Raw genomic sequence first — 55991 nt, 5'->3', positions numbered from 1 at the left:
GCGCGACATCGACGGCAACGCCATCCGCGCCGCCGCCAGCATGGGGGCCAGCCTGCCCCGGACGCTGGCGACCGTCGTTCTTCCGCTTTCGGCGGGGGGCATCCGCTCGGGCGCGATGATCGTCTTCATCTACACGCTCGGCTTCTTCATCACTCCCGCCGTGCTGGGCGGCGGCCAGGTCAGCCCGGTGGCAATCCGCATCGAGAAGGTCATGTCGACCTTCCAGGACTGGGGCCAGGCCTCGGCGCTCGGCGTGCTGCTGCTGATCCTCGTCGCCATGGCGGCGGCGATGCTGGCGGCGGCGCGGCGGCTGATCGGCCGGAAAGGAAAGACCCATGCTTGACGCTTTCGACGCCCGCGGCTTCCGCGCGGGGCTGTGGATCTACGCGGGCGCGGTGCTTGCCTTCCTGATCCTGCCGACGCTGATCGTCATCCCGATCTCCTTCTCGGCCTCCGACCTGCTGGAATTCCCGCCGCGGGAATTCTCGCTGCGCTGGTACCAGACCTTCTTCGGCTCGGCCACGTGGATGGCGGCGCTGAGGACCTCGCTGATCCTGGGCGTGCTGACTGCGGCGCTGGCCGTCCCTTCGGCGCTCCTGGCCTGCGTGGCGATGGACCGGATCGGCGGCAGATCGGCGAAGGCGCTCGGCGGCTACGTTCTGGCACCGTCGGTGATCCCGGGCATCCTGCTGGCGATCGGACTGTTCTTCGTGCTGGCCAAGCTGCGCCTCATCGGCACGCTGGGCGGCATTCTGGTCGGCCATGTGGTGCTGGCCATTCCGGTCGCGGTCATCGTGCTCAGGCCGGCCGTGGCCCGCTTCGACTGGGGCCAGGTGACGGCCGCGCGCAGCCTCGGCGCGGGCTGGGCCCGGGCGCTGGTGCAGATCCTGCTGCCGCAGATGTCCTTCACCCTGATGACCGCCGCGCTCATGGCCTTCCTGACGTCGCTCGACGAGGCCGTGATCTCCATCTTCGTCTCCTCGGGCCAGAACTCCACGCTGCCGAAGCTGATGTTCCTGTCGCTGCGCGACCAGATCGACCCGACCATTGCCGCCATTTCGACCCTCTGGAGCGTCCTCGTCATCGGCATCGTGCTGATCGTCAATGCGCGCCGGACGGCCTGACAGGGAAAGACCCATGACCACCGAACCCGCCATCTCCCCCGAAGCCCGCGCCGCCGCGATCCCGCAGGTCGGCTTGGCGCTGATCACCGGCTCGGCCAACTGGGGCCTGGCCTTCCCCGAAGACCTCGCGATGGAGGGCATCACCGTCCTTGCCCGCGATCTCGCCTACGACACCCCCTGGGGCCCGTCCGAGAACTGGAAGCTCCTCGAATTCGACGGCGCGCTGACGCCCGAAGGCAGGCCCAAGCGCGCGCTCTGCATGTATTCGCACGGCAATCCGCGCGACGAGATCGACCATGAATGCCACCGCCGCGCCTTCTGGGTGCTGCAGCAGGCAGGGGTGAAGCGGGTCCTCGCCTGTTCCACCATCGGCGCGCTCAACAAGGCAATCCAGCCGGGTGACCTGGTGATCAATGCCGACATCATCGAGCTGACGCAGACACCGTACTCCCTGCTGCCCGGGCGGCAGCGCTTCGACGCCTCGGGCAAGGCCATCGTCTGCGCTTCCTGTGCCGCCGTGCTGGCCGAAGAGGCCCGCCGGGTCTGGCCCGCCGCCTGCCGGGTCCATGGCATCGAGCAGGGGCTGGTCGCCGCCCATGCCTATGGCCCGCGCCTGACCACGCCCGCCGAGGCGATCGCCTTCCGTTCGATGGGCGCGGACGTGATGAACCACTCGATTGCGCCCGAGGCGACGCTGAGCCGCGAGATCGGCGCCTGCTTCGTGCCCTGCGCCTTCGTCACCGCCGGCTTCAACGACTACATGGACCGCGGCCGCGGGACGCTGCTTCAGAAGGGCGTGCTGCCCTCGCTGTCGCGTCTCTGCTCGGAGCTGGCATTGCGCGCGGCGGCGAGGCTGCCGGCAGCGGGCGACTGCAGTTGCCATGCACTGAAGACCCCGCAGCCCGCGGAGCGCTACGACCGGTACTGAGCGCCACGGCGGCACGCAGGCGGGAGGGCTCGCGCTCGCGGCATCGCGATGCGGGCCCATCCATGGCGGAGCATTCAATCGCCGGGAAAAGGTCCCCCGGACCTTTGCCCGGTCCGGCTCATGTCTCCACCGTGCTGCGGCGGTGGTGCCCGCTCCAGTTCTGCCAGAGTGCCCGGCCCAGATGCTTCGATGCCCTCAGGATCTCGTTGCGTGCGCGGGCCCCTGCGGTGTCCGGCTTCCAAGGCCGGGCGTTTCGGCGGGGCGGAAGTGAGGAGGTTCAGCAAAAGCTCCGGGGGACCTTTTGCCCGGCGAACCGCTGCCGCGTCACGGGCGGCGATGGCGTCATGGCTGGCGCGGGTGTCGCAGGCGCCGCCACCGGCTCGAGTACCGCTGGCGACGCCTGCGCCAGCTGTCAAGCGACAGCCAGTTTTACGGGATAAGGCGACACACAGTCTTGCGATTTGTGTCGCGCAATCCTCATCCTGCTCTTCGTCAGGGCGCGGTCGGTTGGGTGGTGCGACGAGCAGGCCGGGGCACGTGCAGACCTGATTTATCAGAGCGTGGCCCGGCCTGCGGCGGTTGGATCAGGCGCTTTCCTTCTTCAGGATGTCCTCAAGGTCTCGGAGCCGGTAGGAGCGGCCCTTGATGTTGAGGAAGTGGGACCGGTGCAGCAGCCGGTCCAGGATCGCTGTGGCGAGCACCTCGTCGCCTGCAAGGAGTTCCGTCCAGTCCCGCACGCTCGTGTTGGTGGTGATCAGGATAGCGCCGCGGCCGTAGCGGTAGGTGACCAGCCGAAAGAGTGAGGGGCCGTGCGCCACAGGTCCGAGCGCGGCCCCCGAACGATGCTTGCTCACGGCACATCGCCTCGAAGCCCAATTCGTCGATGATCAGGAGCGCCGTGGACATGTCCTTGCGCCGCCGGAGCCGACTTGGCGGCAGGCCGGGGTCATCCCGAAGTGCAGTCATCAGCTCGGCGAAGCGGTAGTACTGGACCGGGAAACCGAGTTGGACAGTTTTCACCCCGAGGCTGGCGGCCAAGTGCGTTTTGCCCGCGCCTGGCGGCCCCTGCAGCAACACCGTCTCATTGCCACGGACCCAGGCGCCGGTGGCCAGCGTCTCGATGCGCGACCGCTCGATCGCGGGCTGAAACGCGAAGTCAAAGGTCTCGAGTGTCTGCCCTTACGGCAGGTTCGAGAGTTTGAGCGCGGTGCGAATTCGGCGCTCTTCGCGTCCCGGCAATTCGATGTCCGCCAACTGATCAAGGAAGGCATGCGGGGCCATCTCTTTGGCAAGCGCCCCATCGAGAACATCGCCGAGATGCTCCGCGGCATGGCCGCAACCCAATGCAATCGACCGTTCACGGGTCCGGTCGATGTCGAGCCTCGGCCGTCCCGCGGCCTTCGTCGTCCCGCTCATCGGGCGACCTCCGCCAGCAGGTGGCAGGTCTCGATGGCCGGCGCGCGACCGGTGCGTCGATCAGTTCCCGGATCTTCCGGCCCATCCTGCAAAGCGGCGGCGGGGCGATCACCCGGTCGTCGGACTCCCCGTCATAGTGGGACTGGTCGATCAGCAGCCGGGCATCCTTGCCGCGCGGGTGCCGGGCAACGATCTCGCAGGACTTCAGAACCTGAACGGCGCCGGCAATTCTGCGGAGCTCGACGGTTTTCCCGATCAGGTGGAAGGGCACACTGTGCTGGCGGCTCTCAAACGAGACCAACCTGTCGATCCCGAGCTTCCGGCTAATGGCCACGCCGAACGGAACCGGCAACGGGTGCGGCAGCGGGGTCAGCCGCCGCTTCTCCGCCTCCCCTGCCTCGGCGACGGACGTACCCGTGGCAGGGCAACGCCGGTCATGGTCGCGCGCCGCGATCTGCTCGTCTGCCCAGGCTTGCAACTCCTCAACCGTCGCGAAGCTGCGGGCGCAGGGATCGATCCCGTGGCGCTGATCGCGTACCCGTCGCTCGACCTTGCCCGTCCGCCATGGTCCTCGGACCGGTGGCGGCCTCGTGGCGAACTCTCCCCCCTCCGGCGCGCCCGGATCCGGGTCGCGGGATACGTCCGTTTCCAGAACCGCTGAACCGAACGCAGGCTGCCGCCGTAGCCGTGCTCGTGCTCCAGCCAGGAATGCGGCGCTGCCAGGTTCAGCCCGGTATCCGACGTCGATTGCCGCCAGTGCTCGATCGCGTCCGCAAAGGCTGCCGCCTTCTGCGGCTGCGCGCAGCGACCGTCAGCGGCCCCGACCTTCATGCGCCGCACGTGATGCCGAACCGCGCCCTCGCTCACACCCAGCAGTCGGGCGATCCCGGCCCCCGTCGCTCCCCGCTCATCCAGAACCTTGATTGTCATGCGGGCCTCTTCGTTCAGCCGGCCCATTTCCTGCCCCGGGATCTTCTGCTCAGGGACGTCTTGGCCGGAGGCGACAGCAGGTAAAACTGGCTGTCGCCTTGGCTCGTCCTTCGCATGTCGCCGTACAACCTCGCCTGGACATCCCATTTCCTCGCAACCGGCATTGACGGCACCGTGACGCCGACGCTCTTCACCCAGAGTTTCGGCTCCGGCACCTACGTCACCGAGCTTTCGGTCAAGGATGGCTCGGATCTGTTCCCGGTGAAATCGATTGCCGTTTGCGATCCGGCTGCGGTGCCGCTGCCTGGGGACCGGGCTGGCGCTGCTTGCCGGTCTCGGGGCTCCCGCGGCATCTGTCCGCAAGCGCGCAGGCCGAGCGACACGGACCTGCAAGATCCCCGGCGGGCTCGTCGAGGCACGCGGGGGCCGCCGCTTCCGTCCGCGCGGCATGACTCCGCCAGGTTCCGTATCGGAAATCCTTGCGCGCCATGGTTGGATTCCCAATTTGCTGGGTGTACGATCAGGTGCCCCCACCAGATATGGAGAGTTCCATGCTCGTCACCGTTTCCCCGGCCAAGAAGCTCGACTGGACCGATCCCGGCATCGCCGAGGTGACCGAGCCACGCTTCCTGGAGGATGCGGCCTATCTGGCGGGCGTTGCGGCGGAGCTGTCGGTGGCCGAGCTGCGCAAGCTGATGGCGATCAGCGAACCGCTGGCAAAGCTCAACCGCGAGCGGTTCCAATCCTACCGGGCGGAGACGCCCGAAGATGCCCGTCCGGCGGTGCGCGCCTTTGCCGGGGACACCTATCAGGGGCTCGAGGCGAAGACGCTGGACGAGGATGCGCAATACTGGGCGCGCGGCCATCTGCGGATCCTCTCGGGGCTCTACGGCCTGCTGCGCCCCTATGACCTGATCCAGCCCTACCGGCTGGAGATGGGCAGCCGCCTGCAGACCGCCAAGGGCAAGAACCTCTATGAATACTGGGGCAGCCGCATCGCGGAGGCGCTGAATGCCGATGCCGAAGAGGCTGGGGCCGCCTGCCTGGTGAACTGCGCCTCGATCGAGTATTTCAGTGCGGTCGATACCGAGGCTCTCGCCGTTCCTGTGGTCACGCCGGTCTTCCTCGAGGAAAAGAACGGCACCGCGCAGGTCGTCAGCTTCCATGCCAAGCGGGCGCGCGGGGCGATGGCGCGCTTCGTGATGGAACGGCGCATCGACCGGGCCGAGGGCATCGCGGAATTCGACACCGGCGGCTACCGCTTCCAGCCGGACGACAGCACGCCCGACCGCCCGGTCTTCCTGCGCAGCGCAGCGGCGGCGGCCGCCGCCTGACCGGCTGCTGCCACCGGCCGCCCGGACAGGCCGTGGCCGCGCCGCGCGACCAGCGCCAGCGGCTCCAGCGCCAGCGGCTCGAAATCGAAGATCGCGCGGTAGCGGGTCTGGCTGAACCGCCCCACCGCGATGTCGACATCGCCGGTTTCCAGCATCTCGAGGATCTGGTCGCTGGTCTCGCCCATCATCCGCACGGTCAGCAGCGGATAGAGCTGCTTCATGTCGGCCACCGCGCGGGCGACCAGATCCGGCGCGGCCCCCATGATCGCGCCGATCACCAGCGTGCCGGCCCCGCCCAGCCGCCGGTCGCGGAATTCTTCGGAGAACCGCCCGAGATGGCCCAGCATCGTCCCGGCGAAGCCGATCGCGTAGTCGCCAAGCTCGGTCGGCGCCATGCCGCGCGGCTCGCGCCGGAACAGCGGCGCGTCGAGCTCGGCCTCCAGATCCGCCAGCATCTTCGACATGGTCGACTGGGTCATGTTCAGCGCCCGCGCCGCCGCATGCATGGTCCCATGTTCGGCCAGGGCCTGGATCAGCGCCAGATGGCGGAATTTCAGGTAGCTCGCCAGATCGCGCATGGGTCCTCCACTGCGTTCGCAAAATACGATCGATGTCGACGTTATCTTCATTATTCATGCATCGCAATCCTGCCTAAGACAGGGGCCGAGGAGACATGAGGAGGACACTCCATGGCCACGCCGATCATCCGGCAGGTGCGCGCCCACACCGTCACGGGCGGCGGCGCAGACTATCACGACCAGGACGACGGTCACTGGATCGATGACCGCATCGCCACGCCGATGTCGAAATATCCGGCCTTCCGCGACAGCCGCCGGGATTTCGGGATCAACGTGCTCGGCACGCTGGTCGTCGAGATCGAGACCGATACCGGCGTGACTGGCTTTGCCGTGACCACCGGCGGCGAGCCTGCCGCCTATATCGTCGAGAAGCACCTGGCGCGCTTCCTCGAGGGCCGCAAGGTCACCGATATCGAGCTGATCTGGGACCAGATGTTCAACGCCACGCTCTATTACGGGCGGCGCGGGCTGGTGCTGAACGCGATTTCCGGCGTCGACCTGGCGCTGTGGGACCTGCTGGGCCAGGTCCGGCAGGAACCGGTGCATGCGATGATCGGCGGCGCGGTGCGCGACGAGCAGGTGTTCTATGCCACCGGCGCACGGCCCGACCTGGCCAAGGACATGGGCTTCATCGGCGGCAAGATGGCCTGGCGGCACACCGCCGCCGAGGATGCCGCGGGCATCAAGGCCGAGATGGAGATCCTCGGGCGGATGCGCGATGCGGTCGGACCGGATTTCTGGCTGATGTACGACTGCTGGATGAGCATGGATGTCGATTACGCCACCCGCGCCGCGCTTGCCGCGCATGAGCTGGGGCTGAAATGGATCGAGGAATGCCTGCCGCCGGATGACGTCTGGGGCTATGCCGAACTGCGCCGCCGCGTGCCCGACGGCATGCTGGTGACCACCGGCGAGCACGAGGCGACGCGCTGGGGCTTCCGGATGCTCCTCGAGATGGAGTGCTGCGACTTCCTGCAGCCCGATGTCGGCTGGTGCGGCGGTCTGACCGAGCTGCTGAAGATCTCGGCGCTGGCCGACAGCCACGGCAAGATGGTCGTGCCGCACGGCTCCAGCGTCTACAGCTACCATTTCGTGATGACCCGGCAGAACAGCCCCTTCGCGGAATTCCTGATGATGGCGCCCAAGGCCGACAAGGTCGTGCCGATGTTCTCGCCGATGCTCGAAGGCGAGCCGGTGCCGCAGAACGGGAAGCTCAACATCTCGGCGCTCGACAAGCCCGGCTTCGGCGTGACGCTCGCGCCCGGCCTGAACCTGAAGCGTCCCTATACCCATTGACCATGGCCGGTGTCCCGGCGGAGGAGCCGGGCGCCGCAATTTCCCAGGGAGGAACATGACATGAAACCCGCGACCCTTTCGGGCGTCGCGCTGGCAACGGCGCTGCTTCTGGGCAGCACGGCGCTGGCCGACACCACCATCCGCTTCGCCCACCACCTGCCGACCACCTCCGAGCAGCACATGGCCGCCGAGCGCTTCGGCGCGCTGGTCGCCGAGCGCTCGGGCGGCAGCCTGACCGTCGAAATCATGCCCGCAGGCCAGATGGGCGGCCAGCGCGAGGTCATCGAGTCGGTGCAGATCGGCACGCTCGACATGGGCTACGGCGAAAGCGGGCTCTATGCCAATTACGTGCCCGCCTTCGGCATCCTGACGCTGCCCTATCTCTATGACAGCCCCGAGCACTGGCGCCGCGTGGTGCTGGGCGAGACCGGCGAGGGGCTCGGCCAGGAACTCGAGGCCGCGACCGGCCTCGTGGTGATGAACTGGATCGAATCCGGCTACCGCGACACCTACACGACCGACCGCGAAATCCGCGCCCCGGCCGATTTCGAGGGCATGAAGATCCGCGTCCCGGAAAGCCCGGTCTTCGTCGAGACCTTCGCTGCGCTCGGCGCCCAGCCGACGCCGATCCCGTCGCCGGAAATCTACACCGCCATGCAGACCGGCGTCGTCGCCGCGATGGAGGGCACCCCCGAGGTCGGCTATATCCAGCGGATCTACGAGGTGGCCGGGCATCTGAACAAGACCCGCCACATCTTCTTCGACGGCAGCTTCGTCACCAGCCGGATGTTCCTCGACGGCCTGTCCGAAGAGGAGCGTACGATCGTCATGGAGGCGGCGGCCGAAGTGGCGGAGACCCAGCGCAACGAACGCGCCGGGCGCGAGGACGACTGGTTCGCCAAGCTTGCCGAAGAGGGCTTGGAGATCCACGAGGTCGATCCGGCGCCGTTCCGCGAGGTGCTGGCCCCGCTGCAGGACACCTTCGCGCAGCGCGCCGGGGCCGAAGATCTGCTGCAGGCGATCCGCGACGCCGGGGACGACTGACCATGATGCGCGGTGACCGCTTCCGCCGCGCCGCCGACAGGGCCATCGCCGTGCTGACGGCGGTGGTCGTGACGGTGTTCTCGGTGATGATGGCGCTCGTGTTCGTGCAGGTCGTCGACCGGTTCGTGCCCGCCTTCGGCTGGTTCTGGACCGAGGAGCTGGTGCGGATGCTGCTGATCTGGTCGGTGATGCTCGGCCTGCCGGTGGTGCTCTACCGGCACGAGGAAATCCTGGTCGAGATCCTGCCCTTGCCGGAACGGCTGACCGTCTGGCGGCTGCGGCTCGCGGCCCTGCTCGGGGCGGTGTTCCTCGGGCTGCTGGCCTGGCACGGCGTCGCCTTCACCGAACGCAGCGGCAGCTTCCCGTCACCGACGCTCGGCATCGCGCGTGCCTGGCTCTATGCGCCGATCCCGCTTGGTGCGGCTCTCGGCATCGTCGCGCTGGCCATCCGGCCGCGCCTGGGCGAAGGACGAACCCTCGCATGACCGTGCTCCTGCTCTTCGTGCTCTTCACGCTGCTCCTCGTGCTCGGCGTGCCGGTGGCCTTCTCGATGGGGCTCTCGGCGGCGGCGATCCTGATCCTCGACGGCGGCGTGCCGCTGATGGTGCTGCCGCAGCGCTTCTTCTCCTCGCTCGACAGCTTCCCGCTGATGGCGATCCCGCTCTTCATCCTGGCGGGCAACCTGATGAACGTGAGCGGCATCACCAATGCAATCGTCCGGGCCGCCCGCGCGCTGGTCGGCCATGTCCGCGGCGGGCTGGGGCAGGTCAACATCCTGACCTCGGTGATGTTCTCGGGCATTTCCGGCTCGGCGGCGGCGGATGTCGCGGCGGTGGGCTCGATGCTGCTGCCGGCGATGAAGAAGGAGGGCTACAAGCCCGAGCATGCGGTGGTGATCACCGCGGCCTCGGCGATCCTCGGCCCGATCATCCCGCCGAGCCTGCTGATGGTGCTCTACGGCGCGATGACCGGCCTGTCGATCGGCACGCTCTTCCTCGCGGGCATCCTGCCGGGCCTGACCATCGCGGCGCTGCTGATGGCCTGGGTGTGGTGGAATGCCGACCGGATCGGCGGCGAGCGCCATGCCCGCGCCAGCCTCTCCGAGATCGGCGGCAGCCTGTGGCGGGCGCTTCCGGCGCTGGCGCTGCCTGTGCTGATCATCGGCGGCATCCAGTCGGGCTTCTTCACCGCGACCGAGGCGGGCATCCTCGCCGTGGTCTATGCGCTGGTCTTCGGCGCCGTGACGCGGCAGCTCGACCTCGGCAACACGCTGCGGCTGACCCGGGATGCGGCGATCTCCACCTCGGCGATCCTGATCATCCTCGGCGGGGCCGCGCTCTTCGCCTGGATCATCGCCCGCGAGGGCTTCCCGGCGCAGCTCGCCCAGGCGCTGCAGGGGCTGACCGAGAACCGCTATGCCGCGCTGGCGCTGATCATCGTCGCGCTCCTGGCGCTGGGGATGTTCGTCGAGACGATCTCGGCGCTGATCCTGGTCACGCCGATGCTGGCGCCGATCGCGGCGGTCTATGGGCTCGACCCGATCCATTTCGCGGTGGTGATCGTGGTCTCGGTGCTCCTCGGCTCGATCACGCCGCCGGTGGCGATCATCCTGATCCTCGCCTGCCGGATCGGCGAGGTCCCCTATGCCGCCACGCTGCGGCCCTTCCTTCCCTACTTCGCGATCATCGTCGCGGGGCTTCTCGTCATCGCCTTCGTGCCGGAGGTCACCCTGTTCCTGCCGCGGGAACTCGGCGGCTACGGCCAGTGAACTTCCGAAAGGACATCAACATGAACAGCATCGACCTGAAAGGCCGCCGCGCGGTCGTCACCGGCGGCGCCCAGGGCATCGGCTTCGCGGTCGCCCGCCGCTTCGTCGAGAGCGGCGCCAAGGTCTCGGTCTGGGACCGCGACGCGGAACTCGGCCGCGCCGCCGTGGCCGAACTCGGCCCGAACGCGGAATTCCGCGAGATGGACCAGACCGACCTCGCCTCGGTCGAGGCCGCAGCCGCGGCGACCGAGGCCGGGATCGGCCCGGTCGACATCCTCGTCGCCAATGCCGGGATCGCGGGGGCCAACGCGACGCTCGCCGAATACGATCCGGCGGAATTCCAGCGCGTCATCGACATCAACCTGGTCGGCGTCTTCAACCTGAACCGCACGCTGGTCCAGGGCATGATCGCGCGGGGCTACGGCCGGATCGTCAACGTCGCCTCGATCGCGGGCAAGGAAGGCAACCCGAACGCCTCGGCCTATTCGGCCTCCAAGGCCGGGGTGATCGCGCTGACCAAGTCGCTGGGCAAGGAGACCGCGGGCAAGGACATCGCGGTCAACTGCATCACCCCAGCTGCGGCGCGCACCCGCATCTTCGACCAGATGACCGAAGAGCACATCAACTACATGCTCTCGAAGATCCCGCGCGGGCGCTTCCTCGAAGTGGCCGAGGCCGCCAACATGGTGGCCTGGCTCGCGAGCGCCGAGAATTCCTTCACCACCGGCGCGGTCTTCGACCTCTCGGGCGGCCGCGCGACCTACTGATTTCCCTGACAAGACACGGCAAGACAAGACGGAGAGAAAGATGAAACTCCTGCGTGTGGGCGCCCCGGGCGCCGAAAAACCCGCGATCCTCGACGAGGCCGGCGTGGCCCGCGACCTGTCGGGCGTTGTGGACGACATCGCCGGCGCGGCGCTGACCCCCGAGGGGCTGGCGCGGATCGCCGCCGTCGATCCCGCGACCCTGCCCGAGCTGCCCGCGGGCCGCATCGGCCCCTGCGTCGGCCAGGTGGGCAAGTTCCTCTGCATCGGCCTGAACTATGCCGACCATGCCGCCGAAAGCGGCCTGCCGGTCCCCGAAGAGCCGGTGATGTTCTCGAAGGCCACCTCGGCGATCTGCGGCCCGGATGACGACGTGAAGATCCCGCGCGGCTCCGAAAAGACCGACTGGGAGGTCGAGCTCGGCGTGGTGATCGGCAAGCCCGGCGTCTACATCTCCGAAGAGGACGCGCTTGATCACGTGGCAGGCTATTGCGTGGTCAACGATGTCTCCGAGCGCGGCTTCCAGATCGAGCGCGGCGGCCAGTGGGTCAAGGGCAAGAGCGCCGACACCTTCGGCCCGATCGGCCCCTGGCTGGTCACCGCCGACGAGGTCGCGGACCCGCAGAACCTCGGCATGTGGCTCGAGGTGGACGGCCACCGCTACCAGGACGGCTCGACCGCGACCATGGTCTTCGGCGTGCGCCACCTGGTGCATTACGTCAGCCAGTTCATGTCGCTGCAGCCGGGCGACATCATCACCACGGGCACGCCTCCGGGCGTCGGCATGGGCCAGAGCCCGCAGGTCTACCTGAAGGGCGGCGAAACCATCCGCCTCGGCATCGACGGCATGGGCGTGCAGACCCAGAAGGTCGTCCACGCCTGACCTGCGGCCGGGGGCAGCCCTCCGGTCCCGACCGCCATGGAAGGCGCGCCGCAGCTGCGGCGCGCCTTTTGCCTTGGGCAGGCCGGTGCATTGCGGATGACAGGCGGCCTTGCTGTCCTGCGGGCGTCGTCCCTGGCCGTGGAGAACGCCCCGGTCAGGCAGCGGGCGCATCCCCGGCGGATGCAGCGTTGTCTGCGGCTGGCGCGGCAACCGGACGGCGCGGGACTTTGTGCCGGGGACCAGCCGGCCGCGAGCCGGTCGATGACCGCTGCCGGCAGCCTGGTANCGGCCGACCTGCCGCGCGATCTCGGCCACGCGCAGGCCCTGGCCGGAGAGCTCCCGGATGATCCGCCGTTCCCTGAGGTCGAGCCCGACATGCGCCGTCGGGCAATCTCCTGTTTTCACGCAGAATAGTGGAGATGCCGAAAGCCGGGATGGAATGTACCGCAAGCCATGATCGAAGCAGCCGGCCAGCGTGCGGTGGAGCTGGCCGCGCGGACACTGGGGTAGAGCACCCCTGTCGACGGATGGTTCGCCGCGGCTGACCGGACCACGGTCTTCGCCAACCTGCGCATGACGCACGCGGTGATCAACGCCCCCCAACCGGTGCGTGACCTTCGTCAACCGCGCCGGAGGGGTCCTGCGCGTCGAATGCAATTCCGACAATCTCTACCAGAACCAGCTGATGCCGGTCGGCCAGTCGGAAACACTGGTCGATCCCGACGGCTCGGGGGCAATCGCCCATGCCTTTCCCGCCGACCGCCACCATGCCGATCCCGGCCCGAAACGCACCGTGTCCCATGTCGGTTCGGGGATGCGGATATGCCTGACCGATCTGTTCTTCGGCCTCGACGCGGACAACCAGAGCGCCACCGTCCATCACGAGCTGCCCCACAAGGTGCTCGCGACGAACGATCCCGCCCATGGCGTCGTCGCCTGCAGGCGGCTGTCGACCGATCCGGCCCGCGCGATCCGCAATGCGGACAGCGACGCGATGTTCGCCCCGAACTGCTGAGGCCTCAGCCCTGCCGCGCCAGCGTGCCGATGCCCAGCACGTCCTGAACCTTGGCCTCGATATCCTCGGCATTCATCTCAGCCACCGCGTACATGTCGCGCGGGCTCGCCTGGTCGATGAACTCGTCGGGCAGCACCATGGAGCGGAATTTCAGCCCGCGGTCGAAAACGCCTTCTTCGGCCAGAAGCTGCGCGACATGGCTGCCGAAGCCGCCGACCGCGCCTTCCTCGATGGTGATCAGCGCCGGGTGCTCGCGCGCCAGCCGCAAAATCAGCTCGCGGTCGAGCGGCTTGGCAAAGCGCGCATCGGCGATGCTGACCTGGATGCCCTTCGCCGCCAGCCGCTCGGCCGCGGTCTCGACCTCGGAAAGCCGGGTGCCGAAGCTGAGGATCGCCGCCGCCGTGCCCTCGCGGATCATCCGGCCCTTGCCGATTTCGAGCGGCTGCCCGCGCTCCGGCATCTCGACGCCGACACCCTCGCCGCGCGGGAAGCGGAAGGCGATCGGCCCGTCGTCATGCGCGGCGGCGGTGGCGACCATGTGCACCAGCTCCGCCTCGTCGGCGGCGGCCATCACGGTGAAGCCCGGCAGGTTGGCGAGGAAGGCGATGTCGAAGCTGCCTGCATGCGTCGCGCCGTCGGCGCCGACAAGGCCGGCCCGGTCGATGGCGAAACGCACAGGCAGGCGCTGGATCGCCACGTCGTGCACCACCTGGTCATAGCCGCGCTGCAGGAAGGTCGAGTACATCGCGCAGAACGGCTTCATGCCGCCGGCCGCGAGACCCGCGGAAAAGGTGACGCCATGCTGCTCGGCGATCGCCACGTCGAAGACCCGGTGCGGGAAGCGCTCGGCGAAGAGGTTCAGCCCGGTGCCGTCCGGCATCGCCGCGGTGATCGCGACGATCTTGTCGTCCCGCGACGCCTCGTCGATCAGCGCATTGGCGAAGACCTTGGTATAGGCCGGCGCGTTCGAAGCCGCCTTCTTCTGCTCCCCGGTCACCACGTCGAAGCGGGCGCGGGCATGGCCGCGGTCCAGCGAGTTCTCGGCCGGCTCGTAGCCCTTGCCCTTCTTGGTGATCGCATGGATCAGCACCGGCCCGTCGGCATGGGCCTTCACCGCGCGCAGGAGCGGCACCAGCGTGTCGAGGTCATGGCCGTCGACCGGACCGAGATAGCTGAAGCCGAGCTGTTCGAACAGCGTGCCGCCGGTGACGGAATGCTTCAGCATCTCCTTGGCACGCTTGGCGCCTTCCTGCAGCGGCGGCGGCAGGAATTTCACCGCGTCCTTGGCGACCTGCTTGAACTCGTGGAACGGCGCAGCCGAATAGAGCCGCGACAGATAGGTCGACATCGCGCCGACCGGCGGGGCGATCGACATCTCGTTGTCGTTGAGGATGACGATCATGCGGTTCTTCAGGTGGCCCGCATTGTTCATCGCCTCATAGGCCATGCCTGCCGAGATCGAGCCGTCGCCGATCACCGCGATGCAGTCGCCGATGCCGTGTTCGGGGCGGCCGCCGAGATCGCGGGCCACGGCGAAGCCGAGCGCCGCCGAAATCGAGGTGGAGCTGTGCGCCGCGCCGAACGGGTCATAGGGCGACTCGGAGCGCTTGGTGAAGCCCGACAGCCCGTCCTTCATCCGCAGCGTGCGGATGCGGTCGCGGCGCCCGGTCAGGATCTTGTGCGGATAGCACTGGTGGCCGACATCCCAGATCAGCTTGTCGCGCGGCGTGTCGAAGACCGCATGGATCGCCACGGTCAGTTCGACCACGCCGAGCCCGGCGCCCAGATGGCCGCCGGTCACGGAGACCGCGCTGACGGTTTCGTCGCGCAGCTCGTCGGCAAGCTGGCGCAGCTCGCGGATCGACAGGCCCTTCATGTCAGCGGGCTCGTGCACCTTGTCGAGCAAGGGGGTCTGGGGTTGGTCGGCCATCGGGCCCTCCGTCGCGTCTAGCGTTCCCGCGAGATAACGAAGCGCGCAACGTCCCGCAAGGTTGCAGCCCGGTCTCCGTAGGGGGCGAGCGCGTCGCAGGCTTCCTCCACCAAGGATGTGGCACGCGCACGGGCGCCGTCCAGTCCCAGAAGGCCGACGAAGGTCGCCTTTCCGGCCCCGGCATCCTTCTGCAGCCGCTTTCCGGCCTTTTCCGGGTCGCCGGTGACGTCGAGAATGTCGTCGGCAATCTGGAAGGCAAGGCCGAGGGCGGTGGCATAGGCGGTCATCGGCGCGATCTCGGCGCGGCCGAGCCGCGCGCCGGCCTCGGCCGACCAGCGGATCAGCGCGCCGGTCTTGTTGCGCTGCAGCTCGATGATCTGCCCGAGCGCCAGCGGCGCGGGCCAAATTCCGGCTTCCAAGTGTCGAAGTTCGGGGTGTGGTGATTGATCGGGAGAGCTGATGCCGGATAATTATAGCAAAGTCATACTGGTAGGGAGTTTGGAGCTCCTACCATTTGCGGCTTGAAGTCACTTGGAAGACCGTCTCTTCAATGATCGAAAGACCTTGATTTTCCGAATTTACCAAGTGTAACAACCGAAACGAGAAATCCCAGAACCGTTTTCTCCCGGAAGGACCTGTTGCAATCGAGGCAGAGGCGGGAGTTTTTAAGGATTCCCTGTTTCAGCTTAATTGTATGCGTACGTTCCCTGCAGAGCGGGCACTTCATTACTAATTCCCCAAAACTTGTTGTCGAAATAATGACTTCGGGAGACTGGAAAACGGGGGTGCGCTTGTCAAGTAAACTTGCGCTACATGATGAAGGCGTTGATGATGCTTGGGTGAGTGGGCATTCTTCACGCAGTGATGGTCACTGCCATGCCCTTCCATGCACAGCCCCCGACCGTGAGGACGGGGAAAGCGCTTGAGCTGTCGAAAGTCTTCCTCCAGCGCCGATCGCACGACTGCGATGGTCGGCATCTGTCACGGCGGTACTGGAGGTATGGTCGATGTCGCAAGTGAGGGCCTGGCAAGCACTCGGATCCCTTGGCGTGGTCGCTGCGGCGGGGATCACGATCTCTTGGGTTTGCTTCTGTGCAGAACCCCTGAGATTCTGCTCCAGATCGGCGTGGCCTCGCCTTGCGCTGAGAGCTTTGCGAAGCGTGTCCGCCACTCGGCCTCCGAAATTTCCTTTCGAAGATAGGCGTCGCGTAGTTCACCGAGTTTGCGTCGGGAGGTCGCATTGTAGAAATCTGGCATGGTACACCAACTTTGATATTTGATACTTAACAGATGCAATTTTTCTGCCGACGGGCGTATAGTGCTGAATTTTTCATTTGTCTACACAATTAAATATGGATTCGCGCGATTAACGCCCTGTCTTGCTATGTGGCTGACCGGGTACGCCTCAGGTCGTGTCGCAAATATGGTGGAAATTGCCGCCTTTCCAGCCAGACGAGAAGCGACCCTCGCCGCTTCAAGGCAGCATTGTAGGATTTCCAGTTGGTCGTACGGTAGCGGGCGGGTTCTGGCTTCGTCATGGCAGGCTCTTAATCCACAGAATCACGCCGTGAATCCCCGAAGCCGACGAGTTCTGCAACAACGCCGTTCATGATTGGAAATTGGTTGATTTTATCCCGAGTCCCTCACGAGCTTCCTTGTTGTTTGGGTTCAGATTGTGTAGCAATTTCCAACTGTTCTCTGCTTCCATTTTAAGTCCTGCTTTGGTTTGGGCTCTTGCAACCAAACAATATGGCCAGCCGTCGTGGCAATACTTCTTTGGGATGTTTTGAATGCTGATCTGCGCGAGATCCCATTCTTTCCGACGCAGTAACTCTCTTATTTTCTCAACATGGAATATATGATGCTTGTAGGCGTCAGGAACGAATCCGAATTCTTCGGTCAATAGGTCGAAAAACTCAACCAGGCTTTTCGAATCTTTGATGCTTTTGCCGAAATTGATCCACTTTTCGATATTCCCGCTCATTTCGTTCTCTTTTGAAGCGGACTTCTTGATCGCTATTTCTTGCACAATTCCGGATAAAATTTTCGAGTTTTCTCGAGAAAAAAAGTGACTTCTCGTTCTTTCGTGAAGGTTTTCATACCCGATGGGTTTTGTGGCTATGCCCGGCGTGTCTCCCTCCAGACTATAGAAGCAAATCTCGCAGATATCGAGTTGGATGTCTCCTAGGCCAGAGTGGGAATTCGAGTAACGTGAAGAAATCGATTTCGCCGATGCCTCGGGATGAATTGATATGCCGCAAAACTTCACTCCCAAGGGAAAAGGGATGAATGTCAGCAAGAAATCTTTTTTCATATGCCTGGATAGATATAGCTTTATTTCGGCCTGATTGTCGGACGAGTGAAGCCTGATGACTCCATTTGTTGTGCCTATATTGATATAAGCTCCGGTCGTGTAATTGGCATTGAATTGTACAAGGTCGCCTTCGCGAATGCGGGCAAAACGAGCGGATAGGGCGCTGCTTCTAGCTTCAATTTTCTTAAAGTTCGAGAAGGCATGGTCGTCCTGGTTTATTGATGAGAAAATTGAGGTCTTGGGCGCTGTCGTAATGTACTTGCCGGTCGGTATATTTCCGGTATCCGGTAAGTTTGCGGCGATGGATCGTGCAATTTGCCTCGCTAGGCGTCGTTCTGGGTGAGCTTCATGGTCTTCGTAAAGAAGTCTGTAATCTACTCCAAAACGCTCAGATGTTTCGAGAACAAGATCACGAATATCGACAAAAATCCCACCATTCTTCCTGCAAAGCTCCTGATGCCTCATAAATGTCTTGCTAGGGGTGAGGACATTTGGGGAAATGCAGAATCCTACCACAATTAATGCTGTCTTCTGAGATATTTCAAAGAAAATTCTATCGAGAATTTCAGCGGTACTATTGAAGTCGTCTGTGTCTTCAATCAAATATTCGTCATTTGGAATGGCGTCAAAGAACACTGCGTCGTATTTGGAGAAGTCTAGGTTGGCATGCGCGGAGAATCTGGTTGATGGAGACATTCCAACAGACATATTTTCGACATTTTTCTCCCCTAGAATATCTACTAAACCTTGAACCCATCCATTTTTCATTAATGAGTTTGACGTGCCGAAGATTAATACGGGCATTTCTGGTTTCCGTTGTTGTGTCAAGTATTGGTGGCGCAGCTATTCTGGTTTTAACTTGGGCATTATTGTCATTGTCAATGGGTGACTTGGTTGGATGGAAAGCTGTTGACGTCTTGTGTGCTGCTTTCCTTCAATAACGTCGGCCTGCGACAACGAGCGCGCAGGGTAGGCCTTGCGATGGTCAGATGCACGCAATAAACTTTCGGCGGCAAGATGCGCACATTGTTTGCGCTGTTAGCGAATTTCGTGGGAATGAAAGATGAAGACCAAGAATGTAGCGGCTATTACAATGGCATACGGAGAGCCGTTTATTTCTAAGTGGGTCGAATATTACTCGCAGCAGTTTGGGGCGAGGAACGTTTTCGTGATATCCCACGGAGAATCCGATTTTCATGACAAGGTTTGTTCTAATGTAAACCATATTACGGTTCCGAGGGTGATCGATGGAAGCCTTGCTGTACATAGAGCTCGATTGATGTCGCATTTTGCAAATGCATTTCTGGAAACGCACCAGTGTATTCTTGTTAGCGATGTTGACGAGCTCGTTGCTGTTGACCCTGATCTGAATGTTTCTCTTGAAGAGTACTTGCTCGAAAGAGAATCAGGTGCATCCGCTCCCCTCGGCTTCAATGTTTTCCGTGAAGATCCTGAAATGGCGCTTGATTGGAGTTTGCCTGTTCTGCAACAGGCCAGCCTTCTCAAATTTCATCATGATTTCTGCAAGCCCGTACTGCGTTGGGAAGCTGCGCAGCATTCTATGGGGGGGCATGCACTAATGAATAAGAAGTTTGAAGTCGATCCCAATCTTTATCTCTTCCATTTGAAGTTTGCTGATGCTGGGGCTCACGAGCATTTTAATGAGCTTGCGAAGGAAGTTAAGGACCTCTCCGATAGAAAGTCGATGCATCATTGGGTTACTGGAAGTGATTTTGTAAATGATCGTGTGCACACGTGGAAAGAAAACGTGCAGGACGATCTGTCCCCAAAGGATGGAGCCGAAGGATGCTATGAAGTTGTTCCATTTGGGACAAATGGGATCGGAGCTAAGGTGAAGAATGTTGGGGGTTCTAAGCCTTTTATACTTCAGGAGAAGTATAGAAACTTGGTCTAGGCTCTGCCGTCGATTTCTGCGTTGCATGGCGTTTATCTTTCCGGATGAGATCGTGCCTGCGAATTTTTATTGTAGGCGCGCCTCAGTAATGTTGCAATATTTCGGGTTTGGTCCGCAATGAACGATGAAGTCTCCACAAGGTTTCCGCCGCATATTGCATTAGGAAGTGATGGCTCATTGCTCCTGGTTGGAGGTAGGCATAATGTACTATCGCTTTTTTCAGGAAGGCAGGATGTTTCGAGCGAGTCTGTCAGGGCTTTCCGGGAAAACAATCAAACCCGGCGCGAATTTTGTATTCAGAACAAGATATCTTATCGCATGGTTGTGTTTCCGGATAAGATCGTGCCTTTTGCGGCCGAGGTTCCTGGGGGGCATCAGATCAGTTCCATCTACGATCTCCATTATAAGCACAAAGATTTGTCCGACGACGTCCTGTATCTTGATGTTGAGAAAAAGCATTATGCGGTAACAGATACGCACTTTTCGCCAGTTGGAATGGCAGTGTCTACCTTGCAAACCCTCGAAGGTATTATACCAGGTGACCTGCGGAGTTTTCACGCGACGTGTCGTGAACACCTTAAGCCAGAGCCGGAATTTTTTGGCGATCTAGGGGTGCAATGTATGCCTCCGATTTCCGAAAGAACTCATCGGTTAAAGGGACTGGCACGGGGGCGGTATGGCACTAATGGACTTGTTGCGGGGAATTACGGGATTATTGACCTGAATATTAATGAGGATTCGGTGACCGATAAAACATTGTTGATATTTGGGGACTCTTTTTTTCGGCAGATATTCCCTTGCTTAACGCATTTCTTTAGAAAGATAATGTTTTTGAGAACGCGGTACTTTCATTATGAGTTGGTGTCTGCGGTTTCTCCAGATGTAATACTTTGCGGTTCAGCTGAGCGATATTTGTCAGAAGTGGAAGAAGATTCGCTTCGACCGCATTTTTTAGCTGCGCCGATGTTACAAGGTAGGTCAATTCAGCCAACTGAAAGATTTGCGGAGCTATGGAGCGAAATTATTGATAGTCGCGAATTAGCTCGGGTTGGGTTTTGACCTTGCAGTCGAAACCCGGGCCTAGAGGATATCCGTAGTGCGGCCATAGCCGTGTGCTCGCGTCCATGGTTGCCTGCTCCGGGCTCCGGTATCCAAGGCTGCACTTTTGCGTAGTCTCTGCGGGCCTGCTTTGTAAGCCTGCTGACCGGTAATGTGTCCAATTGGCGGAAATGCGGACGACGTGTCGCGTATGATGGCGCGACACGCGGGGCACCCAAGTTCGACGTCAAAATCGATAAGCAATTGACAACCAAAAACCCAAGTCTCAATGCAAGTCTCCCGTCCTGGATTTCCCTGTGCCTGCACGTCCCCCGGCAGGCGATCACGCCGTCGCTACCACGGGACGCCGCGCGGTCACAGGGCTGCCATGGTCGCGGGCAACCGCATCGGACCGGGACTTCAGGCCCAGCGGCGGGTGCGGGCGCAGTAATCCTCGAAGGCGCGGCCGAACGTTTCGCGCAGCCGCGCTTCCTCGGGCTCGACGAAGCGGTCGGTCAGGATCCAGAAGAAGAGCGGCACCAGAGGCAGGCTCCACCACGCGCCCCAGAACAGGCAGAAGCCCGCGAGGATCAGCAGGTCGCCCAGATAGATCGGGTTGCGCGACCGGCGGAAGATGCCCGACTGCACCAGAATTGCGGGCACCTGGTGCGGCAGGACCGTGGTCTTCTGGCGGCGCATCTCGTCGATGGCCAGAACGGCAAGCAAAATGCCGCCGCCGACCAGCAGCCCGGCCATGAGCTGCACGACAGACCCGCCATCGCCGGGCCAGGGAAAGAGGCGCGACTGGGACCAGGCGAGGCTGAGGCAGCCCGCGAGCCAGACCGGCGGGATGTCCACCGCCTCGCGCAGCGACGCGAAGGGGCCCATCTCAGGCGGATTTCTGCGGCAGCCGGCCGCGCGAGACCGCCCAGTCGCGCACCGCGCAGCCGAACCCCTCGAAGAGCGGGCGGGAGACCGGGTCGTTGCCGGCATTCCATTCGGGATGCCACTGCACCGACAGGGTGAAGCCCGGCGCGTCGCGGACATAGATCGCCTCGGGCGTCGAATCCTCGGCACGGCCGTCGATCACGATGCGCGGGCCGGGCTGGTTGATCCCCTGCCCGTGCAGCGTGTTGGTCAGCACGCGCTGCGCGCCCATCAGCCGGTGGAAGACGCCGCCCTTGGTGAAATCGACGTAATGGCGCAGCTCGAATTTCTCCTCCAGCGTGCCGTCGGGCGGCATGCGGTGGTTCATCCGGCCCGGCAAGTCGCGGATCTCCGGATGCAGCGAGCCGCCCATCGCGACATTCACTTCCTGGAAGCCGCGGCAGATGCCGAGGATCGGCTGGCCGCGCTCGACGCAGGCGCGGATCAGCGGCAGCGCGATCGCGTCGCGGGGAAGGACCGGTTCATCGCCTTGCACATGATGTAGGACAGGATCGCGCCCGACGAGCCGACCAGCGCGCCCACCACGATCAGGAGGTCGTTCGACAGCGAGAAGCCGATCGCCGCCGCGGCCCAGCCCGAGTAGGAGGTGAGCATCGAGACCACCGCGGGCCTGTCGGCCCCCCCGACCCCCATGATCAGGTGATAGCCGATGACCAGCGCGCAGAGCGTCATCGCGAAGAGCGGCAGGAACCCGCCGGTGCCNCATGTACCACGCCAGGCACAGAACCGAGACTGCCGCCGCGGCCGCGTTCAGCAGATGCCCGCCGGGCAGCTTCTTCGCCTTGCCGTCGACCTTCCCCGCGAGCTTGCCGAAGGCGATCACCGAGCCGGTGAAGGTCACCGCGCCGATGAACACGCCGAGGAACAGCTCGACCTTCAGGATGCCGATCTCGACCGGGGTCTTGTGCGCCACCAGCTCGGCGAAGACGCCCGAGACGGCGCCCGCCGCCTCATGCGCGCCGGCCGCCAGGCCGATGGTGAAATGCGCGTTGTAGCCGACGAAGACCGCCGCCAGGCCGACCAGCGAATGCATCGCCGCCACCAGCTGCGGCATCTCGGTCATCTGCACGCGCTTGGCGACCACCATGCCGATGGCGCCGCCCGCCGCGACCAGCACCAGCGAGAGCCACCACAGCCCCGCGCCGGGGCCGGCCAGCGTGGCCAGAACGGCCAGCGCCATGCCGGCAATGCCGTACCAGACCGCGCGCTTGGCGCTTTCCTGGCCCGAGAGCCCCCCGAGCGAGAGGATGAACAGGACGGCCGCGACCACATAGGCCGCCGTCGTGAAACCGAATTCCANTGTCTGCTGTCTCCGGTTCAGGATTTCTGGAACATGGCGAGCATCCGGCGCGTCACCATGAAGCCGCCGAAAATGTTGATCCCGGCCATGAAGACCGACACCGCCGCGAGCAGGATCACCAGGACGCTGGAGNGACCCGATCTGCATCAGCGCGCCGAGGATGATGATCGAGGAGAGCGCGTTGGTCACCGCCATCAAGGGCGTGTGAAGCGAATGCGCGACGTTCCAGATCACCTGGAAGCCGACGAAGACCGCCAGCACGAAGACGATGAAATGCTGCATGAAGCTCGCCGGCGCGATCAGCCCGAGCCCGAGGATCAGCACCGCCATCGCCGCGAGCAGCCCGACCTGGCTGCGGGTCTGCGCCTTGAAGGCCGCCGTCTCGGCCGCGCGCTTCTCCTCGGGGGTCGGCTCCTTGGCCTTCTCCTTCGGCTTCTGCGCGGCGATCGCGGCGACTTTCGGCGGCGGCGGCGGGAAGGTGATCTCGCCCGCGCGCGCCACGGTCGCGCCGCGGATCACGTCGTCCTCCATGTCATGCACGACCGCGCCGTCCTTCTCCGGCGTCAGGTCGGTCATCATGTGGCGGATGTTGGTGGCATAGAGCGTCGAGCTCTGCGCCGCCATCCGGCTGGGGAAGTCGGTGTAGCCCACCACCACCACGCCGTTCTCGGTGACGATGCGCTCGTCCTTGACGGTCAGCTCGCAGTTGCCGCCGCGCTCGGCCGCCAGGTCGACGATCACCGAGCCGGGCTTCATCGCATCGACCATGTCGGCGGTCCACAGCACCGGCGCCGGGCGGCCCGGGATCAGCGCGGTGGTGATGACGATGTCGACATCGGGCGCCAGCTCGCGGAACTTCTTCAGCTGCGCCTCGCGGAAGTCCGGGCTCGAGGGCGCCGCATAGCCGCCCGTCGCCGCGCCGTCCTGCGCCGCTTCCTCGAAATCGAGATAGACGAATTCCGCGCCCATCGACTCGATCTGCTCGGCCACTTCCGGGCGCACGTCGAAGGCCAGCGTGATCGCCCCCAGAGACGTCGCCGTGCCGATCGCGGCCAACCCCGCGACCCCTGCGCCGACGATCAGCACCTTCGCCGGGGGCACCTTGCCCGCCGCCGTCACCTGGCCGGTGAAGAACCGGCCGAAATTGGCGCCCGCCTCGATCACCGCGCGGTAGCCCGCGATGTTCGCCATCGACGACAGCGCGTCCATCTTCTGCGCGCGGCTGATCCGCGGCACCATGTCCATCGCCACCACGGTGGCGCCGGTCGCCCGCGCCTGCTCCAGAAGCTCGGCATTCTGCGCCGGCCAGAAGAACGAGATCAGCGNTGTGCCGCGGCTCCAGCAGCGCGATCTCCGCCTCCGAGGGCGGCTGCACCTTGGCGATCACGTCGGCGGCGGCGAAGACCGCGGCGGCGTCCTTGGCGATCTCGGCCCCGGCCGCTTCATAGGCGGCATCCGGGAACCCCAGCCCGCGCCGAAGCCTTCGGCGCGCGCGCAGGCCGAGGCGCTGCCGGATTTCCCCGGCGTGCCGGAGGAGGGCTATGCCCCGCCGCCGCTGGCGCTGCTGACCGACCCGGCGACCGTGGAGAAGCACTATCTCTCCGACGAGGCGCTGCAGGAAAACGCGCGGATGCTGGAAACCGTGCTCGACGATTACGGGGTGAAGGGCGACATCGTCTCGGTGCGTCCGGGCCCCGTCGTCACCATGTACGAGCTGGAACCGGCGCCGGGCCTCAAGGCCAGCCGGGTGATCGGGCTTGCCGATGACATCGCCCGCTCGATGTCGGCGCTTTCCGCGCGGGTCTCGACCGTGCCGGGGCGCACGGTGATCGGGATCGAACTGCCCAACGACCACCGCGAGATGGTGCTCCTGCGCGAGATCCTCGCTTCCACCGATTTCGACGACGGCAAGGCGCGCCTGCCGCTGGCGCTCGGCAAGGATATCGGCGGCCGCCCGATCGTCGCGAACCTCGCCAAGATGCCCCACCTGCTGATCGCGGGCACCACCGGCTCGGGGAAATCCGTCGCGATCAACACGATGATCCTGTCGCTGCTCTACAAGCTTTCGCCGGAAGAGTGCCGCCTGATCATGATCGACCCGAAGATGCTGGAACTCTCCGTCTATGACGGCATCCCGCATCTGCTGTCCCCCGTGGTCACCGACCCCAAGAAGGCGGTCGTCGCGCTGAAATGGGTCGTCGGCGAGATGGAGGACCGCTACCGCAAGATGTCCAAGATGGGCGTGCGCAACATCGAGGGCTACAACGGCCGCGTCGCCGACGCGCTGGCCAAGGGCGAGCTCTTCACCCGCACGGTCCAGACCGGCTTCGACGACGAGACCGGCGATCCGGTTTTCGAGACCGAGGAAATCCAGCCGGTCAAGCTGCCCTTCATCGTGGTGATCGTCGACGAGATGGCCGACCTGATGATGGTGGCGGGCAAGGAGATCGAGGCCTGCATCCAGCGTCTGGCGCAGATGGCCCGCGCCTCCGGCATCCACATCATCATGGCGACGCAGCGTCCCTCGGTCGACGTGATCACCGGCACGATCAAGGCCAACTTCCCGACCCGGATCTCCTTCCAGGTGACCTCCAAGGTCGACAGCCGCACGATCCTGGGCGAGATGGGCGCCGAACAGCTGCTCGGCATGGGCGACATGCTCTACATGGCCGGCGGCGCCAAGATCACCCGCGTCCACGGTCCCTTCGCCTCCGACGAGGAAGTCGAGGAAGTGGTCACCTATCTCAAGGCCTATGGTCCGCCGGAATATGTCAACACCGTGCTAGAGGGCCCGGATGACGAGGCCGCGCCCGATATCGACGCGGTGCTCGGCCTCGGCGGCAACACCACCGGCGAGGACGCGCTCTACGACAAGGCGGTGCAGATCGTCATCAAGGACCGCAAGTGCTCGACCTCCTACATCCAGCGCAAGCTTGGCATCGGCTACAACAAGGCCGCGCGGCTCGTCGAGCAGATGGAGGAAGAGGGCCTCGTCTCCCAGGCCAACCACGTGGGCAAGCGCGAAATTCTCGTTCCCGAACAGTGACGCCGGCGGCGGCAGCGCCGCTCGGCGCTGCCCGCCATGCCCCGTTCCGGGGGCCGCCCCGGGAAAGCGCGCAGAACGGCACAGCCGCAAGCACGGCGCCGCCAAGCGCCGGGCTCGCCGTCGCCATCGTTGCCCGGACCGATGGCGCAAGCGACGGCAACGCCTGCGACACCNGCCTGCCATGATGCCATCGCGGCCCGCGGAGCAGCAGCGGTTCGTCGGGCAAAAGGTCCCCCGGAGCTTTTGCTGAACCTCCTCACTTCCGCCCCGCCGCAACGCGAGGCCATGGAAGCCGGACACGGCGGGAGCCCGGGCGCGCACCGAGGTCCTGAGAACGCCGAAGCATNCTCGGCCGGGCGCTCCGGCGGAACCGGAGCGGCTTCCGCCGCCGCAGCAGGGTCGAGATATGAGCCGGACCGGGAAAAGGTCCGGGGGACCTTTTCCCCGGCGATTGAATGCCCTGCGTGCAGCAGCTCGGCCAGCGGCCGATGTCCGTTCGGCATCGGCCCCGGACGGATGGCAGCGCGATGCGCCCGGACCGACGGCGCTTGCCGCTCATTCCTCAACCGCTTCGCTGCCCTCGGCATCCCGGTCACCGTGGCAAAGGGACAAGTGTGTCCGGGGGAAGGGGACCTGCCGTCGCCAGCCGATTTGCGCAACAGCGCCGCTCTTCTCCACCAATTTCGGGGCGATCATCTTCTCCGCCTGCATGGTCTATCTCGCCTCCGGCGCCTGGCGTACGCTGATCTGTTCCGAGCGGCGGCGGCTGCGCTTCGGGCTCGGCATCGGCGCGACGCTGGCCTTCCCGGCCGCGGTTTTCCTGCAGCTCTTCTCGCCGACGCTGTTCCGCTATCTCGAGACCGGCACCGAGACCGCGCTGGCCGAGGCGGCGCGGACCTGGGCCGGACCGGTGCCGCTGGAAATCCTGCGGGTCGATGCCGAGGCGAATCGGGCCGAGATCTGGGCGCTGGTCGACCTGCCCGCCGGGGCCCGGGACCGGCGGGCCACGCGTCCGGCGGACGGGCGGCCGCCGACCAGGCAGAGGCACCCGCCCCGGCCATGGCGGTCCCGGCCCGGAAGGACGCCCGGCGCGAGGATCGCGACCAGGCCAACCGCCGCGACAGCTTCATCATCCACCGGTTCGAAACCATCATGTCCTGGGCAGAGAGCCTGAACCTCAACCGCATGGTCGATGACGACGACCAGGACAACGCCGCCAAGGCCGCGGAGGACCAGGACCACCTGACCCTGTCTCAGACCGTCAAGCGGGCGGCGACCCGGCTGCGCCTGTCGCTGGACCTGTCGCCGCAGGAGGCCGAGCTGGAGCGGCTTGCCGGCAAGTTCACCTATCCCGAATGGAACCGCCGCACCGGATCCTACCTGCCCGCCCATGTCCGCGTCCTGGAGACCGAGGCGGCGCCCCGCGCCGGCTACGAGCCCGACCCGCGCCTCGTCGAGCGCGTAAAGCGCCAGTTCGCCCCGCTGCATCCCAGGCGCGTGATCCTGCCCCGGCAGATCGACGGCGACGACCTCGACCTCGATGCGGTCGTGACCTCGCGCAGCGACATCGCCTGCGGGCGCGAGGGCAGCGACCGCGTCTGGCAGTCAAACCGCCCGATGGTGCGCGACCTGTCGGTCGCCATCCTGATGGACTGCTCGCGCTCGACCGAGGCAGCCATCGGGGACAGCTCGGTGATCGAGGTCGCCCGCGAAGCGCTGGCCGCGCTGGCCGGCGGCATCGGCACGGCCGGTGACCGGCTGGGCGTCTGGGGCTTTTCCTCGCTGCGCCGCGACCGGGTCTTCCTGCACCGCTGCAAGAGCTTCGGCGACCCCGTCACGCCCGACGTGACCGCCCGGATCGGCGGGCTGATGCCGGGCCATTACACCCGGCTGGGCGCCGCGATCCGCCATGTCTCGGCGCAGCTGGCCGAGGAAGGCGCCAGCCGCAGGCTCTTGCTGGTGCTCACGGACGGCAAGCCGAACGACCTGGACCATTACGAGGGCCAGCACGGCATCGAGGACAGCCGCATGGCAGTGCGCGAGGCCCGCGCCCTCGGCCAGTCCGTGCATGGCGTGATCGTGGACCAGGACGGGCAGGACTGGTTCGCGCGCATTTTCGGCCGGGCGGGCTTCACCCTGCTGCCCCATCCCGGGCGGCTGCCCCGCGCCCTGCCCGAGATCTACCAGACCCTGACCATGGAGAGATGACATGACCCGCATCCTTGCCCTCGCGCTGACCCTTCCGCTCCCGGCCATGGCCGAGACCTTCGAGCGCCCGATCCCCCAGCCGCAGACAGACACGGCCGAATTCTGGTTCCTGATCGGGTCCATCGCCCTCGTCGTCGCGCTGGCCGCGGTGCAGATCCTGGTGAGCCGCAGATGAAACCGTCCTGGAAGCTGCTGGCCGGGCTCTACCCGTTCGGGGCCGGTGCCATGGGGGTGAACCTGTTCTTCGCCTCGCTCATCGGCTCCTGGCTGGGCTGGCCGGTGCTGACCCCCTGGCAGGCCGCTGCCGGTGGGCTGGCGATCGGCCTGCCCGCGACCTGGGCCTTCGCCTGCCATTTAGAACGGCTGATGAAGGAGGCCGACGACCCATGACCGGCTGGACCGAATTCGCGCTGGCGCTGGCCCTGTTCGCCGGCAGCCATTTTCTGTCCCGGATCGGCGGGCTGCGGGGCATGCTGATCGGCATGGCCGGACGGCGCGCGTATTTCGCTGCCTACGGCGTGATGTCCGTTGCCCTGCTGGTCTGGGTGATCTCGGCGGCGCTGCGCGCGCCCTATGCGGAGCTCTGGCCACAGCTGCCCTGGATGCGCTGGATCCCGAACATCGCGATGCCTGCCGCAGTGGTCCTGGCCTCCTGCGGGTTCCGGCTGCGCCAGCCCTTCACGCTGGGCGCGCGGCGGTGCGCGGCGTTCGACCCCCACGATCCGGGCTTCGCCGCCATTTCCCGCCACCCGCTGCTCCTGGCCCTCGGCCTCTGGGCCGGAGCGCATCTCGTCCCAAACGGCGATGTGGCAATGGCGGTCCTGTTCGGCAGCTTCCTCGTCATGGCCGCCGCCGCGATCCCGGCCTTCGACGCGAAGGCGCGCCGCGTGCTGGGCGGAGAGGCCGGGGCGTTCTTCGGCTGCACCTCCATCCTGTCGCTTAAACCCTTGGTGCACCGGGGCTGGCTGCGCCGGAACGGCCGGGCAACGGCTCCGCGCGCCCTCGTGGGCCTGCTTCTGTGGGTGGTTCTCCTGCACCTGCACGGGCCGGTCATCGGCGCATCGCCTTTCCCGCTGTAATTTGATCCGGAGCAAAGTCCGGCCGCCGGAAAACCAGCATATGGGGCGCATGAAACAGATCGACCGCCTCAGAAGCCTCGGCCTCTTCGACGCCCGGGTGCCCCGATATACCTCCTATCCCACCGCCCCGGTCTTCTTGCCGGCGATCGGCGCCGCGCATCAGGCCGAGGCCCTGGCCTCGCTCGACCCGTCCGACCCGGTGTCCGTCTACATCCACATCCCGTTCTGCGAGCGGCTATGCTGGTTCTGTGCCTGCCGGACGCAGGGCACGCAGACGCTAGCCCCGGTCGAAAGCTACATCGCGACGCTGGAGCAGGAGCTGGCGCTTCTGGCAGACGTCCTGCCCAGCGGGCTGCGGATGGGCCGCATGCACTGGGGCGGCGGCACGCCCACCATCCTGCCCCCCGCGCTGATCCACCGCCTGGCGCAGGCGGTGAAGGCGCTGATCCCGCCGGCGGAGGACTGCGAGTTCTCGGTGGAGATCGACCCGACCATGGTGGACCGCGGCAAGATCCGCGCGCTGGCGGCCGAGGGCATGAACCGGGCCAGCATCGGCATCCAGGACTTCGACCCGCTGGTGCAGCAGGCCATCGGGCGCCTGCAGCCCTTCGAGGTGACCCGTGCCTGCGTCGAAGACCTGCGCGATGCCGGGATAAGGTCGCTGAATGCCGATCTGGTCTATGGCCTGCCGCACCAGGATGCCGCCCGGCTGAACGACACCTTGGCGAAGGTGCTGGAGCTGGCGCCCGACCGCATCGCGCTCTTCGGCTATGCGCATGTGCCGTGGATGTCCAAGCGGCAGAAGCTGATCGACGAGACCGTCCTGCCGAAGGAGCTGGAGCGTTTCCAGCTGGCGGAGCTGGCCGCCCGGCGCTTCCGCGAAGCCGGGTTCGAGAGCATCGGCATCGACCATTTCGCCCGGCCCGGGGACGGGCTGGCCGCCGCTGCCGCCACCGGCCGCCTGCGCCGCAATTTCCAGGGCTATGTCGATGACGGCTGTGCCACGCTGATCGGTCTCGGCGCCTCGTCAATCTCCAGGCTGCCGACGGGCTTCATCCAGAACGCCGCGGCCACGCCCGCCTATGTCCAGCGCATCGAGGCCGGGCAGCTTGCCGGAGCCCGCGGCCACATGATGAGCGGCGAAGACCTGCTCAGGGCCCGGGCCATCGAGATGATCATGTGCGGTTTCAGCCTCGACCTGGCGGAGCTGCGGGCGGCCTTCGGGCCCGAAGCCGACCGGCTGCGACCCGAGATGCAGGCGCTGGCCAGGCGGTTCGGAGATTTTGTCTCGCTCTCCGGGGACCGGCTGACAATCCTGCCAGAGGGCCGTGCCCTGACCCGGATCGCCGCGAAGGCCTTCGATGCCCACAGCCCGGACGGGGCCCGCTACAGCCAGGCCTCCTGACACGCTCCGGGACAGCCGCAGGGCTGTCCCGCCGACTGGACCGGAGCCGGCCTGTCAGGGTGCCAGAACCGACATCGCCCAATCGTGCAGTGCATCCGGATCCGGCGCGAGGCGGGTTTCCAACCCGCCGGCAAAGGAGGCGAACCCGTCCAGGTTGCGCGGGTTGACCGCGGTCAGCACCGGAACGCCGCGCTCTGCCGCGGAGGCTAGCACCGGGCAGAACCCGCGCCCCGCGCATTCATGCGCCCCGAACTTGTTGAGGATCAGCAGGTCGGCCCCATAGGCCAGCGCCCCGGTCACGGCCATGGCTGCCGCCTCGAGCGAGCCCGGATCAAGCCGGCAGCCCCGCGAGCCGCCGCCGAGCTTCTGCGAGATCCCGATTTCCGGCCCCGACGGCAGCACGGAAAGGTCCATGTCGCAGGGGTGGTCCCCGCCGGAGGGCGCGCGCGACTGCACGAGCCCGGCCACGACCCGCCCCTCGGCCGCCAGGCGCGCGGCGAGATCCGCCAGCAGCCTGTCCGACAGGCCCCGCGTTTCGGAAAGCAAGTAGGCAATTGTCATATGGTCTTCCGTTTCCCGTTCTCCGCCTGTTTGGCCCGGCGCGGCGATGGCGGCAACCCGGCGCTCATGCGCATTTCCTGCCCGCAAAGCCGCAGAAATCGGCAAGCGCCTGGACATCGTCGATCCAGGCGATCTCGCGGTCGACGCGAACGCCGCGGCTCCGGAGGCGCTTGATGGCCCGCGACAGGCTCTCCGGGGAAATGCCGATCTGTCCGGCAATCAGCAGCTTGCCATAGGGGAGGTGCACCGCGCAGGCGCCCGTCTGCCCGGGCGGTGCCAGCGCCAGGAGAAACTGGGCCATGCGCTGCGCGCCGTTCAGGACCTTCAGCGTCTCGACCTGATGCAGCAATTCCCGCAGGTGCACGAGCGTGCTGCCCATGACCGCCTCGCGTGTCCGGGGACATTCGTCCATCAGCTGGCGGATCCGCTGCGCGGGAAGCTGCAGCACCTCGCAGGGAGAGACAGCCTGCGCATCGGCAAGATAGCCGTCGATCTTCAGGATCGCGGTATCCCCGACACTCTGGCCGGGCCCGCAGACATTGATGACCGCTTCGGTCCCGGAAGCCGTCACGCGGAACAGTTTGATCCACCCCGCGAGAACGATGAACAGGTAGTCCGGCGCGGCACCCGCGGCAAAAACTACCTCGCCGCGGGCGAAGCTGCGCGCGGTGCCATGGCCCAGCATATCCTCCGCCAGGGCATCTGGCAGATTTCCGGCAAGGGAGCCCCGCCGGGCAAGCCGTCTGTGTGCGTCTTTCATGTTTCCCTCTCTGGCTCCGGTCAGGCCGCGCCGCCGGCGCGGCGGCCCCGCACCAAACGGAAGCCCAGATGATCGGGCGGCAGGCCCACGGCGCAGCCGCCCACGCTGGCATCGCGCACGAAATCGATCACGGCGGCCCGGTGGAGCCCCCCGGCAATGCGGACGCCGCAATAGGATTCGGTCTCCGCGATGGTGCCGTCAGCCTCCAGCTCTCCGTTGACGAAGCACCCTTCGGTCCATTCCCAGACATTGCCTGCCATGTCCGCAAGCCCGAGCGCGTTCTCGCCAAAGGCACCAGCGGGCTGCAGCCGGGCCGTGACGGTTCCGCGAAGCCGGAGCCCGTGCTCGTAGCGCGTCAGCATGCGCTCCCCGGGATCGAGCTCCTCCGGATCCGCGTCCGTTTCGCCCCAACGCTCGGCGGCGGCAAGCTGCCATTCGGCATCGGTGGGAAGGCGCCAGACCTGACCGGTCCGGTCCGAATACCAAGCGGCAAAGGCCGTCGCATCCAGCCAGTTCACCTGGGTCTGGGGCCAGGCCCCGCCGGTCGCCGACACGGCCTGGCAACCGCCTTCCTCCACGCAGGCCGCGTATTGCGCCCGCGACACTTGGTATTTCATGATCTCGAACCCCGGCACGGCCACGATTTCCGGCCGCGGGGTCCGCGCCTTTCCCCGATGCGAGAAATTGCCGAGCGGCGTCCAGGTGATCTGCCCTGCCGGCACCGGCACCGTTTCGACCGGCGCAAAGGGCAGGGTCCGGTCCGGCAGGGACAGGACCGCTGCCAGGCCAAGGCCCGCCGCCACGCTGGCCAGGACAAGCGCCTTCATCTCCGTGCACTCCTGTCGCCGGGACCACGGCCGCATCCAGGCGGCCGCGGAAGGTTCCGGATTTTGCCCCGCCGCCAGGGACGGATCATGGCAGGGCCGTCTTTCCCTCGTAGGCCGCGTTGTATTCGACCGGCGCCTGCACCTGCTCCATCAGGTCGTTGTTCCAGTCGCCCTCCACGACGACATGCGCCGTCGCCCCGAGATTCACCGCCTCGATCAGGTTGTGGTTCACGTAGGCATAGACCCCCGGCTGCAGGAATTCGTAGATCGCCGCCCCGGCGGACCCGCCTCGGATGAACCAGGTTTCCAGGTCGCGCTCCGGCGGGTTGGCGAACTTGCCGGTTTCCCATACCAAGTCGCCATGCCCGCCAATCAGGTGCGGACGGGTGTCGCGGTTGGCCTGGCTGTGCACGAACAGGACCTTTTCCCCCTGCTCGGCATGCAGCGCGTTGTCGCCGGTGAGCGAGCCGACCTTGCCGTTGAACACGACATGGCTGGGGATCAGCCCGTTCATGACCTCGAGCGTGTCGGGATAGCTTTCGCCCGGATCCGCGAACCTCTTGAAATCTCCGTTCTCGTCCTTGGGGATATAGAAGTCGCTTTCGCCAATGTAGAAGACGCGGTCGTAGCGAACCGGGTTGCCCTCGTGATCCTTCAGCCCGTCCCGCGGCAGGACCATGATCGCACCGGACATGCCGCTGACCACGTGCCATGGGATCATCGGGCCGCCGGGCGCGCAGTGATAGACGAATGTGCCCGCGCGGGTGGCCTTGAAGCGCAGCGTGGTCTTCTCACCGGGATTCACCAAGGTGAGCGACCCGCCGCCAAGCGCACCGGTCGCCGCGTGGAAATCGATGTTGTGCTGCATCATGTTCTCGGGCGAATTGAACAGTGTCAGCTCCACGTAATCGCCTTCATGCACCACCATGAGCGGTCCGGGGATCGACCCGTTGAAGGTCATCGCCTGCAGATATGCTCCGTCGTCTACCTCGACCTCCTTCTCGACAATCTGCATCTCGAACTCGACCACGCGCGGCTTTGTCGGCGCTTCCTGTTCATGCGCGTGCACCATGGGCGGACGCACCAGCTTGCGCTTGATGCGCTCCAGGCTCGACAGGTCCGCGGATTTCGCCATGGAGGTGTCCATGATTTCCTCGGCTTTCGCGGCCTTGATGAGGACAGGCAGCGAGGCCATGCCTGCCGCGCCCATGAGAGCGGCTCTTCGGGTCAGCATGTATAAGTTCCTCTCAAGTTTGTCTCGCGAGGACTCTATTCCGACGCCGGGTTCTCGGACTTTGCGGAAACGCAACCTTCTGTGGAACGTGAGAACGGCGGTGAGAAAGTCGACGACGGTAGCGGCGGGATGAGCCCGCTGCGGGCGGCGTAAAAGTCGTCCACCTTTACCCTTTCTGGCGGCAGGGAGGGCGGGAGGATTTTCACCGTGGATTTGTATCGGAAGGTTCACCTGCCTTGTTCAGAAGGCATGAGCCAGCGCGAGGCTGCGTGTCAGTTTGGGATTTCCCGCGACAGCGTTCGGAAGATGTTGGCGTTCTCGGTTCCGCCTGGATACCGGCGGACTGCGCCGGTGAAGCGGCCGAAGCTGGATGGGTTCACCGAGATCATCAATGGCTGGCTGGAAGGGGATTGCGGGAGTTGTCACGTTAACGCGCATGCGCTGGCAAGATGGTATTCCGCAACGGTTCAGGCGATGTCGGCTGCCGATTTCCAGGCATCGAAGGCTTCCATCCGATGGTAGCGGATTGCCAGGGCATTCCGGCGGGGCGGGAACGGAGAGAAGCTGTTGCGGATGGCGGAGTGGATGGAGACGAAACGTTGCAGGGCGACGGGTGATCGGTACCCCTGCATGGTGCGCTCCCGCTTCCGAAATGGAAGATGGCAATTCTCGGCCCGGTTGTTCAGCCCCTTGTGGGACCAGTGGCCGAAGCCCGGCGCAACCTCGCGCTTCGCTGCGCCGTCGGAGCGGTGCTTGTCGGCGACGATCCGCTTCGGGACAACTCCGCTCCGTTTCAACAGAGCAACCAGAAGCCGTTTCGCGGCTACCTTGTCGCGTCTCGCCTGGAGAAGCTCGTCGAGCACGACGCCATGCTGAACGACAGCGCGCCAGAGCCAGAAGGATTTGCCCGCGATTTTCACCGTAAGCGGGCGTTGTTGCACAAAGAGGCTCCGGGATTTACTTTGTAAATTCAATGCAGTAGAGGACTTGCATGAGCAGACCGCCGAAGCCGACCTACAAGACCACCAACTGGCCCGCATAGCGAGCCGTTGCGCGCCACCGGTCCGAGCGCAGCGGCGAGCGAGGCGCTGAAGCAGAGAGGGTCGCTTACCGTCTGGTTCGATCCCTCGATGCAATGGGACGCGGTGCCGTCCGGGCGTCGCGGCCGGCAACGGGCCTATAGCGAATGAGGAGGATCAGGAATTGATCCGGGGGATCAATTCCCCGACGAATGCAATCCAGGCCTTCCTGACCTTCAAGGTCCTTCTCGGACTGCCGCTCCGCCAGGGTGAGCCAGCGAGGCGCCATCAGTCCGAGCCCGCTGGCGAACGGCTTCATGGCGAGCCTACTGGAACTGTCCGGGCTCGACTGGTCCGTGCCGGACTTCAGCACCCTGTCACGCCGCCAGAGTGAGACGGGACCGTGGCGCCAGTGGCGCCGCGAAAGCCCGTCGAACCCTGGATGTCACCATCCCGTATCGCGGCTCCAAGGGGCGCTTCACCTGCCAGTGGACAGCACCGGCATCAAGGTGGAGGGGGAAGGCGAGTGGCACACCCGCAAGCATGGCGGCTCGAAACGGCGCGTTCGCGGGTCCGCTCGGACCGGTGGCGCGGCCCGCTCACGGCGCAAGATCCACCTCGGAATCGACGAGGAAACATTGGAGGTCCGGGCCATCGAGGTCACGTCCAGCAATGTCGGCGATGCGCCGATGCTGCAGGACCTGCTCGCCCAGATCCCGGCGGACGAAGAGATCGCCACCGTCACGGCCGACGGCGCCATGACACGCGCGGCTGCCATGATGCCATTGCGGCCCGTGGCGCGGCGGCGGTTCGCCGCCGGCACAGCGCCGCATGGCCGGGCACGGGCCAGACCAGCCCGGCCATCTCGATCAGGCTTGCGACCAGGCCGACGGTCCGGCGGAGCGGGACCTTCAGCGTGAGACAGATCCGGATCGCATTCGCCGGGGACAGGATCCCCCGGATCATGTCCTGGCCCTCCCCGTTCGGAGAAGGTCCCGGGGTCGCCGCGCTTGCCGCTTCGGTCTGCCTGCTGGGACATGTCCGGATCGAACCGGATGGACAACGATCCTCGCCGCTTCAGCGAAGCGTTATAGGCAGCCCAGTTCGTCGTGCGGTAGCGGGAGGTGGCAGGCCATCGAACCAAACATCGGAATTCCCGAAATGAATCCCTCTCGCCGATATGTGCAGCAAGGCCCCTTCCATGAGGCAATCCGGCATGCGCGCCGACGGAAGCCCATCCGGAGCGGCGCTTCCAATGACCGGATCGGCATCCCCGTCCCGGTGCGGGCCGTGCCGCGCGGCGTCCCGCGGGCACGGGGCTTGGCGGCCATCCCGGCGCGGCACCGGGGCATCCACACACGCCCCGGGTCTGTCGGAGGCCGGATTGCGATAGTTGCGCGGCCATGTCGTCGGGTTCCAGAGCGGCGTAGAAGTTTGCCTCGGCTTCCGCGGGCGGGATACTCCCGATCGGCTCGAGCAGCCGGCGGTTGTTGAACCAGTCCACCCATTCGAGCGTCGCATATTCGGCTGCCTCGAAGTTGCGCCACGGACCACGACGGTGGATGACCTCGGCCTTGCAGAGACCGTTGATCGTCTCCGCCAAGGCGTTCTGCGCCTTCGGATGATCCCCCGGATCATCCGATCCGCTGGCGCGGACCAGCTTGAACTCGTAGCTGTCACCGATGCTCCCGACCGACGGTTCGATACCCGCTTCCGCCAGCCGCTCCGTGTATTTGATGGACAGGTACTGGAACCGCGGTCGCTGTGATGGACCAGCCCCATCCCTTTTGCCGGACGGCGATCGTGGACCGCCTGTTCGAGGGCCCGGCATGGGCAGTTGTGCTGACCCGCCAGCCGACGATCTTCCTGGCGCAGGCATCGATCAGCGAGCCATTGCGGCGCCATTGGTTCGAGCCCAATGGCGAGCGGCCACGCAGGCAAATCCCTTCCGAGCGGCGACATAGGCGAAGTCGCCCACCTGTTGCCCGGCAGGTGATTGCATGCAATCACCGGGAGGGCAGAGCATGTTCGGCGCGGGTGCCCGGAACTTCCGGTTCACCTTGTCCAAGGGGCACGGCGCTTTCTTGTCCGGGATCGTCGTCCGGCATGGCTTGCCGCGGATAACCCATTGAATTCCTATCTCTTTCATCAGGCGCGCCACGGTGCAGCGCGCGACAGAGAAACCCTCCCTGCCGAGCTGGCGCCAGACCTTGCGCACTCCGTAGACCTTGTAGTTCTGCTCCCAGCCGCGTTCGATCTCGGGTCGCAGGACTGCGTCTCGCCGGGCACGATCAGACAGCCGGGCCGGATCGGAGCGCTTCGCCAGGTGATCGCAGTAGGTGCCCTCCCGGCAGAATTGCTGCGCAATTCGCCTGCCGGGTAACAGATGGGGCGATCGGCAGGACCCTGCAGATCGGCCTCAGCCATCGGGCCCGGACCGACGGCGCCTCGATGGCTGAGCCCCATGTTGTCCGCGGTGGGCATCGATGAACGCGATCATCGTTTCAGTGGGCGGTCGAGCTCCGCCATCGCAAAGCCGGTCCGCCGCGCCACCGGTCCGAGCGGCAGATCGGCGCGCCGCCTTGCGCAGGACCTCGTTCGCCGGGGAAACCGTCCCCCGGAGGGTTTCCTGATCCCCCTCAGCCTGGCGCAGCTCGCGGTTCTCGCGCTCCAGCACCTTCAGCCGCGCCGCGACGTCGGCCGGAATGCCCGCCCGCCTGCCGCTGTCGGCGTCCGCCTTCTTGACCCGCTGGTTCAGCGTGTGTGCCGGGCAGCCGATCTTTGCCGAGATCGACATGACGGCCTGCCAGCGGGAGCCGTGCCGGCCCTCCCTCAGCCATTGGGCTCGAACCAATGGCGCCTAAATGGCTTCGATCCAGCACCAGCCTCACGGCGCGGTCCCGGACCTCAGGGGAAAACTTGTTCGTGGTCTTGCTCATCGTGGCTTCACTCTACTTGCGAGTCAAAGCCTCCGACATACCCGCGGCGGTTCATGGCCGCGAAGCTCGGCCTCGCCATTGCCGTCCGGAGCTGCCCATCGCGGCGTCCCCGGTCCCGGCCCGATGGCCCGGTCGAAATCGCCATGCGCCGCGGTCGGCGCCTCGCCGTATTCCTCCGGATGGACATTGGGCCGGCCGCCGGTGAACAGGAATCCGTCGCAGGCATCGAGCAGCTCGGGCACCGAGACCAACCGCGGATCGGCCGGGATCAGGAGCGGCATCGCCCCGCAGACCTCGGAAACCGCAAGGGAATTATGCGTGCCGCCGGCATGGGCCGGGTACTGGTCGTTGATCAGGTGGCTGTTTCCGATGATACCGACGACTGGACGCGACATGGGACCCTCTCTTTCCTCGCAACCGAGATAGCCTCCCCTGCCCGCCCCGTCGAGGGTGCAGGGGCGCACAGGTCCGGTGCCACCTATCCAAGCCGAAAAAATGTGCCGAAAATCTCGCCTTGAAGGAATAATATCCGCTGAACGGCAAAGGGCCGCGGAAAATCCGCGGCCCTCCTGGCATCATTGCGCAGGCGNCGGGANTCAGGCCTTGCCCGAAAGCCCTGCCGCCGCGATGCCCGCCATGGCGGCTTCGGCATCGTTGTCGGAGGTATCGCCGGTCACGCCGACCGCGCCGATCACCTGGCCGCCGGCCTCTACCAGCACGCCGCCCGGAACCGGGACGACCGCGCCGCCGAAGACGCCGTTCACGGCGTTCATGAAATAGGCCTGCGACTCGGCGCGGGCCATCTGGGCGGAACCCGGCATGCCCAGCATCACCGCGCCATAGGCCTTGCCATGGGCGATCGCGAAGCGGCCCGGCGCGGCGCCGTCCTGGCGCTCGAAGGCCTTCACATGGCCGCCGGCATCCAGCACGACGACGGAGAGCGGTTTCAGCCCCAGTTCGGCGCCCTTCTCGAGCGCCTTGGAGATGATGGTGCGGGCCTGATCCAGCGTGATTTCAGTCATCAGTCGTTCCTCAGCTTGCAGCTTTCAGTTCCAGGCGGCGGGCATGCAGCACCGGCTCGGTATAGCCCGAGGGCTGGACGCGGCCCTTGAAGACCAGGTCGCAGGCCGCCTTGAAGGCGATGGTGTCGAAGGACGGCGCCATGTCGATATAGGCCGGATCGCCCGCATTCTGCGCGTCGACCTTCTCGGCCATGCGCTTCATGGCGTCCATGGTCTGCTCTTCGCCGATGATGCCGTGATAGAGCCAGTTGGCCAGCGCCTGGCTCGAGATCCGGCAGGTCGCGCGGTCCTCCATCAGGCCGACATCGTGGTAGTCCGGCACTTTCGAGCAGCCGACGCCCTGGTCGACCCAGCGGACCACGTAGCCGAGAATGCCCTGGGCGTTGTTCTCGATCTCGATGGTCACTTCCTCCTCGGAGAGGTTCATGCCCTCCATCAGCGGGATGGTGATCAGGTCCGCAAGCGAGCCGCGCGCGCCGCCGGCCGCGATCTCGTCCTGGCGGGCGAAGACATCGACCAGGTGGTAATGCGTGGCATGCAGCGTCGCCGCGGTCGGGCTCGGCACCCAGGCGGTGGTGGCGCCGGATTTCGGATGGCCGATCTTGGCCTCCAGCATCGCCGCCATCAGGTCGGGCATGGCCCACATGCCCTTGCCGATCTGCGCCTTGCCCTTCAGCCCGCAGGCGAGGCCGATATCGACGTTGCGGTCCTCGTAGGAAAGGATCCAGGGCTGGGTCTTCATCTGCCCCTTGGGCAGCATCGGACCGGCCTCCATGGAGGTGTGGATCTCGTCGCCGGTGCGGTCGAGGAAGCCGGTGTTGATGAAGGCGACGCGGGCCTTTGCGGCGCGGATGCATTCCTTCAGGTTGACCGAGGTGCGGCGCTCCTCGTCCATGATGCCGAGCTTGACGGTGTTCTTCGGCAGGCCGAGCGCGGATTCCACCAGGTCGAAGATCTCGACGGCGAAGGCGACTTCCTCCGGGCCGTGCATCTTCGGCTTCACCACGTAGACGGAATCGTGGACCGAGTTGCCGCCCTCGCGCGCCAGGTCGTGCATCGCGATCATCACGGTGCAGAGCGCGTCAAGGAGGCCCTCGCCGATCTCGCGGCCTTCGGCATCGAGCACCGCAGGCGTGGTCATCAGGTGGCCCACGTTGCGCACCAGCATCAGCGAGCGGCCCTTGAGGATCTTCGCCTCGCCGTTTGCGGTGGTGTAGCTGATGTCATGGGCCAGCGACCGGGTGAAGGTCTTGCCGTTCTTGGTGACCTCCTCGGTCAGGTCGCCCTTCATCAGGCCGAGCCAGACGCGGTAGGCCAGCGCCTTGTCGGGACCGTCCACGGCGGCGACGGAGTCCTCGCAGTCCATGATGGTCGAGACCGCCGATTCGAGGATCACGTCGGAAATCCCGGCCGGATCGGTCTTGCCGATCGGGCTGTCCGCGTCGATGACTACGCGGATATGCAGGCCGTTGACGGTCAGAAGCACCGATTTCGGCGCCTCCATGCTGCCGGTATAGCCCGCGAATTGCGCGTTGTCCTTCAGCGCCGGAACCAGGCCCGTGCCTTCGACATGCAGCTTGCCGACATCCGCCCAGGAGCCGTCTGCCAGCGGCACGACCTTGTCGAGATGCGCCTTCGCCCAGGCCACCACCTCGGCGCCGCGCGCGGCATCGAAACCGCCTGCGGGGGGCGTCGAGCCCATCGCATCGGTGCCGTAGAGCGCGTCATAGAGGCTGCCCCAGCGCGCATTCGCGGCGTTGAGCGCATAGCGTGCGTTCATGATCGGCACCACCAGCTGCGGGCCGGGCACCGAGGAGAATTCCGGATCGGTCTTCGCGGTCTCGATGGTGAAATCATCGCCCTCGGGGACGAGGTAGCCGATCTCGCGCAGGAAGGCCTCGTAGGCAGCGGCGTCATGCGGCTGGCCCTTGCGCGCCTTGTGCCATTCGTCGATCTGCGCCTGGATGCTCTCGCGCTTTTCCAGCAGCGCCCGGTTCTTCGGGCCGAGCTCGTTCACCAGCTTGGCCAGCGTGTCCCAGAAGACATGCGCCGCGACGCCGACGCCCGGAAGCGCCTCCGTCTCGATGAAGCTTGCCAGTTCCGGGTCGACCTGCAACCCGCTTTTCACCACACGATCCATGACCGCCTCCTGTTCGTCGACTCGTGCCCTAAGGCTCGCGGAAGTCTGTGACATGGCAAGGGCAAAGCTTTCCACCGGGCAGGAAAAGCTTTTCCGCGATGCGGAAACCTCGTCTCAGCGCGCCCGACGGCAACGGTCCGAGCAATAGCGGACCTCATCCCAGACCCTGGCCCATTTCTTCCGCCAGGAGAACGGCCGCCCGCAGGCGGCGCAGGTTTTCCGCGGAAGATCGGCCTTTTTCACTGCCTTCGCCATGCCGCACCTCCTGAACCGCAGGTAGGAGCCGCGCGGCCGCTGTCATCCCCGCAGATGCTTTCCCATGAGGACGAACTCGGCCAGCGTCTTGCCCATCCCCTCGCGGAACGGCCCCGCGGAAGCCAGCGTGCCGATCCGGCCGGGCCGGAAGACGCGGAAATCGCCGCGCAGCTCGCCCCAGGCGACCAGCCTCCGGACCTTTCCCCGGAAATGCGGCCACAAGGGCCGCAGGATCCGCACGGTCCCGGCGCCTTCCCGTCGGCACAGCCGATCTCCGGCCGCTCCTTTGCCTGCACCGCCTGCTCGATCCAGTCGAGCCGGCGGTGCCAGTTCGGGCGCCATTGCCGGAGCGGCGGACTGCACGGCGGAGATCTTGCGCAGCGCGTTCTCGGCGCCAGCCGCCATCTCTGCCCCTCCCCGGAACCGGATCAGCCGCGCACCGGCGACCAGCGCGGCGATCTCGCTTTCGGTGAACATCAGGGGCGGCAGGCGATAGCCTCCGGCGATGACACAACCGTTGCCCGCTTCGCCCTCGACCGGCACGCCCGAGGCCTGCAGATCGGCGATGTCGCGGCAGATCAGTCCGAGACCTCCATCAGCGCGGCGGTGATGCCGAACAGGCGGCCACCTCGAACAGCCCGATGCGGTCGCCGTCCGGATCGGCGACATGCGTGTAGCGCCCCGGCGGGACCATGACCGGCGCGCCCAGAACCCGGCCGCCTGCGGTTTCGACACGGTCCGCCGCTGCCCCGATGCTGCCATCGGCGGCAAGGAATATCACCGTTCCGGTTCCCGCCATGCCCGGTTCGCCCGCTAAGAGATTTGCGGGGACGCCGTGCCCCTCGGCAGCAAAGGCGGCGACGCGGCTGCCGCCCATCTCCGTCACCGCCAGCGTGCTGCCTGCGGCGGCCCGGCAGAAGGCAATGGCGGCATCGAGGTTGCGGACCGGAATCCCGGCCCAGACGTTGAAATCGGCAGGCATGAAGCTCTTGGGGGTGTGCTTTCCCGTTCGCGTTGACGGGACGCCATTCCCACGCCCCTCCTGACAGCGTGCCGTCACGACCGCCCTCCTCCCCGTCACCGGAACGGCGCAGCCCGCGAGACGCGGCACGCACTTCACCGAGGTCGACCCCGTATTTCCCTGCGATCTCCGCCGCCGGATCGTCGGAACCTTCTTCAAGGCAATGCCGGCAGACCTGTGCCGCCGCTTCGCGGGCCCTGGGCTCCGACGCCTCGGGGTCGCGCGCGGAGCCGTGACGGACGCCCACGTGTTCCGGCCTCACGCCGCCACCCGCCGGCAGGATCACGAGCCAGTCCTGTCTGCGGCGGTGCGGCGGCCCCTCCCGGCCTTCTGCGGCAAGCGGCTCACGGCGCGTCCTTCTTCCGCAACGCCGGCGGACCCGGGGAATGGCGCAACTGCCCTCGGCGAGCTCTTCCATCCGGGTCTCCTCCTTCCGTTGCCTCCGCAAGTGCAGGCCGGACGGGCGGTGCAGCACGCAGACGGCAGCGGCACGAAAAAACCGCCCCCGAGGGGGGCGGTTTCCTGTCGGTTCCAGCCGGGACGGGCGTGCAAGCGGCGCGCGCCCTAACCTGATCAGAGCGCGGCCATGACCTCGTCGGAGACCTCGAAATTGGCGGTGACGTTCTGCACGTCATCGTCGTCCTCGAGGATCTCGATCAGCTTGAACAGCTTCTGCGCGTCTTCGAGGCCGAGCTCGGTCGTGGTCTGCGGCTTCCAGATCAGCTTGGCGGATTCGGATTCGCCCAGGGCCGCGTCCAGCGCTGCCGAGACCTCGTTCAGGTCGGTATCGGCGCAATAGATCGTGTGGAATTCCTCGTCCGATTCCACGTCCTCGGCGCCGGCCTCGATGGCGGCTTCCATGATCGTGTCGGCATCGCCCGCGGAAACCGGGTAGATGATCTCGCCCTTGCGGTCGAACATGAAGCTGACCGAGCCGGTCTCGCCCAGGTTGCCGCCGTTCTTCGAGAAGGTGGAGCGGATGTTCGACGCGGTCCGGTTGCGGTTGTCGGTCATCGCCTCGACGATGATCGCCACGCCGTTCGGGCCGTAGCCCTCGTAGCGGATCTCGTCGTAGTTCTCGGCATCGCCGCCCATCGCCTTCTTGATGGCGCGGTCGATGTTGTCCTTGGGCATCGACTGGCCCTTGGCTTCCTTCACCGCCAGGCGCAGGCGCGGGTTCTTCTCGGGATCAGGGTCGCCCATCTTGGCGGCGACGGTGATCTCCTTCGAGAGCTTCGAGAACAGCTTGGAACGCGCAGCGTCCTGACGGCCCTTGCGATGCTGGATGTTGGCCCATTTTGAGTGCCCTGCCATGGGTCCCTCTCCGGTCTGTTTTGTCTTGATTGGCGTGTCCATAGCGCAACGGACCCGGGAAGGGCAATCCCGTCGCGCAGCGCGCCTCAGAGCGGGAAGAAAACCGGGATCGCCAGCGAGGCCAGCAGACCCATGGTCAGGTTGAGCGGCACGCCGACCTTGATGAAGTCGCGGAACCGGTAGCCGCCCGGCCCCAGAACCATCGTGTTGGTCTGGTAGCCGATCGGGGTGGCGAAGCTGGCCGAGGCCGCGATCATCACCGCCACGACCAGCGGGCGCGGATCGACGCCGAGCGCCTGTGCCAGCCCGATGGCAATCGGCGTGACCACCACCGCGACGGCATTGTTCGACACCATTTCGGTCAGGACCGAGGTCAGCAGGTAGATCGCGTAGACGATGAAGAAGGGCGGCAGCTGGCCCAGGGCAGGCGCAATCGCGTCGACGATCATCTTCACCGCGCCCGAGCTTTCCAGCGCGGCGCCGACCGCGAGCATCGAGAAGATCAGCGCCAGCAGGCGGCCCTCGACGAAGGAGAAGGCCTCGTCGGCATCGATGCAGCGGGTGACCAGCACCGTTGCCACGCCGAGCACGGCCAGAAGCAGGATCGGCGCCACGCCGAAGCCCGCCAGCAGCACGATCCCGGCCAGCGTCGCGATGGCGATCGGCGCATGCTGGCGGCGGTAGGCGCGCGCGGTCGGCGAGCTGACCTCGACCAGTTCCATGTCCTGCGCCAGGCGGCGGATGTCCTCGGGCGCGCCTTCGAGCAGGAGCGTGTCGCCGACGCGGACCACGATGTCGTCGAGCTGGCGGCCGACATTCTGGTTCGAGCGGTGCACTGCCAGCGGATAGACGCCGTAGCGGCGGCGCAGGCGCAGGCTGCGCAGGCTGCGGCCGACCAGCTTGGCGCCGGGGGTGATCAGGACTTCGACGATGGCGGTCTGCACCGAGGACAGCTTGTCGACGAGGCGCAGGTCCTTGTTCTGCTGGAAGCCGAGCAGCTCCTCCATCTCGGTCCTGAGAACCACGCGGTCGCCCGCCTCCAGCACGACCGCCGCGAGGTCGCGCCGCAGCGAGGCGTCGCCCCTGAGCACGTCGACCAGCCGCACGCCCTCGCGCTTGAACAGCGGCACCTCGATCGCCTCGCGGCCGATCAGCGAGCTGTCCTCGGGCACCGCGACCTCGGTGAAGAACTTCATCTTCGAGCGGCCCGACAGCATCGTCGCCATGCTTTCGCGGTCAGGCAGCAGATGCCGGCCGATCAGCCACAGGTAGATGAGGCCCCAGAGCACCACGAGAAGGCCGACCGGCGTCACTTCGAAGATCGAGAACGGCTCCAGCCCCTGGGCGCGGGCAACACCGTCGACAAGCAGGTTGGTCGAGGTGCCGATCAGCGTGACCGTGCCACCGAGGATCGCCGCATAGCTGAGCGGAATCAAGAGCTTGGACGGCGCAATGCCGAGCGATCGCGACAGCTGGATGAAGACCGGGATCATCACCACCACGACCGGCGTGTTCGACACGATCGCCGAGGCCCCCGCCACGAAGAGCAGCAGCACCGCCACCGCGATGCCGGGCCTGCCCTTGGCGGACCCGTCGATCTTCTGGATGAACCAGTCGAGCGCCCCGGTCCTGACCAGCGCGCCCATCACGATGAACATCGCCGCAATCGTCCAGGGCGCGGGGTTCGACAGGACCGACACTGCCTTTTCATAGGGCAGGATGCCCAGGATCAGCATCAGCGACACGCCGATCAGGGCGGTCACCTCGGCCGGGTACCGCTCGGTCAGGAACAGCCAGAACATGCCCAGGACCACGACAAGCGCCGCAACCGGCTGGCTTATCGGAATAAACTCATACCCAAGCATCCGGAATGGCACCCATTCTTCTTCGTCCGCACAGATTGGTCCATGCAACTCCGTGCCACAAGGGACAATTCGGCCGCGCCGCGTGCGGCTCTCTGGCGCTCCCCGCCGCGCGGATCAGGGGGCTGCCTGGGCGAGCCGCCCGCCGTTGCGGACCATCTCGACCCGCACGGCGCGCCCGGTGGCGTCGTCGGTCTCGACATAGAGCCCCGAGAGCGTCGCCTCGCCGGAGGCCGGGGTGAAACGGCCCTTGGACATGCCGGTGATGAAGCGGCGCATCGGCTCTTCCTTGTCCATGCCGATCACTGAATGGTAATCGCCGCACATGCCGGCATCGCTCTGGTAGGCGGTGCCGCCGGGCAGCACCATCGCGTCGGCGGTGGGCACATGGGTATGGGTGCCGACCACGACCGAGGCGCGCCCGTCGCACCAATGGCCCATCGCCATCTTCTCCGAGGTCGCCTCGCAATGCATGTCGACCAGCATGGCATGGATCTGCCCGCCGCGCGGATAGTTTCGCAGCACCGGCTCGATCGCCGAGAACGGATCGTCGAAGGGGCGCTTCATGAAGACCTGGCCCAGCACCTGAGCCACCAGGATGCGGCGGCCATCGGCGGTCTCGAAGACCCGCACGCCCTTGCCCGGCGCGGCCTTGGCGAAATTGATCGGCCGGATGATGCGCGGCTCGCTGTCGATGAAGGACAGCATGTCGCGCTGGTCGAAGGCATGGTCGCCGAGCGTGATGCAGTCGGCCCCGGCCGCGAGCAGGTCGCGTGCGTGGTCGGCCGACAGCCCGTGCCCGGCGGTCGCGTTCTCGCCGTTGACCACCACGAAATCGAGCTGCCACGCGTCGCGCAGCCCCGGAAGCCGGGTCATCACCGCGTCGCGGCCAGCCCGGCCCATTACATCGCCAAGAAACAGAATTTTCATGCCGCTCTGCCTAGAGCCCAAGCCCGCCGGGAGCAAGCGCCGACTGCGCCCAGCCGTCAGAAGGCCCCGTGCAGAAGGACGATGAGACCGCCGAAGGCGATGACCGTGCCCGAGACGGCCCCGAAGACACTCACCGCGGCGCGGAGCCGGGCGCTGCAGCGGGGCAGGAAAACCGCCGCAGCCGTCTCCCAGACGGCGATCGACAGGAAGAGCGCGCAGATCACCGGCAGAAGCGCCGAGACCGCAATCACCGTCCCCATGAGCAGGCCGGGAAAGCCGGCGGTCTGCACCAGCGCCGCCGAAATCGCCAGAAGCCCCGCCGCCAGCGCGCCCGCGGAGGCCACCGCGCTGAAATCTCCGCTCAGCCGGCGCAGATGCTCCCGGAAATCTTCTGTCTTTGCCAAGCGATGCGCTCCTTTTGCCTCCAGGGGCAGCCTGGACCGGGCCGCCGCTCCGGCCAACCCGTCGCGCCTGCCCCGGCGGCTCCCCGCCGCTTCGCCGTCCCGCCTGCCTGCCCCCCCGGCACCTCCGGGATCGGGCGCGTGGCCTGACCTCATATAGGGGAAAGGGGCATCGCGTCCTGAAGCCGACTTCTGCAACAATGCCGATGCCATCGGTCGACGGGCATCCTGCCAAATCCCGGCACCGGCCCGACAAGGAACGGTGGCCGGGATGACGGGGTTCCGTCCGGCCCCCGTCCGCGGCCCGCTGCCGTCCGTTCGAGGGCCCCCCGGCAGGGAGCAGGATCAAGTTTGCGCCGGGCGGTTTACATTCCTGCACAGAATTGACAGCTTGGGGCATGAGCGTTCGAGCTACCCGCGCCAAGCGCGGCCTCGGCAAATTCACCTCCCCCTCGAAAGGATACTCCCATGACCCAGGCAAAGCCGGGCGATACGCTGCATATTCACTACAAGGGCTCGCTGGATGACGGTTCCGTCTTCGACAGCTCCGAAGGCCGCGATCCGCTGTCCTTCGAACTGGGGTCCGGGCAGGTCATTCCCGGCCTTGACGCCGGGCTTGCCGGCATGGCGGTCGGCGAGAAGCGCACCGTGCGGGTCGAGGCGGCCGATGCCTATGGCGAGCACCACCCCGAGCGGATGCAGGCCGTCGACCGGGCGAACGTCCCGGACCACATCCCGACCGAGCCCGGCACCCAGCTGCAGGTGCAGACGCAGGACGGCCAGGCAATCGCCGTCGTGATCGCCGATGTCACCGAGGACGAACTGATCCTCGATGCCAACCATCCGCTGGCAGGCAAGGCGCTGACCTTCGACGTCGAACTCGTCGCCATCGCCTGATCCTGGCTGGAAAAGATCCGCGCGGAGCATTGCTGCTCCGCGCGGCATGGACCCGCGGGCGGGGTGCCGTGACGGGTGCGGCGCTTGAACAGCGGCTTTGCCGGGCAGCGTGGTCCGATCCGGGCACTGCCGGTTTGTCCCGCGGCACGGCATGGCGGCGATGATGCGGTCCGGGACCGCTCCCGGACGGGAACCTCTCTCCCAGATATGCCGGTTTCTGCCGCTGGCCTCGCGCAAGGTCCCCTTTCGGACCTGCAATCGCCACGCTGCGGGTGGCCAATGGTGCTGCTGCGGCTTGGCCAGTCGGAGAGAACCCCTGTTCAGGAGACACCCGCCAAGGTCGCGATCAGGGCGCATGTCGTGGCGTTGGCTTGGACCCGGGCGCCGCACCGGTCGGCTTTTTGCGTAGCGGCAGGCCGCGGCGCGGCGGGACAGAAGCCTCGAACGCCTTCTGCATGGATGGCATCCGGCGGGGTGGAAAGCTCGGGGGCCGCGGCCATGGCAAACCCTTGGCCGCGTGCCGGCGGCCGATGATGGCCTGATCCTGCAGCTGGTCTGCCTGCCGCAACGGGAGCGGACGTGCGATTTGCGAGGGGACGCAGCTGACGGCTTCCCTCCCGGCCGATCACTTTGGAGAGCGTTGCCCGTTCTGACGCGGCCCGATCTTGCCGGCACCTGCGGATGGAGCAGGCCGGGCTGCGGGCCTGTGTCCTGATGCTGTCAGGCGGGGCGGGACCGGTCCGGGGGAAGGGCTCCCTTCGGCAGCCCGGGCACGCGGCGGGCCGGAGTGGCGCAGAGTGCAGGTAGCTGGAAGAGTCCGTTCAGCCGGACGGCCGGAGGCAAAGCAGGGCAAAGAACGTAAACCGGCCCGAATGCAACCGGGGCAGGCGGCTGCCCTGCCTGCATCCGGACCGGTCTCCTCCGCGACGACGCGCCGGCCCTTTTTCCGAATCTTGCCCAACGGCCAAGACATGGCGGGGAAAGCTGCCCGGCCTTCCTGCCGTCGCAGGCGGAGGCCCCAAGCGCCATTCCCGTGCGGCCGGTGCGGCACCGGCCGGGCGCAGGGCGTGGCGGAACGGACGGCTGCAAGCCTGCGGATCAGTCCGTCAGGAGCTTGCCGCTGCGCTCGGGCAGGGGGGTCTTGCCTGCCACCTTGCCGATCACCTTGCCGGGCCAGGCATAGGGCTGGTCATGGCGCGCGAAGAGCAGGCCGTCGGTGCTGGCCTCGATCGCGACCGAACCGCCGAGCGGATTGACCACCGTGGCGATGACGTCGCCGGTGCGCACCGTGTCGCCGAGGCGCGCGTGATAGGTGACGATGCCCTCGGCCGGAGAGACCACCTGCTGCATCGCCTCGAGCGGCATCGCCTCGCAGAGGAGCCGCGGCAGCGCGCCGGGGCTGCCCTCGACCGCGCCGCGGCGCTCGAGTGGAATGTACCCCCGAGAACCTCAGGATGCACGATAGGTTGCATTATGTTTGGAAGTCATTGCGCGCGGAACACAGCGGCAATGACTGCCTTGGCATTGGTGGTCCAAGGCAGGACCAGCCGACATTGCCGTTGCACAGAACCGCTCTTCCGCTCTCACCGGCCAGGGCGCTGGAACCGGTAGACCGAAGCGGGCGGAAGGTTGCCGAGCGTGCTGCCGATCCGGGCGGCGGCGAGACCGAGTTCGCCCAGCATCTCGCGGGACACCGGCGGCCGCGGACCATAGGTGAACTGGTAGAACCGGCCCTCGGGACGGAGCACCGAGAACGCGGCTGCAAGGATCTTCCGGCGCTGTGCCGGCGGCATGGACAGCAGCGGCAGGCCGCTGACGACATATCCGGGGCGGCGCTCCGCCCAGCCGGGAAGCTCGCCGAGACGCACCGCATCCATCTGCAGGACCGTCGCCTCCGGGAAGCGCTCGCGCAGCGCCGGCGCGAATTCGGAGCAGAACTCCACCAGCGTCAGGTCGCGCTCAGGCACCCCCCGGCCGAGCAGCGCGCGGGTGAACACCCCGGTGCCCGGCCCGAGCTCGATCACCGGACCGCCATCCGGCTCGATTTCCCGGGTCATCAGCGCGGCCAGGCGGCGGCCGGACGGCGCGATCGCCGAGACCCGCAGCGGGTTGGCCATCCAGGAGCGGAAGAAACGCGCGAAATCGCCGTCCATCCCGCCGCGCAGCGGCGGCGTGCCGCAATTCGCCAGCGCCGGGGGCTTCCTTGTCCGCATCTGCATTGCTGGGCTCTCCCTGTCTTTTCGGGAGCCTAGGCCGTTAACCTTGCATTCGGCAATCCCTCCTGAACCTGCCGACATTCCGGATCGGTTCACGTTGCTGACAGTTGCGTTGCGTCTGCGCGTTGCGCCAAAGGGCAGATGGCGCAAGTTCCGGTCCATGCGGCGAGGACGGAAGAGGACCCGGACTGCACAAGATTCAATCGCCCCAGCCCGCTATCTGGGCATTGGCTTCGGCGCTGTCGGCATGGGCGGCGCGCGGTGGCGCGGTGGCGCGGCTGAATTCGAGGAGCCGGTCCGAGGCTGTCCCGAGGCAATGCCATCGGCGTACCCCCCCACGGGAGGTCGTCCTCAGACTGCGGCGGCTTGATGGTTCCGGCATTTCGCCTGAGGCCAGAGAGCGGACAGAAACGCCCGGCCGGACCCGCGAACCATGGACAGTTGCCTATCGGATTGGCTGTCAAAGTCGGGGGCGCCCGCGTTGCACCGGAGACCCGCAGGCAGGGCTGCACTGGCCGCCCGCAGGCCAACCTCAGCTGTGGTTGCGGCGCATGAGCGGGACTGCCAGCGATGACCTCGCCCGGCGCGCTGCCCAAGGGACAGGTCCGGGCGCCGCCATGCCGCGCCCGGATCAAGGCCTGTGCCGGTCAGGCGAAGGTCAGCTGGACCTTCACCGCCTTCGAACGGTCGAGCGCCAGCGACATCGCCTCGTCCGCCTCCTCGACCGGCAGGCTGTGGGTCACCACCGGTGCCAGGTTCAGCGCGCGGCTGTTGATCAGCTCCACCGCCTGGCCGAATTCGGCGTCGAAGCGGTGCGATCCGACCAGGTTCAGCTCTTTCGCCACCAGCATGTTGAACGGCACCGGGGTGTCGCCCATCACGCCGACCTGCACGATGGTGCCGAGCGGCCGGGTGCAGGCGATCGCCGTGCGCAGTGCCGGCAGCGCCGCCGAGCATTCGAAGACCAGGTCGAACTGGCCCTTCTCGGCCTCGTATTCCGCCAGATCGCCTGCATTGGTCGCAACATTGACCGTGCGGGTCGCGCCGACCTCTTTCGCCACGGCGAGCGTTGCGTCCTGCAGGTCGGTGACGACGACTTCGGACGCGCCGAAATGCTTCGCCAGCGCCACGCAGAGCGCGCCGATCGGGCCGGCGCCGGTGACGAGCACGCGCTTGCCCTCGAGGCTTCCCGCGATCGCCATGGCGCGGGTCACCGCACGGCGGCAGACGGCCAGCGGCTCGGCCAATGCGGCCTCGGCCATCGGCACGCCCTCGGCAACCGGGTAGCACTGCCCTGCCCCGATCGCCAGCCGGTCGCGGAAGAAGCCCTGCTCATGCGGCAGGAACATCGCCGAGCCCTTGAAGCGCATCGACATGCAGTGCTGGTGGTCGCCGGCCTGGCAGAACTTGCACTCGCCGCAGGGATGCGACGGGTTCACCGCGACGCGGTCGCCGACCGACAGGCCTTCGACGCCCTCGCCCAGCGAGACCACCGTGCCCGCGGCCTCGTGGCCGATGATGATCGGCTCGCGGACCCGGATCGTGCCGATCCCGCCATCGGCGAAATAGTGGATGTCCGAGCCGCAGATCCCGCCCGCGCCGATCGCCACCACGACCTCGCCCGGGCCCGCTGCGGGCTCCTCGAGGGTTTCGACGCGGAGATCACGCTGGCCGTGCAGCCTTGCGATGCGGATGGTCATGATGCCTGTCCTAGTTGCTCAGGAGGGAGGGAAGCCATGTGCTGAAGAACGGGACATAGGAGACCAGCAGCAGCACGATGATGTTCGTCAGCAGGAAGGGCGCGATGGCGCGCGTCACCTGCCAGAGGGAGATCCGGCCGATATCGGCGCAGATGAAGAGGCAGACGCCGACCGGCGGGGTCGTCAGGCCGATCATCAGGTTCAGCACCGCGAAGACCGCGAAATGGATCGGGTCGACGCCGACGCCGGTGGCCAGCGCCAGAAGCGGGCCGAAGAGGATGATCAGCGCGGCGATCGTCTCCATGAACATGCCGACGAAGAGCAGCACCAGGTTGATCAGCAGGATCACCAGGAACTTGTTGTCGGTCACCGAAAGCACGGCATCGGCGATCATCTGCGGGATGCGCTCGGAGACAAGGATCCAGCCGAAGACATTGGCCAGCCCGACCAGCGCCAGGATGGCGGCGGCGGAGATCGCGCTGTCGACGATGAGCTTCGGCACCTCGCGCAGCTTCAGCCCGCGATAGACGAAGGCGCCGACGATGAAGGCGTAGATCGAAGCGACGATGGCGGTCTCGGTCGGGGTGGCGAAGCCGGTGAGCAGGCCGCCGACGATCAGGCCGGTCATCGACACTGCCCAGAATGCGCCGAGGAAGGCCTTCCACAGCTCGCCGAAGCCCTGCCACGCCTGGCGCGGGAAGTCGCGCTTGCGGGCGATGACCCAGGCGGTGATCATCATCGCGACGCCCATCATGATGCCCGGAAGCGCGCCGGCGATGAACATCTTGCCGACCGAGATGCCCGACAGCGTGCCGACGATGATCATCGGCACCGAGGGCGGGATGATCGGCCCGACGGTCGAGGAGGCGGCGGTGATCGCGGCCGAGAAATCAGCCGGATACCCGGCCTTCTTCATGCCCGGGATCATCATGCCGCCGATCGAGGCGGCATCCGCGGCCGCGGTGCCCGAGATGCCGCCGAACAGCATCGAGGCCGCGACGTTGGTCAGGCCGAGCCCGCCGCGCATCCAGCCGACCAGCGCCTGCGCGAGCCGCACGATGCGCCCGGTGATGCCGCCGGCATTCATCAGGTTGCCCGCCAGGATGAAGCCCGGGATGCAGAGCAGCACGAAGCTGTCCATGCCGGCATACATCTTCTGGGGAATGACGACGAGCGGCATGCCCTTGAACAGCAGGTAGGCCATGGACGAGACGCCCAGGGTCACCGCCACCGGCAGGCCGATGACGAGGCCGCCGACGAAGCAGCCCAGCAGGATGGTCAGCTCCATCTCAGAAATCCTCTTCGGTGCGTTCGGGCAGCCCGTCGGTGGTCCCGGCCAGCATCCCGGCGAGGCGCAGCCCCGCAAAGAGGCTCAGCGACAGGAGCGCGACCAGCACGGAGGCATGGATCCAGTCCATGCGGATGCCCAGCGACGGCGCGGTCTGACGGGCGCCGATGGAAACGTAGAGCCAGGTCGACTTGACCAGCACGAGGCCGAAGCCGCAGGTGATCACGGCGCAGACGAAGCGCAGCGCCCAGGAGACCTTCCGCGGCAGCGCCTCGGAGATGATGTCGACATTGACGAGATTGCCCGAGCGGTAGGCCAGGCCGACGCCGAAGGCGGCAAGGAACAGCAGCGCAAAGCGGGTCAGTTCCTCGGTCCAGACGACCGAGGGCACGATCCCCGAGCGCCCGGCCAGCTGCAGCACCACGGCGACGATGATGACGCCGAAGGCGATGCCGGTGGCAATCCGGGCAATCGCGCTCAGCACGGAGGTGAGCTTTTCCATTGGGGCCTCGTCGGAAAGGGGCGGAGAAGGCAGGCCCGGGGCGGCATCGGCCGCGCCCGGACCAGTGGGGCAGGTCACCGGGGGGAGAGAGCGGACCTGCCCCCGACCCGCGGAAGGGTCACTCGGCGAAGAGCTGTTCGACCTGCGGGCGGATCTCGTCGGAGACGGAGGACAGCACGGCATCCTTCGCGGCCGCCGAGAAGGCCGCGGCGTCGACTTCGACGAATTCCATGCCGAGACCTTCCAGATCGGCCTGGAGCTGCGCCTCGTCCGCCAGGAAATGCTCGCGTTCCCAGGCCTGGGCACGGGCGGCGGCTTCCATGACGGCGGCCTGGTCTTCCTCGGACATCTGGCCCCAGGCCATTTCCGAGATCGTCAGGTAGATCCAGGACCGGACATGCTGGGTCAGGTTGACGTAGTCCTGCACCTCGTTGAAATTCGCGGTCTTGATCAGCGCCAGCGGGTTTTCCTGCGCCTCGATCGTGCCGTTCTGCAGCGAGGTGAAGACCTCGGAGAAGGCCATCGGGGTCGGGTTCGCGCCGAGCGCCTTCCAGACGTTCAGGAACAGCGGCACGTTCGGCACGCGCATCTTCAGGCCTTTCAGGTCATCCGGGCTGGCGATCGGGCGGTTCGAGGTCAGGTTGCGCGGACCGCGGGCGAAATAGGCGATCGGGCGGATGCCGACGCGGTCGATGATCTGCGCCTCGATCTCGCCGCCGAGCTCGCCGCCTGCCACTGCATCCATGCCCTCGAGCGAGGTGTAGGCATAGGGGATCGCCAGCAGCGCGGCCATCGGCGCGTAGTTCTGCAGGCTCTCGCCGGTGATCGTCATGTCGGCGGTGCCGAGCTGCATGCCGTTGATGACATCCATCTCCTTGCCGAGCGTCTCGTTCGGGTAGATTTCCACCTCGATCCGGCCCTCGGTCAGGGACGACAGCTCTTCGGCGAATTTCTCCGAGGCCTGGTGCCAGATGTTGTCCTCGTTGGCCGGGTGGCCGAGTTTCAGCACCATGTCGGCGGCCATCGACGGAGCGGCAAGCGCCGCCGAGGCGATGCCGGCCAGCATGAGGGTCTTGAGAGATTTGGCGACGATCATGGTTTCCTCCCCTGAAGTCGTCTGGATGAACCGCCTATTCGCCCGAGGGCTCGAAATAGGCGGGGAAAGTGTCACGGATTGCCGGCAGGTCCTGCAGGATCATCTGCAGGTGGCTGCGCATGGCGGCTTCGGCGGCGGCCGGGTCGCGGGCCTCGATGGCATCGACCACGGCGGTGTGCTGCACGATCAGGTGCGCGAGCGGGAAATTGGCGATGGTCATCTGGCGGACGCGGTCCATCTGCGACTTCATCCCCTCGATCACCGACCAGGCATTGGGGCGCCCTGCCCCTTCGGCCAAAGTGCGGTGGAACCGGTCGTCGAGCGGCACGAAGCCCGCCGGACCCTCGCCGACCAGCCGCTGCTGCTCGGCGATCTGGGCGCGCAGATCCGCGACCAGCCCCGCGGGCGGCGCGGCGGCGCAGGCCTTGACGATATCGGCCTCGACCGCCTCGCGGACGAAACGCGCATCCATCACCGCGTCGAGCGAGATGCGGCGCACGAAGGTGCCGCGCTGCGGGCGGATTTCCAGCAGCCCCTCCTCGGAGAGCTTGATGAAGGCCTCGCGCACCGGCTGGCGCGACAGGCCGAAGCGCGCGCCGATCTCGGCCTCGGACAGGCGGGTGCCGGGTTCCAGGAGGTTCTGCACGATGCTGTCGCGCAGGATGCGGCTCAGCTGCACCCCCACGGGGGCGGTCAGGTCGATCTGTGCCTGTGCGGGAATGTCGATGCCCATGCCGCGTCCTCCTCGGCCCCGGCATAGCGCCATACTTCCATACTAGTCAACCGGTAAAATCTCTGCTAGGCCTCCATGCCAGACGGGCCCGTCGCGGCCCCGTCCTCCGAAGCAGATTTCGAAGGGAGGCTTGGAAATGCGCCAGACCTGGCGGTGGTTCGGTCCCAAGGACCGCGTGAGCATCGACGACATGATGCAGGCAGGGGTCGAAGGCGTGGTCTCGGCGCTCCACCATGTGCCCACGGGCGCGGTCTGGAGCCCCGAAGAGATCGCGCAGCGCCAGCGCGAGATCGCGACGCGCAGGGACGGCCGCCCCTCGACGCTCAGCTGGGACGTGGTGGAATCGCTGCCGGTCTCCGAGGACATCAAGAAGCAGAAGGGCGACTGGAAGACCCATGTCGCCAACTGGAAGACCTCGATGCGCCACCTCTCCGAGGCCGGAATCGAGGTGATCTGCTACAACTTCATGCCGGTTCTCGACTGGACTCGGACCGACCTGGCATGGGAACGGCCCTCGGGCGCGCGCTGCATGCGCTTCGACCTGATCGACTTCGCCGCATTCGACATCCATGTGCTGGCCCGCGCCGGTGCCGCCGAGAGCTTCCCCGAAGAGATCGTCGCCGCTGCCGCCGAGCGCTTTGCCGGGATGGACGAGGCGCGCAAGACCCAGCTGGCCGGCAACGTGGTCTTCGGCCTGCCCGGCGCCGCCGAAAGCTTCACGCTCGAGGATGTCCGCGCGCATCTGGCCGAGTATGACAGCATCTCCGAAGCGCAGCTCCAGTCGCACCTGATCGACTTCCTCGCCGAGGTCGCGCCGCTGGCCGAAGAGCTCGGCATGCGGCTCTGCTGCCACCCGGACGATCCGCCCTTCCCGCTTCTCGGCCTGCCGCGGATCATGTCGGGCGAGGCGCATTACCGCAAGATCCTCGACGCGGTGGACCTACCGTCGAACGGCGTGACGCTCTGCACCGGCTCGCTGGGCGCGCGTCCCGACAACGATCCGGTCGCGAT

The 55991-nt window shown here is 66.2% G+C and carries 47 protein-coding genes, 15 pseudogenes and 1 other annotated feature (1 of these 63 running past the window's edge); of the genes and pseudogenes, 24 read left to right on the top strand and 38 right to left on the bottom strand.

Going from position 1 to position 55991, the window contains the following annotated elements; all coding sequences use genetic code 11:
- The 3 genes in view from C7T91_RS08665 to C7T91_RS08655 are tightly spaced (at most 13 nt apart) and all read left to right on the top strand, a layout consistent with a single transcriptional unit that may run on beyond the window.
- Nucleotides 1-343 carry the end of an ABC transporter permease gene (locus tag C7T91_RS08665; protein WP_201742030.1) on the top strand. 575 nt of this gene lie to the left of the window's left edge, so 343 of the gene's 918 nt are visible here — the last part of the coding sequence; its start codon lies beyond the left edge, outside the window; its stop codon occupies nt 341-343.
- Nucleotides 336-1124, top strand: a complete 789-nt coding sequence (locus C7T91_RS08660; RefSeq protein ID WP_108258905.1) for an ABC transporter permease — start codon at nt 336-338, stop codon at nt 1122-1124. Before C7T91_RS08665 ends, C7T91_RS08660 begins: the two co-directional genes overlap by 8 nt.
- A 13-nt stretch (nt 1125-1137) precedes the next feature.
- Nucleotides 1138-2052: a phosphorylase family protein gene (locus C7T91_RS08655; RefSeq protein WP_108258904.1), complete on the top strand. Its 915-nt coding sequence runs from the start codon at nt 1138-1140 to the stop codon at nt 2050-2052.
- A gap of 121 nt (nt 2053-2173) precedes the next feature.
- Here C7T91_RS08655 and C7T91_RS08650 read toward each other — a convergent pair.
- The 5 genes and pseudogenes from C7T91_RS08650 to C7T91_RS39225 all read right to left on the bottom strand — a co-directional run.
- Nucleotides 2174-2438, bottom strand: a pseudogene (locus C7T91_RS08650) (hypothetical protein); the annotation flags it as partial.
- 198 nt (nt 2439-2636) lie between these two features.
- Entirely contained in the window at nt 2637-2906 is a 270-nt protein-coding gene (locus C7T91_RS08645; protein ID WP_108258903.1) for an ATP-binding protein, read from the bottom strand.
- Nucleotides 2907-2958: 52 nt separating this feature from the next.
- Nucleotides 2959-3174: pseudogene (locus C7T91_RS39230) on the bottom strand (ATP-binding protein); the annotation flags it as partial.
- A gap of 57 nt (nt 3175-3231) precedes the next feature.
- Nucleotides 3232-3468 (bottom strand): hypothetical protein, encoded by a 237-nt coding sequence (locus C7T91_RS31465; RefSeq protein ID WP_145962815.1) that lies wholly within the window; start codon nt 3466-3468, stop codon nt 3232-3234.
- Nucleotides 3410-3802 carry a Mu transposase domain-containing protein gene (locus C7T91_RS39225; protein WP_407943279.1) on the bottom strand — a complete coding sequence of 131 codons (393 nt, stop codon included), beginning with the start codon at nt 3800-3802 and terminating at the stop codon, nt 3410-3412. Before C7T91_RS39225 ends, C7T91_RS31465 begins: the two co-directional genes overlap by 59 nt.
- 1147 nt (nt 3803-4949) lie before the next feature.
- Here C7T91_RS39225 and yaaA point away from each other — a divergent pair.
- Nucleotides 4950-5732 carry a peroxide stress protein YaaA gene (gene yaaA, locus C7T91_RS08630; protein ID WP_108258901.1) on the top strand — a complete coding sequence of 261 codons (783 nt, stop codon included), beginning with the start codon at nt 4950-4952 and terminating at the stop codon, nt 5730-5732.
- On the opposite strand, the gene C7T91_RS08625 is transcribed toward yaaA, so the two are convergent.
- The gene (locus C7T91_RS08625; protein ID WP_161555806.1) at nt 5654-6310 is read right to left on the bottom strand and encodes a LysR family transcriptional regulator; all 657 of its coding nucleotides are present in this window, start codon (nt 6308-6310) and stop codon (nt 5654-5656) included. The two genes, yaaA and C7T91_RS08625, sit on opposite strands and share 79 nt — an antisense overlap.
- Before the next feature lie 111 nt (nt 6311-6421).
- On the opposite strand from C7T91_RS08625, the gene rhmD reads away from it, so the two are divergent.
- From rhmD to C7T91_RS08585, 7 genes are all read left to right on the top strand, one after another.
- Entirely contained in the window at nt 6422-7606 is a 1185-nt protein-coding gene (gene rhmD / locus C7T91_RS08620; RefSeq protein ID WP_108258899.1) for an L-rhamnonate dehydratase, read from the top strand.
- A gap of 60 nt (nt 7607-7666) precedes the next feature.
- Nucleotides 7667-8650 carry a TRAP transporter substrate-binding protein gene (locus C7T91_RS08615; RefSeq protein WP_108258898.1) on the top strand — a complete coding sequence of 328 codons (984 nt, stop codon included), beginning with the start codon at nt 7667-7669 and terminating at the stop codon, nt 8648-8650.
- 2 nt (nt 8651-8652) lie between these two features.
- Nucleotides 8653-9135 (top strand): TRAP transporter small permease, encoded by a 483-nt coding sequence (locus C7T91_RS08610; RefSeq protein ID WP_108258897.1) that lies wholly within the window; start codon nt 8653-8655, stop codon nt 9133-9135.
- Complete coding sequence (locus tag C7T91_RS08605; RefSeq protein WP_108258896.1) at nt 9132-10418, top strand: TRAP transporter large permease; 1287 nt, start codon at nt 9132-9134, stop codon at nt 10416-10418. The genes C7T91_RS08610 and C7T91_RS08605 overlap by 4 nt, the downstream gene beginning before the upstream one ends.
- Nucleotides 10419-10438: 20 nt before the next feature.
- Complete coding sequence (locus C7T91_RS08600) at nt 10439-11185, top strand: SDR family NAD(P)-dependent oxidoreductase (RefSeq protein ID WP_108258956.1); 747 nt, start codon at nt 10439-10441, stop codon at nt 11183-11185.
- A gap of 40 nt (nt 11186-11225) precedes the next feature.
- Complete coding sequence (locus tag C7T91_RS08595) at nt 11226-12065, top strand: fumarylacetoacetate hydrolase family protein (RefSeq protein WP_108258895.1); 840 nt, start codon at nt 11226-11228, stop codon at nt 12063-12065.
- Nucleotides 12066-12675: 610 nt separating this feature from the next.
- Complete coding sequence (locus tag C7T91_RS08585) at nt 12676-13080, top strand: M35 family metallo-endopeptidase (protein ID WP_108258893.1); 405 nt, start codon at nt 12676-12678, stop codon at nt 13078-13080.
- 4 nt (nt 13081-13084) lie between these two features.
- Here C7T91_RS08585 and dxs read toward each other — a convergent pair whose 3' ends face one another.
- The 4 genes and pseudogenes from dxs to C7T91_RS31455 all read right to left on the bottom strand — a co-directional run bounded on the left by dxs (nt 13085) and on the right by C7T91_RS31455 (nt 18128).
- On the bottom strand, nt 13085-15010 hold the full coding sequence (gene dxs, locus C7T91_RS08580) for a 1-deoxy-D-xylulose-5-phosphate synthase (RefSeq protein ID WP_108258892.1): 1926 nt from the start codon (nt 15008-15010) through the stop codon (nt 13085-13087).
- Between the two features lie 17 nt (nt 15011-15027).
- Nucleotides 15028-15405 (bottom strand): annotated as a pseudogene (locus C7T91_RS08575) (polyprenyl synthetase family protein); the annotation flags it as partial.
- A 1044-nt stretch (nt 15406-16449) separates the two neighbouring features.
- Nucleotides 16450-16548: pseudogene (locus C7T91_RS08570) on the bottom strand (IS5/IS1182 family transposase); the annotation flags it as partial.
- Nucleotides 16549-16616: 68 nt separating this feature from the next.
- Nucleotides 16617-18128: a hypothetical protein gene (locus C7T91_RS31455; protein ID WP_145962813.1), complete on the bottom strand. Its 1512-nt coding sequence runs from the start codon at nt 18126-18128 to the stop codon at nt 16617-16619.
- A gap of 259 nt (nt 18129-18387) precedes the next feature.
- Here C7T91_RS31455 and C7T91_RS08565 point away from each other — a divergent pair, with 259 nt between their 5' ends.
- Both C7T91_RS08565 and C7T91_RS31450 read left to right on the top strand, forming a co-directional pair.
- Nucleotides 18388-19239: a glycosyltransferase family 2 protein gene (locus tag C7T91_RS08565; RefSeq protein ID WP_108258890.1), complete on the top strand. Its 852-nt coding sequence runs from the start codon at nt 18388-18390 to the stop codon at nt 19237-19239.
- A gap of 117 nt (nt 19240-19356) precedes the next feature.
- The gene (locus tag C7T91_RS31450) at nt 19357-20298 is read left to right on the top strand and encodes a hypothetical protein (RefSeq protein ID WP_145962812.1); all 942 of its coding nucleotides are present in this window, start codon (nt 19357-19359) and stop codon (nt 20296-20298) included.
- A 399-nt stretch (nt 20299-20697) separates the two neighbouring features.
- On the opposite strand, the gene C7T91_RS08560 is transcribed toward C7T91_RS31450, so the two are convergent.
- From C7T91_RS08560 to C7T91_RS08550, 4 genes and pseudogenes are all read right to left on the bottom strand, one after another.
- Nucleotides 20698-21165, bottom strand: a complete 468-nt coding sequence (locus C7T91_RS08560) for a methyltransferase family protein (protein ID WP_108258889.1) — start codon at nt 21163-21165, stop codon at nt 20698-20700.
- A 1-nt stretch (nt 21166) separates the two neighbouring features.
- Complete coding sequence (locus tag C7T91_RS35190; RefSeq protein ID WP_236638119.1) at nt 21167-21700, bottom strand: gamma-glutamyl-gamma-aminobutyrate hydrolase family protein; 534 nt, start codon at nt 21698-21700, stop codon at nt 21167-21169.
- Nucleotides 21676-22525, bottom strand: a pseudogene (locus tag C7T91_RS35185) (NAD(P)(+) transhydrogenase (Re/Si-specific) subunit beta); the annotation flags it as partial. The pseudogene C7T91_RS35185 and the gene C7T91_RS35190, both read right to left, overlap by 25 nt.
- A 17-nt stretch (nt 22526-22542) precedes the next feature.
- A pseudogene (locus C7T91_RS08550) lies at nt 22543-24041 on the bottom strand (Re/Si-specific NAD(P)(+) transhydrogenase subunit alpha).
- On the opposite strand from C7T91_RS08550, the pseudogene C7T91_RS08545 reads away from it, so the two are divergent.
- The 7 genes and pseudogenes from C7T91_RS08545 to hemN form a co-directional block, all read left to right on the top strand.
- Nucleotides 24000-25571, top strand: a pseudogene (locus C7T91_RS08545) (DNA translocase FtsK); the annotation flags it as partial. The pseudogenes C7T91_RS08550 and C7T91_RS08545 sit on opposite strands and share 42 nt — an antisense overlap.
- A 168-nt stretch (nt 25572-25739) precedes the next feature.
- A pseudogene (locus tag C7T91_RS39220) lies at nt 25740-25975 on the top strand (hypothetical protein); the annotation flags it as partial.
- Between the two features lie 613 nt (nt 25976-26588).
- Nucleotides 26589-27779, top strand: a pseudogene (locus C7T91_RS08535) (VWA domain-containing protein); the annotation flags it as partial.
- 1 nt (nt 27780) lies between these two features.
- Nucleotides 27781-27954, top strand: coding sequence for a hypothetical protein (locus C7T91_RS33405; RefSeq protein ID WP_201742029.1), 174 nt, complete (start codon nt 27781-27783; stop codon nt 27952-27954).
- Nucleotides 27951-28169, top strand: coding sequence for an NnrT protein (locus C7T91_RS08530; protein WP_108258887.1), 219 nt, complete (start codon nt 27951-27953; stop codon nt 28167-28169). The genes C7T91_RS33405 and C7T91_RS08530 overlap by 4 nt, the downstream gene beginning before the upstream one ends.
- On the top strand, nt 28166-28858 hold the full coding sequence (locus C7T91_RS08525) for an NnrU family protein (RefSeq protein WP_108258886.1): 693 nt from the start codon (nt 28166-28168) through the stop codon (nt 28856-28858). The genes C7T91_RS08530 and C7T91_RS08525 overlap by 4 nt, the downstream gene beginning before the upstream one ends.
- Before the next feature lie 49 nt (nt 28859-28907).
- Nucleotides 28908-30263, top strand: a complete 1356-nt coding sequence (gene hemN, locus C7T91_RS08520; RefSeq protein WP_108258955.1) for an oxygen-independent coproporphyrinogen III oxidase — start codon at nt 28908-28910, stop codon at nt 30261-30263.
- 54 nt (nt 30264-30317) lie between these two features.
- Here hemN and C7T91_RS08515 read toward each other — a convergent pair whose 3' ends face one another.
- The 4 genes from C7T91_RS08515 to nirK all read right to left on the bottom strand — a co-directional run bounded on the left by C7T91_RS08515 (nt 30318) and on the right by nirK (nt 33645).
- Complete coding sequence (locus C7T91_RS08515) at nt 30318-30824, bottom strand: DUF2478 domain-containing protein (RefSeq protein WP_108258885.1); 507 nt, start codon at nt 30822-30824, stop codon at nt 30318-30320.
- A gap of 64 nt (nt 30825-30888) precedes the next feature.
- Nucleotides 30889-31509: a Crp/Fnr family transcriptional regulator gene (locus C7T91_RS08510; protein ID WP_161555805.1), complete on the bottom strand. Its 621-nt coding sequence runs from the start codon at nt 31507-31509 to the stop codon at nt 30889-30891.
- A 95-nt stretch (nt 31510-31604) separates the two neighbouring features.
- Entirely contained in the window at nt 31605-32411 is an 807-nt protein-coding gene (locus tag C7T91_RS08505) for a formylglycine-generating enzyme family protein (protein ID WP_236638117.1), read from the bottom strand.
- Nucleotides 32412-32496: 85 nt separating this feature from the next.
- Nucleotides 32497-33645, bottom strand: coding sequence for a copper-containing nitrite reductase (nirK, locus tag C7T91_RS08500; RefSeq protein ID WP_108258883.1), 1149 nt, complete (start codon nt 33643-33645; stop codon nt 32497-32499).
- 207 nt (nt 33646-33852) lie between these two features.
- Here nirK and C7T91_RS08495 point away from each other — a divergent pair.
- Nucleotides 33853-34056 (top strand): annotated as a pseudogene (locus C7T91_RS08495) (IS21 family transposase); the annotation flags it as partial.
- A 56-nt stretch (nt 34057-34112) separates the two neighbouring features.
- Here the strand turns inward: C7T91_RS08495 and C7T91_RS08490 are convergent.
- Nucleotides 34113-34571, bottom strand: a pseudogene (locus C7T91_RS08490) (IS6 family transposase); the annotation flags it as partial.
- Between the two features lie 65 nt (nt 34572-34636).
- Between C7T91_RS08490 and C7T91_RS35170 the strand changes: the two are divergent.
- Nucleotides 34637-35532, top strand: a pseudogene (locus C7T91_RS35170) (IS5 family transposase); the annotation flags it as partial.
- On the opposite strand, the pseudogene C7T91_RS35165 reads toward C7T91_RS35170, so the two are convergent.
- From C7T91_RS35165 to C7T91_RS08430, 12 genes and pseudogenes are all read right to left on the bottom strand, one after another.
- Nucleotides 35463-35808 (bottom strand): annotated as a pseudogene (locus tag C7T91_RS35165) (transposase); the annotation flags it as partial. The pseudogenes C7T91_RS35170 and C7T91_RS35165 sit on opposite strands and share 70 nt — an antisense overlap.
- Before the next feature lie 252 nt (nt 35809-36060).
- Nucleotides 36061-37461, bottom strand: a pseudogene (locus C7T91_RS08475) (IS3 family transposase); the annotation flags it as partial.
- Nucleotides 37052-37202 (bottom strand) — a sequence feature (AL1L pseudoknot). Its footprint overlaps the pseudogene before it by 151 nt.
- Before the next feature lie 267 nt (nt 37462-37728).
- Nucleotides 37729-37998, bottom strand: a pseudogene (locus C7T91_RS08470) (gamma-glutamyl-gamma-aminobutyrate hydrolase family protein); the annotation flags it as partial.
- Nucleotides 37999-38199: 201 nt separating this feature from the next.
- Nucleotides 38200-38625 (bottom strand): GlcG/HbpS family heme-binding protein, encoded by a 426-nt coding sequence (locus C7T91_RS08465; RefSeq protein ID WP_108258881.1) that lies wholly within the window; start codon nt 38623-38625, stop codon nt 38200-38202.
- A gap of 10 nt (nt 38626-38635) precedes the next feature.
- The gene (locus C7T91_RS08460; protein ID WP_108258880.1) at nt 38636-40765 is read right to left on the bottom strand and encodes a malate synthase G; all 2130 of its coding nucleotides are present in this window, start codon (nt 40763-40765) and stop codon (nt 38636-38638) included.
- A gap of 114 nt (nt 40766-40879) precedes the next feature.
- Nucleotides 40880-41020 carry a DUF2256 domain-containing protein gene (locus C7T91_RS08455; protein WP_108258879.1) on the bottom strand — a complete coding sequence of 47 codons (141 nt, stop codon included), beginning with the start codon at nt 41018-41020 and terminating at the stop codon, nt 40880-40882.
- 42 nt (nt 41021-41062) lie between these two features.
- On the bottom strand, nt 41063-41689 hold the full coding sequence (locus C7T91_RS08450) for a helix-turn-helix transcriptional regulator (RefSeq protein WP_236638115.1): 627 nt from the start codon (nt 41687-41689) through the stop codon (nt 41063-41065).
- The gene (locus C7T91_RS33400; protein ID WP_201742047.1) at nt 41616-42002 is read right to left on the bottom strand and encodes a VOC family protein; all 387 of its coding nucleotides are present in this window, start codon (nt 42000-42002) and stop codon (nt 41616-41618) included. The genes C7T91_RS08450 and C7T91_RS33400 overlap by 74 nt, the downstream gene beginning before the upstream one ends.
- A 612-nt stretch (nt 42003-42614) precedes the next feature.
- Nucleotides 42615-43355, bottom strand: a complete 741-nt coding sequence (locus C7T91_RS08445; RefSeq protein WP_108258878.1) for a YebC/PmpR family DNA-binding transcriptional regulator — start codon at nt 43353-43355, stop codon at nt 42615-42617.
- Between the two features lie 86 nt (nt 43356-43441).
- Nucleotides 43442-45220, bottom strand: coding sequence for an SLC13 family permease (locus C7T91_RS08440; protein ID WP_108258877.1), 1779 nt, complete (start codon nt 45218-45220; stop codon nt 43442-43444).
- A 114-nt stretch (nt 45221-45334) separates the two neighbouring features.
- Nucleotides 45335-46147 carry a TIGR00282 family metallophosphoesterase gene (locus tag C7T91_RS08435; RefSeq protein WP_108258876.1) on the bottom strand — a complete coding sequence of 271 codons (813 nt, stop codon included), beginning with the start codon at nt 46145-46147 and terminating at the stop codon, nt 45335-45337.
- 56 nt (nt 46148-46203) lie between these two features.
- Nucleotides 46204-46551, bottom strand: a complete 348-nt coding sequence (locus C7T91_RS08430; protein WP_108258875.1) for a hypothetical protein — start codon at nt 46549-46551, stop codon at nt 46204-46206.
- 465 nt (nt 46552-47016) lie between these two features.
- Between C7T91_RS08430 and C7T91_RS08425 the strand changes: the two genes are divergently transcribed.
- Complete coding sequence (locus C7T91_RS08425) at nt 47017-47445, top strand: FKBP-type peptidyl-prolyl cis-trans isomerase (protein WP_108258874.1); 429 nt, start codon at nt 47017-47019, stop codon at nt 47443-47445.
- Between the two features lie 1098 nt (nt 47446-48543).
- Here C7T91_RS08425 and C7T91_RS08420 read toward each other — a convergent pair.
- The 7 genes from C7T91_RS08420 to C7T91_RS08390 all read right to left on the bottom strand — a co-directional run bounded on the left by C7T91_RS08420 (nt 48544) and on the right by C7T91_RS08390 (nt 54980).
- Nucleotides 48544-48810 (bottom strand): succinylglutamate desuccinylase/aspartoacylase family protein, encoded by a 267-nt coding sequence (locus C7T91_RS08420; RefSeq protein WP_108258873.1) that lies wholly within the window; start codon nt 48808-48810, stop codon nt 48544-48546.
- Nucleotides 48811-49028: 218 nt separating this feature from the next.
- Nucleotides 49029-49664: a class I SAM-dependent methyltransferase gene (locus C7T91_RS08415; protein ID WP_201742028.1), complete on the bottom strand. Its 636-nt coding sequence runs from the start codon at nt 49662-49664 to the stop codon at nt 49029-49031.
- Between the two features lie 644 nt (nt 49665-50308).
- Nucleotides 50309-51361: an L-idonate 5-dehydrogenase gene (locus tag C7T91_RS08410; protein WP_108258872.1), complete on the bottom strand. Its 1053-nt coding sequence runs from the start codon at nt 51359-51361 to the stop codon at nt 50309-50311.
- A gap of 10 nt (nt 51362-51371) precedes the next feature.
- Nucleotides 51372-52649, bottom strand: coding sequence for a TRAP transporter large permease (locus tag C7T91_RS08405; protein WP_108258871.1), 1278 nt, complete (start codon nt 52647-52649; stop codon nt 51372-51374).
- Nucleotide 52650: 1 nt separating this feature from the next.
- Nucleotides 52651-53151, bottom strand: coding sequence for a TRAP transporter small permease (locus tag C7T91_RS08400; protein ID WP_108258870.1), 501 nt, complete (start codon nt 53149-53151; stop codon nt 52651-52653).
- A gap of 118 nt (nt 53152-53269) precedes the next feature.
- The gene (locus C7T91_RS08395) at nt 53270-54247 is read right to left on the bottom strand and encodes a TRAP transporter substrate-binding protein (RefSeq protein ID WP_108258869.1); all 978 of its coding nucleotides are present in this window, start codon (nt 54245-54247) and stop codon (nt 53270-53272) included.
- Nucleotides 54248-54281: 34 nt separating this feature from the next.
- Nucleotides 54282-54980, bottom strand: a complete 699-nt coding sequence (locus C7T91_RS08390) for a GntR family transcriptional regulator (protein WP_108258868.1) — start codon at nt 54978-54980, stop codon at nt 54282-54284.
- Between the two features lie 136 nt (nt 54981-55116).
- Between C7T91_RS08390 and uxuA the strand changes: the two genes are divergently transcribed.
- Nucleotides 55117-55991: mannonate dehydratase (gene uxuA / locus C7T91_RS08385; RefSeq protein WP_108258867.1), on the top strand; the 875-nt coding region annotated here is incomplete at its 3' end.

It is taken from the genome of Mangrovicoccus ximenensis (assembly GCF_003056725.1).
GTDB lineage: Bacteria > Pseudomonadota > Alphaproteobacteria > Rhodobacterales > Rhodobacteraceae > Mangrovicoccus > Mangrovicoccus ximenensis.
Note: the sequence above shows the minus strand (reverse complement) of the source record. Positions and strands in the feature narration are given on the sequence as shown.

Excerpts from the sequence above, each read along its gene's own strand:
- C7T91_RS33405 (WP_201742029.1), top strand. The coding sequence starts at position 27,781 with ATGACCCGCATCCTTGCCCTCGCGCTGACCCTTCCGCTCCCGGCCATG.
- C7T91_RS08420 (WP_108258873.1), bottom strand. The coding sequence starts at position 48,810 with ATGCCGCTCGAGGCGATGCAGCAGGTGGTCTCTCCGGCCGAGGGCATC.
- C7T91_RS08610 (WP_108258897.1), top strand. The coding sequence starts at position 8,653 with ATGATGCGCGGTGACCGCTTCCGCCGCGCCGCCGACAGGGCCATCGCC.
- C7T91_RS08625 (WP_161555806.1), bottom strand. The coding sequence starts at position 6,310 with ATGCGCGATCTGGCGAGCTACCTGAAATTCCGCCATCTGGCGCTGATC.
- C7T91_RS08445 (WP_108258878.1), bottom strand. The coding sequence starts at position 43,355 with ATGGCAGGGCACTCAAAATGGGCCAACATCCAGCATCGCAAGGGCCGT.
- yaaA (WP_108258901.1), top strand. The coding sequence starts at position 4,950 with ATGCTCGTCACCGTTTCCCCGGCCAAGAAGCTCGACTGGACCGATCCC.
- C7T91_RS08530 (WP_108258887.1), top strand. The coding sequence starts at position 27,951 with ATGAAACCGTCCTGGAAGCTGCTGGCCGGGCTCTACCCGTTCGGGGCC.
- C7T91_RS08415 (WP_201742028.1), bottom strand. The coding sequence starts at position 49,664 with ATGCAGATGCGGACAAGGAAGCCCCCGGCGCTGGCGAATTGCGGCACG.
- rhmD (WP_108258899.1), top strand. The coding sequence starts at position 6,422 with ATGGCCACGCCGATCATCCGGCAGGTGCGCGCCCACACCGTCACGGGC.
- C7T91_RS31455 (WP_145962813.1), bottom strand. The coding sequence starts at position 18,128 with ATGCCCGTATTAATCTTCGGCACGTCAAACTCATTAATGAAAAATGGA.
- C7T91_RS08525 (WP_108258886.1), top strand. The coding sequence starts at position 28,166 with ATGACCGGCTGGACCGAATTCGCGCTGGCGCTGGCCCTGTTCGCCGGC.
- C7T91_RS08450 (WP_236638115.1), bottom strand. The coding sequence starts at position 41,689 with ATGTCGCCGATCCGGACGGCGACCGCATCGGGCTGTTCGAGGTGGCCG.
- C7T91_RS08515 (WP_108258885.1), bottom strand. The coding sequence starts at position 30,824 with ATGACAATTGCCTACTTGCTTTCCGAAACGCGGGGCCTGTCGGACAGG.
- dxs (WP_108258892.1), bottom strand. The coding sequence starts at position 15,010 with ATGGCCGACCAACCCCAGACCCCCTTGCTCGACAAGGTGCACGAGCCC.
- C7T91_RS08435 (WP_108258876.1), bottom strand. The coding sequence starts at position 46,147 with ATGAAAATTCTGTTTCTTGGCGATGTAATGGGCCGGGCTGGCCGCGAC.
- C7T91_RS08440 (WP_108258877.1), bottom strand. The coding sequence starts at position 45,220 with ATGCTTGGGTATGAGTTTATTCCGATAAGCCAGCCGGTTGCGGCGCTT.
- C7T91_RS08400 (WP_108258870.1), bottom strand. The coding sequence starts at position 53,151 with ATGGAAAAGCTCACCTCCGTGCTGAGCGCGATTGCCCGGATTGCCACC.
- C7T91_RS08505 (WP_236638117.1), bottom strand. The coding sequence starts at position 32,411 with ATGAAGGCGCTTGTCCTGGCCAGCGTGGCGGCGGGCCTTGGCCTGGCA.
- C7T91_RS08565 (WP_108258890.1), top strand. The coding sequence starts at position 18,388 with ATGAAGACCAAGAATGTAGCGGCTATTACAATGGCATACGGAGAGCCG.
- C7T91_RS08410 (WP_108258872.1), bottom strand. The coding sequence starts at position 51,361 with ATGACCATCCGCATCGCAAGGCTGCACGGCCAGCGTGATCTCCGCGTC.
- C7T91_RS08390 (WP_108258868.1), bottom strand. The coding sequence starts at position 54,980 with ATGGGCATCGACATTCCCGCACAGGCACAGATCGACCTGACCGCCCCC.
- C7T91_RS08460 (WP_108258880.1), bottom strand. The coding sequence starts at position 40,765 with ATGGATCGTGTGGTGAAAAGCGGGTTGCAGGTCGACCCGGAACTGGCA.
- C7T91_RS08615 (WP_108258898.1), top strand. The coding sequence starts at position 7,667 with ATGAAACCCGCGACCCTTTCGGGCGTCGCGCTGGCAACGGCGCTGCTT.
- C7T91_RS08660 (WP_108258905.1), top strand. The coding sequence starts at position 336 with ATGCTTGACGCTTTCGACGCCCGCGGCTTCCGCGCGGGGCTGTGGATC.
- C7T91_RS08595 (WP_108258895.1), top strand. The coding sequence starts at position 11,226 with ATGAAACTCCTGCGTGTGGGCGCCCCGGGCGCCGAAAAACCCGCGATC.
- C7T91_RS08605 (WP_108258896.1), top strand. The coding sequence starts at position 9,132 with ATGACCGTGCTCCTGCTCTTCGTGCTCTTCACGCTGCTCCTCGTGCTC.
- C7T91_RS33400 (WP_201742047.1), bottom strand. The coding sequence starts at position 42,002 with ATGCCTGCCGATTTCAACGTCTGGGCCGGGATTCCGGTCCGCAACCTC.
- C7T91_RS08560 (WP_108258889.1), bottom strand. The coding sequence starts at position 21,165 with ATGGGCCCCTTCGCGTCGCTGCGCGAGGCGGTGGACATCCCGCCGGTC.
- C7T91_RS31450 (WP_145962812.1), top strand. The coding sequence starts at position 19,357 with ATGAACGATGAAGTCTCCACAAGGTTTCCGCCGCATATTGCATTAGGA.
- C7T91_RS08600 (WP_108258956.1), top strand. The coding sequence starts at position 10,439 with ATGAACAGCATCGACCTGAAAGGCCGCCGCGCGGTCGTCACCGGCGGC.
- hemN (WP_108258955.1), top strand. The coding sequence starts at position 28,908 with ATGAAACAGATCGACCGCCTCAGAAGCCTCGGCCTCTTCGACGCCCGG.
- C7T91_RS08465 (WP_108258881.1), bottom strand. The coding sequence starts at position 38,625 with ATGACTGAAATCACGCTGGATCAGGCCCGCACCATCATCTCCAAGGCG.
- C7T91_RS08395 (WP_108258869.1), bottom strand. The coding sequence starts at position 54,247 with ATGATCGTCGCCAAATCTCTCAAGACCCTCATGCTGGCCGGCATCGCC.
- C7T91_RS31465 (WP_145962815.1), bottom strand. The coding sequence starts at position 3,468 with ATGAGCGGGACGACGAAGGCCGCGGGACGGCCGAGGCTCGACATCGAC.
- C7T91_RS08510 (WP_161555805.1), bottom strand. The coding sequence starts at position 31,509 with ATGCTGGGCCATGGCACCGCGCGCAGCTTCGCCCGCGGCGAGGTAGTT.
- C7T91_RS08425 (WP_108258874.1), top strand. The coding sequence starts at position 47,017 with ATGACCCAGGCAAAGCCGGGCGATACGCTGCATATTCACTACAAGGGC.
- C7T91_RS08405 (WP_108258871.1), bottom strand. The coding sequence starts at position 52,649 with ATGGAGCTGACCATCCTGCTGGGCTGCTTCGTCGGCGGCCTCGTCATC.
- nirK (WP_108258883.1), bottom strand. The coding sequence starts at position 33,645 with ATGCTGACCCGAAGAGCCGCTCTCATGGGCGCGGCAGGCATGGCCTCG.
- C7T91_RS08655 (WP_108258904.1), top strand. The coding sequence starts at position 1,138 with ATGACCACCGAACCCGCCATCTCCCCCGAAGCCCGCGCCGCCGCGATC.
- C7T91_RS08455 (WP_108258879.1), bottom strand. The coding sequence starts at position 41,020 with ATGGCGAAGGCAGTGAAAAAGGCCGATCTTCCGCGGAAAACCTGCGCC.